At 63.2% G+C, this 55555-nt stretch carries 57 protein-coding genes and 1 pseudogene (2 of these 58 only partly in view); 27 read left to right on the top strand and 31 right to left on the bottom strand.

The features are described from left to right. A protein-coding gene (locus E2L06_RS04530; RefSeq protein ID WP_138779015.1) for a beta-ketoacyl-ACP reductase crosses the window boundary here: on the bottom strand, positions 1–497 show its 5' portion. It extends 286 nt beyond the left edge of the window; only the first 497 of its 783 coding nucleotides appear in the window; the start codon lies at positions 495–497; the stop codon falls past the left edge of the window. An 80-nt stretch (positions 498–577) separates the two neighbouring features. Then, positions 578–1888, bottom strand: a complete 1311-nt coding sequence (locus E2L06_RS04525) for a cobyrinic acid a,c-diamide synthase (protein WP_138779013.1) — start codon at positions 1886–1888, stop codon at positions 578–580. A 220-nt stretch (positions 1889–2108) separates the two neighbouring features. Between E2L06_RS04525 and E2L06_RS04520 the strand changes: the two genes are divergently transcribed. Together E2L06_RS04520 and E2L06_RS21725 are read left to right on the top strand one after the other, a co-directional pair. Further along, entirely contained in the window at positions 2109–2669 is a 561-nt protein-coding gene (locus E2L06_RS04520) for a DUF1802 family protein (protein ID WP_138779011.1), read from the top strand. Positions 2670–2728: 59 nt separating this feature from the next. After that, positions 2729–2896: a hypothetical protein gene (locus E2L06_RS21725; protein ID WP_171052309.1), complete on the top strand. Its 168-nt coding sequence runs from the start codon at positions 2729–2731 to the stop codon at positions 2894–2896. A 374-nt stretch (positions 2897–3270) separates the two neighbouring features. Here the strand turns inward: E2L06_RS21725 and queC are convergent, their stop codons facing one another. From queC to E2L06_RS04500, 4 genes and pseudogenes are all read right to left on the bottom strand, one after another. Further along, the gene (gene queC / locus E2L06_RS04515; RefSeq protein WP_138779009.1) at positions 3271–4002 is read right to left on the bottom strand and encodes a 7-cyano-7-deazaguanine synthase QueC; all 732 of its coding nucleotides are present in this window, start codon (positions 4000–4002) and stop codon (positions 3271–3273) included. Positions 4003–4027: 25 nt separating this feature from the next. Beyond that, on the bottom strand, positions 4028–4822 hold the full coding sequence (locus tag E2L06_RS04510) for a 7-carboxy-7-deazaguanine synthase QueE (RefSeq protein WP_138779007.1): 795 nt from the start codon (positions 4820–4822) through the stop codon (positions 4028–4030). Between the two features lies 1 nt (position 4823). Next, entirely contained in the window at positions 4824–5303 is a 480-nt protein-coding gene (locus E2L06_RS04505; protein ID WP_138779005.1) for a 6-pyruvoyl tetrahydropterin synthase family protein, read from the bottom strand. Between the two features lie 319 nt (positions 5304–5622). Next, a pseudogene (locus E2L06_RS04500) lies at positions 5623–5975 on the bottom strand (helix-turn-helix domain-containing protein). A 138-nt stretch (positions 5976–6113) separates the two neighbouring features. Between E2L06_RS04500 and E2L06_RS04495 the strand changes: the two are divergent. Then, complete coding sequence (locus E2L06_RS04495; RefSeq protein WP_138779003.1) at positions 6114–6797, top strand: molybdopterin-binding protein; 684 nt, start codon at positions 6114–6116, stop codon at positions 6795–6797. A 10-nt stretch (positions 6798–6807) separates the two neighbouring features. Here E2L06_RS04495 and E2L06_RS22725 read toward each other — a convergent pair whose 3' ends face one another. Further along, on the bottom strand, positions 6808–6936 hold the full coding sequence (locus tag E2L06_RS22725; RefSeq protein WP_283241346.1) for a hypothetical protein: 129 nt from the start codon (positions 6934–6936) through the stop codon (positions 6808–6810). 149 nt (positions 6937–7085) lie between these two features. Between E2L06_RS22725 and E2L06_RS04490 the strand changes: the two genes are divergently transcribed. From E2L06_RS04490 to E2L06_RS04470, 6 genes are all read left to right on the top strand, one after another. After that, the gene (locus E2L06_RS04490; RefSeq protein WP_138779001.1) at positions 7086–8306 is read left to right on the top strand and encodes an ATP-NAD kinase family protein; all 1221 of its coding nucleotides are present in this window, start codon (positions 7086–7088) and stop codon (positions 8304–8306) included. Between the two features lie 155 nt (positions 8307–8461). Beyond that, positions 8462–9493 carry a phosphate uptake regulator PhoU gene (locus E2L06_RS04485; protein WP_138778999.1) on the top strand — a complete coding sequence of 344 codons (1032 nt, stop codon included), beginning with the start codon at positions 8462–8464 and terminating at the stop codon, positions 9491–9493. 119 nt (positions 9494–9612) lie between these two features. Beyond that, complete coding sequence (locus tag E2L06_RS21720) at positions 9613–9789, top strand: hypothetical protein (RefSeq protein ID WP_171052308.1); 177 nt, start codon at positions 9613–9615, stop codon at positions 9787–9789. A gap of 213 nt (positions 9790–10002) precedes the next feature. After that, positions 10003–10227, top strand: coding sequence for a hypothetical protein (locus E2L06_RS04480; RefSeq protein WP_092928986.1), 225 nt, complete (start codon positions 10003–10005; stop codon positions 10225–10227). Between the two features lie 108 nt (positions 10228–10335). Continuing rightward, positions 10336–10770: an SRPBCC family protein gene (locus E2L06_RS04475; RefSeq protein ID WP_138778997.1), complete on the top strand. Its 435-nt coding sequence runs from the start codon at positions 10336–10338 to the stop codon at positions 10768–10770. Positions 10771–10797: 27 nt separating this feature from the next. Further along, positions 10798–11643: a carbon-nitrogen family hydrolase gene (locus E2L06_RS04470; protein WP_138778995.1), complete on the top strand. Its 846-nt coding sequence runs from the start codon at positions 10798–10800 to the stop codon at positions 11641–11643. 347 nt (positions 11644–11990) lie between these two features. On the opposite strand, the gene glmU is transcribed toward E2L06_RS04470, so the two are convergent. From glmU to E2L06_RS04450, 4 genes are all read right to left on the bottom strand, one after another. Beyond that, positions 11991–13181 (bottom strand): bifunctional sugar-1-phosphate nucleotidylyltransferase/acetyltransferase, encoded by a 1191-nt coding sequence (glmU, locus tag E2L06_RS04465; RefSeq protein WP_138778993.1) that lies wholly within the window; start codon positions 13179–13181, stop codon positions 11991–11993. 222 nt (positions 13182–13403) lie between these two features. Further along, positions 13404–14936, bottom strand: coding sequence for an aldehyde dehydrogenase family protein (locus E2L06_RS04460; protein WP_138778991.1), 1533 nt, complete (start codon positions 14934–14936; stop codon positions 13404–13406). A 74-nt stretch (positions 14937–15010) separates the two neighbouring features. Further along, positions 15011–15526, bottom strand: coding sequence for a hypothetical protein (locus tag E2L06_RS04455; protein WP_138778989.1), 516 nt, complete (start codon positions 15524–15526; stop codon positions 15011–15013). 105 nt (positions 15527–15631) lie between these two features. Then, positions 15632–16441, bottom strand: a complete 810-nt coding sequence (locus tag E2L06_RS04450; protein WP_138778987.1) for an RIO1 family regulatory kinase/ATPase — start codon at positions 16439–16441, stop codon at positions 15632–15634. A 193-nt stretch (positions 16442–16634) separates the two neighbouring features. Between E2L06_RS04450 and E2L06_RS04445 the strand changes: the two genes are divergently transcribed. Then, positions 16635–17780, top strand: a complete 1146-nt coding sequence (locus E2L06_RS04445; RefSeq protein ID WP_249361367.1) for a hypothetical protein — start codon at positions 16635–16637, stop codon at positions 17778–17780. 18 nt (positions 17781–17798) lie between these two features. On the opposite strand, the gene E2L06_RS04440 is transcribed toward E2L06_RS04445, so the two are convergent. Together E2L06_RS04440 and E2L06_RS04435 are read right to left on the bottom strand one after the other, a co-directional pair. Continuing rightward, positions 17799–18587, bottom strand: a complete 789-nt coding sequence (locus E2L06_RS04440; RefSeq protein WP_138778985.1) for a DUF6517 family protein — start codon at positions 18585–18587, stop codon at positions 17799–17801. A gap of 107 nt (positions 18588–18694) precedes the next feature. Beyond that, on the bottom strand, positions 18695–19951 hold the full coding sequence (locus tag E2L06_RS04435) for a Glu/Leu/Phe/Val dehydrogenase (RefSeq protein ID WP_138778983.1): 1257 nt from the start codon (positions 19949–19951) through the stop codon (positions 18695–18697). A gap of 1105 nt (positions 19952–21056) precedes the next feature. Between E2L06_RS04435 and E2L06_RS04430 the strand changes: the two genes are divergently transcribed. Continuing rightward, positions 21057–22343 carry a Cdc6/Cdc18 family protein gene (locus tag E2L06_RS04430; protein ID WP_138778981.1) on the top strand — a complete coding sequence of 429 codons (1287 nt, stop codon included), beginning with the start codon at positions 21057–21059 and terminating at the stop codon, positions 22341–22343. A gap of 338 nt (positions 22344–22681) precedes the next feature. On the opposite strand, the gene E2L06_RS04425 is transcribed toward E2L06_RS04430, so the two are convergent. Both E2L06_RS04425 and E2L06_RS04420 read right to left on the bottom strand, forming a co-directional pair. After that, positions 22682–22894, bottom strand: coding sequence for a hypothetical protein (locus E2L06_RS04425; protein ID WP_138778979.1), 213 nt, complete (start codon positions 22892–22894; stop codon positions 22682–22684). Between the two features lie 92 nt (positions 22895–22986). Next, positions 22987–23337, bottom strand: a complete 351-nt coding sequence (locus tag E2L06_RS04420; RefSeq protein WP_138778977.1) for a DUF5658 family protein — start codon at positions 23335–23337, stop codon at positions 22987–22989. A 279-nt stretch (positions 23338–23616) separates the two neighbouring features. Between E2L06_RS04420 and E2L06_RS04415 the strand changes: the two genes are divergently transcribed. Together E2L06_RS04415 and E2L06_RS04410 are read left to right on the top strand one after the other, a co-directional pair. Continuing rightward, complete coding sequence (locus E2L06_RS04415; protein ID WP_138778975.1) at positions 23617–24789, top strand: hypothetical protein; 1173 nt, start codon at positions 23617–23619, stop codon at positions 24787–24789. Positions 24790–24812: 23 nt separating this feature from the next. Beyond that, positions 24813–25049, top strand: a complete 237-nt coding sequence (locus E2L06_RS04410; RefSeq protein WP_138778973.1) for a hypothetical protein — start codon at positions 24813–24815, stop codon at positions 25047–25049. Between the two features lie 16 nt (positions 25050–25065). On the opposite strand, the gene E2L06_RS04405 is transcribed toward E2L06_RS04410, so the two are convergent. From E2L06_RS04405 to E2L06_RS04395, 3 genes are all read right to left on the bottom strand, one after another. After that, positions 25066–25935 (bottom strand): class 1 fructose-bisphosphatase, encoded by an 870-nt coding sequence (locus E2L06_RS04405; protein WP_138778971.1) that lies wholly within the window; start codon positions 25933–25935, stop codon positions 25066–25068. 2 nt (positions 25936–25937) lie between these two features. After that, positions 25938–26732, bottom strand: coding sequence for a class I fructose-bisphosphate aldolase (locus E2L06_RS04400; RefSeq protein WP_138778969.1), 795 nt, complete (start codon positions 26730–26732; stop codon positions 25938–25940). Positions 26733–26872: 140 nt separating this feature from the next. Next, positions 26873–27613 (bottom strand): helix-hairpin-helix domain-containing protein, encoded by a 741-nt coding sequence (locus E2L06_RS04395; protein ID WP_138778967.1) that lies wholly within the window; start codon positions 27611–27613, stop codon positions 26873–26875. 134 nt (positions 27614–27747) lie between these two features. Between E2L06_RS04395 and E2L06_RS04390 the strand changes: the two genes are divergently transcribed. Further along, positions 27748–29052: a hypothetical protein gene (locus E2L06_RS04390; protein WP_138778966.1), complete on the top strand. Its 1305-nt coding sequence runs from the start codon at positions 27748–27750 to the stop codon at positions 29050–29052. Positions 29053–29086: 34 nt separating this feature from the next. Here E2L06_RS04390 and E2L06_RS04385 read toward each other — a convergent pair whose 3' ends face one another. Then, entirely contained in the window at positions 29087–30133 is a 1047-nt protein-coding gene (locus E2L06_RS04385) for a phytoene/squalene synthase family protein (protein ID WP_138778964.1), read from the bottom strand. Positions 30134–30403: 270 nt separating this feature from the next. On the opposite strand from E2L06_RS04385, the gene E2L06_RS04380 reads away from it, so the two are divergent. Both E2L06_RS04380 and E2L06_RS04375 read left to right on the top strand, forming a co-directional pair. Continuing rightward, a complete protein-coding gene (locus tag E2L06_RS04380; RefSeq protein WP_138778962.1) occupies positions 30404–32056 on the top strand; it encodes a long-chain fatty acid--CoA ligase in 1653 nt (550 codons plus the stop codon). A gap of 146 nt (positions 32057–32202) precedes the next feature. Continuing rightward, positions 32203–33348, top strand: coding sequence for an acyl-CoA dehydrogenase (locus tag E2L06_RS04375; RefSeq protein ID WP_138778960.1), 1146 nt, complete (start codon positions 32203–32205; stop codon positions 33346–33348). A 34-nt stretch (positions 33349–33382) separates the two neighbouring features. Here E2L06_RS04375 and E2L06_RS04370 read toward each other — a convergent pair whose 3' ends face one another. Both E2L06_RS04370 and E2L06_RS04365 read right to left on the bottom strand, forming a co-directional pair. Next, positions 33383–33667, bottom strand: a complete 285-nt coding sequence (locus E2L06_RS04370; RefSeq protein WP_138778958.1) for a PadR family transcriptional regulator — start codon at positions 33665–33667, stop codon at positions 33383–33385. A gap of 43 nt (positions 33668–33710) precedes the next feature. Next, the gene (locus E2L06_RS04365; protein WP_138782498.1) at positions 33711–34616 is read right to left on the bottom strand and encodes a DUF3267 domain-containing protein; all 906 of its coding nucleotides are present in this window, start codon (positions 34614–34616) and stop codon (positions 33711–33713) included. A gap of 151 nt (positions 34617–34767) precedes the next feature. Here E2L06_RS04365 and E2L06_RS04360 point away from each other — a divergent pair, with 151 nt between their 5' ends. The 3 genes from E2L06_RS04360 to E2L06_RS04350 all read left to right on the top strand — a co-directional run bounded on the left by E2L06_RS04360 (position 34768) and on the right by E2L06_RS04350 (position 37580). Then, complete coding sequence (locus tag E2L06_RS04360) at positions 34768–35049, top strand: hypothetical protein (protein WP_138778956.1); 282 nt, start codon at positions 34768–34770, stop codon at positions 35047–35049. A gap of 155 nt (positions 35050–35204) precedes the next feature. Continuing rightward, positions 35205–36029, top strand: coding sequence for an IS5 family transposase (locus E2L06_RS04355; RefSeq protein ID WP_138778954.1), 825 nt, complete (start codon positions 35205–35207; stop codon positions 36027–36029). Between the two features lie 123 nt (positions 36030–36152). Continuing rightward, entirely contained in the window at positions 36153–37580 is a 1428-nt protein-coding gene (locus E2L06_RS04350; RefSeq protein WP_138778951.1) for a heme o synthase, read from the top strand. Between the two features lie 201 nt (positions 37581–37781). On the opposite strand, the gene E2L06_RS04345 is transcribed toward E2L06_RS04350, so the two are convergent. From E2L06_RS04345 to E2L06_RS04335, 3 genes are all read right to left on the bottom strand, one after another. Further along, positions 37782–38198, bottom strand: coding sequence for a cupredoxin domain-containing protein (locus E2L06_RS04345; protein WP_138778949.1), 417 nt, complete (start codon positions 38196–38198; stop codon positions 37782–37784). Between the two features lie 317 nt (positions 38199–38515). Then, on the bottom strand, positions 38516–40144 hold the full coding sequence (locus E2L06_RS04340; RefSeq protein ID WP_138778947.1) for an SLC13 family permease: 1629 nt from the start codon (positions 40142–40144) through the stop codon (positions 38516–38518). Positions 40145–40233: 89 nt separating this feature from the next. After that, complete coding sequence (locus E2L06_RS04335; RefSeq protein WP_138778945.1) at positions 40234–40479, bottom strand: hypothetical protein; 246 nt, start codon at positions 40477–40479, stop codon at positions 40234–40236. Between the two features lie 315 nt (positions 40480–40794). On the opposite strand from E2L06_RS04335, the gene E2L06_RS04330 reads away from it, so the two are divergent. Next, the gene (locus E2L06_RS04330; protein WP_138778943.1) at positions 40795–41250 is read left to right on the top strand and encodes an SPW repeat protein; all 456 of its coding nucleotides are present in this window, start codon (positions 40795–40797) and stop codon (positions 41248–41250) included. Positions 41251–41257: 7 nt separating this feature from the next. On the opposite strand, the gene E2L06_RS04325 is transcribed toward E2L06_RS04330, so the two are convergent. Continuing rightward, positions 41258–42235 (bottom strand): SDR family oxidoreductase, encoded by a 978-nt coding sequence (locus E2L06_RS04325; RefSeq protein WP_138778940.1) that lies wholly within the window; start codon positions 42233–42235, stop codon positions 41258–41260. 165 nt (positions 42236–42400) lie between these two features. Here E2L06_RS04325 and E2L06_RS04320 point away from each other — a divergent pair, with 165 nt between their 5' ends. The 6 genes from E2L06_RS04320 (at position 42401) to E2L06_RS04295 (ending at position 48772) form a co-directional block, all read left to right on the top strand. Further along, entirely contained in the window at positions 42401–43036 is a 636-nt protein-coding gene (locus tag E2L06_RS04320; RefSeq protein ID WP_138778939.1) for an IS6 family transposase, read from the top strand. 72 nt (positions 43037–43108) lie between these two features. Then, positions 43109–45775 carry a leucine--tRNA ligase gene (leuS, locus tag E2L06_RS04315; RefSeq protein WP_138778937.1) on the top strand — a complete coding sequence of 889 codons (2667 nt, stop codon included), beginning with the start codon at positions 43109–43111 and terminating at the stop codon, positions 45773–45775. 261 nt (positions 45776–46036) lie between these two features. Further along, complete coding sequence (locus E2L06_RS04310; RefSeq protein ID WP_138778935.1) at positions 46037–46330, top strand: HalOD1 output domain-containing protein; 294 nt, start codon at positions 46037–46039, stop codon at positions 46328–46330. A 176-nt stretch (positions 46331–46506) separates the two neighbouring features. Continuing rightward, complete coding sequence (locus E2L06_RS04305; RefSeq protein ID WP_138778933.1) at positions 46507–47109, top strand: DUF420 domain-containing protein; 603 nt, start codon at positions 46507–46509, stop codon at positions 47107–47109. A 70-nt stretch (positions 47110–47179) separates the two neighbouring features. Beyond that, entirely contained in the window at positions 47180–48079 is a 900-nt protein-coding gene (locus E2L06_RS04300; RefSeq protein ID WP_138778931.1) for a thiamine-phosphate synthase family protein, read from the top strand. A 9-nt stretch (positions 48080–48088) separates the two neighbouring features. Continuing rightward, positions 48089–48772 carry a class I SAM-dependent methyltransferase gene (locus E2L06_RS04295; RefSeq protein WP_138778929.1) on the top strand — a complete coding sequence of 228 codons (684 nt, stop codon included), beginning with the start codon at positions 48089–48091 and terminating at the stop codon, positions 48770–48772. Between the two features lie 5 nt (positions 48773–48777). On the opposite strand, the gene E2L06_RS04290 is transcribed toward E2L06_RS04295, so the two are convergent. The 4 genes from E2L06_RS04290 to E2L06_RS04275 form a co-directional block, all read right to left on the bottom strand. Further along, complete coding sequence (locus tag E2L06_RS04290; RefSeq protein ID WP_138778927.1) at positions 48778–49188, bottom strand: thioesterase family protein; 411 nt, start codon at positions 49186–49188, stop codon at positions 48778–48780. Positions 49189–49253: 65 nt separating this feature from the next. Next, positions 49254–50018, bottom strand: coding sequence for a DUF7001 family protein (locus E2L06_RS04285; RefSeq protein ID WP_138778925.1), 765 nt, complete (start codon positions 50016–50018; stop codon positions 49254–49256). An 18-nt stretch (positions 50019–50036) separates the two neighbouring features. Next, entirely contained in the window at positions 50037–50966 is a 930-nt protein-coding gene (locus tag E2L06_RS04280) for a sulfide-dependent adenosine diphosphate thiazole synthase (RefSeq protein WP_138778923.1), read from the bottom strand. A gap of 132 nt (positions 50967–51098) precedes the next feature. Further along, positions 51099–51365 (bottom strand): DUF2892 domain-containing protein, encoded by a 267-nt coding sequence (locus E2L06_RS04275; RefSeq protein WP_138778921.1) that lies wholly within the window; start codon positions 51363–51365, stop codon positions 51099–51101. Positions 51366–51667: 302 nt separating this feature from the next. On the opposite strand from E2L06_RS04275, the gene E2L06_RS04270 reads away from it, so the two are divergent. Then, positions 51668–54175, top strand: a complete 2508-nt coding sequence (locus E2L06_RS04270) for a DNA topoisomerase I (RefSeq protein WP_138778919.1) — start codon at positions 51668–51670, stop codon at positions 54173–54175. A 1-nt stretch (position 54176) separates the two neighbouring features. Here the strand turns inward: E2L06_RS04270 and E2L06_RS04265 are convergent, their stop codons facing one another. Both E2L06_RS04265 and E2L06_RS04260 read right to left on the bottom strand, forming a co-directional pair. Next, the gene (locus tag E2L06_RS04265) at positions 54177–55502 is read right to left on the bottom strand and encodes an APC family permease (protein ID WP_138778917.1); all 1326 of its coding nucleotides are present in this window, start codon (positions 55500–55502) and stop codon (positions 54177–54179) included. Beyond that, a protein-coding gene (locus tag E2L06_RS04260; protein WP_138778915.1) for an ABC transporter substrate-binding protein crosses the window boundary here: on the bottom strand, positions 55499–55555 show its final stretch. The gene runs 1545 nt beyond the window's last position; 57 of the gene's 1602 nt are visible here — the last part of the coding sequence; its start codon lies beyond the right edge, outside the window; it ends in the stop codon at positions 55499–55501. The genes E2L06_RS04265 and E2L06_RS04260 overlap by 4 nt, the downstream gene beginning before the upstream one ends.

Genomic DNA, 55555 nt, shown 5'->3' with positions numbered 1-55555 from the left:
GCCTGGCCGTAGTTGCCCTGCTGGCCGACGACGCTCGAGATGTTGATCAATCGTCCGTGATCGGACGTCTTGATGTCCTCGTAGAACGCCTTCGTGCAGTTGAACGTCCCATTGAGGTTGACGTCGATGACCGTCCGCCAGTCCTCGTAGGTCATGTTCTCGAACGTCCGATCGACGGTGATGCCCGCGTTGTTGACGAGGACGTCGATCTCGCCGAGTTCCTCGTGGACTTCGTCGGCCATCCGCTCGACCTGTTCGGGATCGGAAACGTCGGCCTGGACGGGGACCGCCGTCTCACCGTTTTCCTCGATCGCCTCGCTCACTTCTCGGGCAAGGTCATCCGAGGAGCGGTAGTTGACTGCCACGTCGGCACCACAGCGAGCGAGTTCGAACGCGATCTCGCGGCCGATCCCGCGCGAGGAGCCGGTGACGAGACAGGTGCGATCGGTCAGCGGCTTGCGCGCGAGGGGCTCGAGGCGCTGGACTGTTTCAGCCATGACATATGATATGCGCTCCCACGTGTTAACTATTCGACCTCGTTTCAAAATCCGTGAATGGTTGCGCGAGCGCTACGTCGTCATCGATCGACGCGCTCGAGGAACCGGTCGAACGCTCCGCTTTCGGGATGAACGTGGACGTACGTGCCGAGCGCGTCGTACTCGGTCAGGCCGTCGTGGTCGCCGTCGATGCCGTCGCCGCGAACCGTCTCGAACGCGAACCGCGCGTCGCTGTCGACGTCGGCACTCGAGTAGTGGAACTCGTGGCCCCGGATCGTCTCACCGGCGGCTGCCGTCAGCGTTCCCGCCGTGGCTTCGAGTTCGACGTGATCGAGGGCCTGATAGCGATCGCACATGGTCACGTCCGCGGGCAAGATACCGGCCATCGTGCTCGTCTCACCTTCGGCCGTCGTCAGCGATTGAGTCATGGCCATCAGGCCGCCGCACTCGCCGAGCACTGGCAGTCCCTCGGCGGCGCGGTCGCCCAGGTCAGCCAGCGTCCCGGCTGCCTCGAGGTCGGCAGCGTGCAGTTCGGGGTAGCCACCGGGCAGGTAGACCGCGTCGCAGTCGGGGACGCGGTCGCCTGCGACCGGCGAGAACGTGACCAGGTCGGCCCGCTCGCGGAACCGCTCGATCGTGGCCGGATACCGGAAACAGAAGGCCGCGTCGCTGGCGACGGCGATCGTGGCGTCGACCGGCGCTGCCGTCTCGGATTCCCCCGTCTCGGGCGCGGGTGGCTCGCTCGCGACGGCCGCCAGCCGGTCGGCTCGCAGCGATTCTGCGGCGTCAGCGAGTGCCTCACGTGGCAGCGCGGCCTCGTCGCCCATCTCGAGTCCGAGATGCCGGTCGGGAATCTCGAGGTCACTCGATGGGGGAATCCGACCGAAATACTCGAGGGAGTCGGGCAAGGCGTCGCGAATCCCCTGCTCGTGGCGGCCGCCGTGGGCGCGCTGGGCGACGACGCCGGCGACATCGATGTCACGGCCGATCGCGTCGGCGTACTCGCGGAAGCCGAGGGCGGTCGCCGCGACGCTTTCCATGCCCGCTTTGGCGTCGACGACGAGAACCACGGGGAGATCGAGGGCTTCGGCAACCATGGCGGTGCTCGAGCCGTCGCCATCGTACAGGCCCATGACGCCCTCGACGACGCAGATGTCGCCCTCGCCACGCTGATAATTTCGGCGGAGGCCGTCTGCCCCCTCGAGCCACAGATCGAGCGTCCGGGAGGGCCGTCCTGCAATCGCCTCGTGGTGGCTCGGATCGATGAAATCCGGGCCCGCTTTGGCCGGCTGGACCGCGTGGCCGGCGTTCTCGAGCGCCTGGATGATCGACAGCGTCGCGACCGTCTTCCCGACGCCGGAACTGACGCCGCCGAGGACGAACCCCTTCATCGGCTCCACACCGGGACGAGGGCGGCCGTCCCTGCAGTTGCAGCCTGTGTCCGCGCGAGTGCGGTAGTTCTCACTAGCATCATTGTACTTGCGTTAGTACAACTCGACTTGAATCCGTCGGTGCATCCAACGGTTCTCGAGAGAGGAGACGGGGCGGGCTCGTCGACAGTCAGTGCCAATCGGCAGGATACTTGTCCCTCGTTTGCATCGGCCAGAACGAATGAGTTCCATCGAATCCACGAGCGACTCGATGCCGGCGCTGAAAGAGCGCGCTGGCGTCGTCAACGCCATGATCGACGGCGCACAGACCGTCCTCGTGCGCCACCCGACGCTCGATCCCGGCGAGATCGACGAATCGTTCGCCCTCTATCCGGCCTACAGCCACCAGAATCCGGCCCGCTACCAGTCGGAGTTCGAGGGCTACTACCACCGGGCGAGCGCCAAACCAGACGCCGGCGTGCCGATCCGCGCGATCGCCGACGTCCGCGAGGAGTACACCGTCTCGAGCGACGAGCTCGCAGCGCTGGCTCGCCACTACGTCTACACGCCGGACGGTCTGCGCGACAAGTACGATCTGGACGATGAACTGCGGGTGCTGTTGCTCCGGGTATCAGAACTCGAGTCGCCCCAACTGATCGAGGAACGCAGTAGCTACCGGGGCTGTCGGGCCTGGATCGACTTAGCCAAGGACGTCGCGATCGACCGCGAGTCAGTCACGCCTGTGCTCGACGACGCGACGTTCGCCGAACGCAAGGCAGCGGTTCGAGACGCGCTCGAGTGACCACCACCACCGACGAGTTTAACCGCTCGAGTCGGTTACGACCGCTCCCTCGATACACCATGACCGACACGACCAATACCGAGACCGGCGAACACCTTCGTGCGGCGCTTCGCCACCTCGAGGCGGCCCGCCAGGAGGGAGAGCTCCGGAAGACGAACGCCGTCGCGCTCGAAAACGTGTCGAATACCGTGTCGACGGTGCTTCGGGAATACGAAGGCGACGGGTAAGCGGTCGGCCGGTTTGTATCGCCAGTCTAACGCGTGGCACCCTCGGGCCGAGATATTAATGCGTGACACTCACAAGCACGCTACTTATGATACCGCAACGCGGAGTCATCCCTGTCACTGGGCGATAGCAAGTCCGGTGATCGACAGGCTGTCTCGCGTGTCAAGCACCGATAATCGGGCCACGCGTCCTCGGGGAACAGAGAGAGAAAAGCACGAACGAGGATCTGAGCACCGTTTCGCGTGGCCATTTGGGGGCACTCGGTACCGGACGCGGTACCGATTTTCATACTGCCGGACAGAACGATGTGAAGCCGGCCGCAAATTCGCGACCGGCTTCGTATTGACTGCTGTCCAGTAGTATCACAACGCGATCGCTACTCGTCGACGTACGACGGTCGTTCGGCGTGCTCGATCGGGTCGCGAACGCCAATATTTTGGAACGCCTGGAGCCGGAACGCACAGGCGTCGCAGGTTCCACAGGCGGGTTCGTTCTCGCGATAGCAACTCCAGGTGTGTTCGTAGGGAACCTCGAGTTCGACGCCGCGTGCGGCGATGTCGGTCTTCGAGTGCTCGACGAACGGCACTTCGATCGCGATCTCGGTCTCGGGTTTCGTACCGACGTCGACCACCTGCTCGAAGGCCTCGAAGAACGCAGGTCGGCAGTCGGGGTACCCCGAAAAGTCCTCGCTGTGGGCACCCATGAACACCGCCTCACAGTCGTTGGCCTCCGCGTAGGAGACCGCCATCGCCAACAGGTTCGCGTTCCGGAAGGGGACGTACGACGAGGGGATCTCGTCGCTCTCCAAGTCGGCGTCCGCGACGGCCATCTCGTCGTCGGTCAGGCTCGAGGCGCCGATCGCCGCGAGGTGGCCGGTCTCGATTCGCAGGAAGTCGGCCGCATCGAGCTCGTCGGCGAGTCGACGGGCACACTCGAGTTCGCGATCCTCGGTGCGCTGGCCGTAGGACGTGTGCAACGCGTAAATCTCGTAGCCCCGTTCGCGAGCCTCGTAAGCGGCGGTGGCGCTGTCCATCCCGCCAGAGAGGAGGACGACGGCGCGGTCAGTGGTCGATTCGTCGGTCGTGGAGTCGCTGGGTGTCTCAGTCATCGTGGACTCGAGTCAGATATTGGAATTATGTTTCGGGCGCGTCGTTCCAGAGGTCGACGTGCAGCCGCGGCGTGTACCGGAAGCCGTACTCCATCGCCAGGTCGGCGACCCGGCTGCGCGTGTCGGCGAGTCGCTCGCGGGTTGCCCCTTCGGGCATCAGGAGCACGTCGTCGTCGCGGATCGGGACGTCGGCGGCCGCTCGCAGGTCCGCGAGCACCTCGAGAATCTCCGGCATGTCGTCGGCGTCGGTCACGACGAATTTGAGCTGAAAGTCGTAGTCAGCGACGAGCCGGGCGAGCGCGTCGAGGTCGATCCGATCGGCTTCGTGGCGCTCGGCCCACTCACCCTCCCCCGAAGGATCGCGCTCGGGCGTCGGCGTGCTGCTTGCGAGTTTTGGACTCACGGAGACGAGATCGATCGGCGCGTCCCGGTAGATCGTCCCGTTGGTCTCGACGGTAGTGTGATAGCCCCGGTCGTCAAGAGCCTCGAGCAAGGCGACGCTGTCCTCGTGGAGCAGTGGTTCGCCGCCGGTGAGGACGACGTGGTCGGCGTCGTAGGCCTCGATCTCGGCGACGATCTCCTCGAGCCCCATCCAGGCGTGAGTCGGCTCCCAGGAGGTGTGATAGGAATCGCAGAACCAACACCGCAGGTTACAGCCGCTCGTGCGGACGAACACCGACGGGACGCCAGCGAGGGTTCCCTCACCCTGCAGCGAGTAGAACAGTTCATTGATCGGCAAGCCGTCGGCTGACTCGTCGCCACTGGGTTCGGCGTCGGTCTCACGACCGGATTCACGGTCGACGGAATCGGAAACCGGCATCTCAGAGCGTGCTCCCCCCACAGAGTTCGTTCGTCTCGTTGACCTGTACCGCGACGTCAGTCACCGTCTCGGGTAAGGCTGCCGCGAGTTTCCGCTCGAGAACGACGCTCATCACCTCGGCCGTCGGTGGATGTTCGAGGACGACGACCGCGTCGTCGTCGCCAGCCGCTTCGAAGGCCTCGATAAGGGGATCGCCGGCCTCGAGCAGGAACATATGATCCCACTCGTCGATCACCTCGGTAATATCACCTTTGTCGGCGATCCACCCCTCTTCGGTTAAGTGTCCTGCGACGGTGACCGAGATTTCGTAGTTGTGGCCATGCGGCCGCGAACACTTGCCGTCGTGGTGTCGAATTCGGTGGCCAGTGCTGATTCTGATCGGCCGGTCACGGCCGACATGGAGGACGCGACGGTGTCCGACGACACTGTCATCCGTCGTTGTGGCCGGTCCGGAGTCGCGCGTCTTAGCGGGAGTGGTCATACTTCGGTATTCTTTCGAGAATACTTAAGGATGGTCGATCGAAGCCGATCCACTCCCGGGCGTGGCCGTCGTGTGCCGCCAGGAAACGACGTGGTCGGTCAGCGTCGACACTGACGGTGGACTACCGAAAATCCAGTTTCGCGCGGGCAGTCGTCGTCGGTGGTGACCCGGGAACGTGCTCGCGTGGTCGCTGATCGGCAGGTGACCGTCTCATACTGCCGGACAGAACGACGTGAAGCCGGTCGCATGTGTGCGGCCGTCACCTGTCGGACAGCCGTGAATTTGCGACCGGCATCGTATTGACTGCTACCCAGTAGTATCAGCTCTCGAGCTGGTCTTGAAGCCTGTTTTTTGCCTCTGTCCGTCGTTTCTGTGAAAATTCGGGTGTCTCGAGAAGTCGATCTCGATCTCGTCTAACGTTCGACGGTAGATGTTCGTTCGTCTTCCTTCGTCGGACAGTCGCCGCCCTTCACACGTCAATAATCCTGCATTGACAAGTTCTTCGATCCGACGATAGCAGGTCGCGATCGGAATTTCGATATCTTCGCTGAGGGCTTGTGCTGATTTCGGCGTGTCTGCTGCACAGAGTATCTCGACGCTGTATTTACTCCCCAGTGCGGAGAGCACTGTAGCCGAATCCCCCTCGGTTTGTTTTATCTGGCTCCGAGACATACTCCCTTCGTTACCAATTATCAAAATTGAATCTTGTGGTTACTACCATTTCATCGAAAGTCCTCACCAAACGATAGTACAGATGGTTTGATACATCGGGGCGAGACGCATTTGAACGACGGGTACAAACGCTCCGGTATGAACGTCGCGGTTGTGACGGTCGGAGACGAACTACTCGCTGGACGAACAACGGATACGAACGCCACGTGGCTCTGCGAGCAACTCGACGATCGCGGCGTCGATGTCGAGCGCGTCACGACGGTTCCGGATCGGGTCGGCGACATTGCTCGCGTCGTCAACGAGTACCGCGCCGAGTACGACGCCGTCATCGTCACGGGTGGGCTCGGGCCGACCCACGACGACCTCACGATGGAGAGCGTCGCGGCCGCGCTCGGGCGTGACCTCGAGGAACACGACGAGGCCCTCGCCTGGCTCGAGGCGGACGGCTACAGCCGTGACGACCTCGTGGCAGGGACGGCCACGTTGCCGGCCGGTGCGCGGGCGCTTCACAACGACGTGGGCGTCGCCCCTGGTGCTGCACTCGAGGATGTCTACGTGCTTCCCGGCGTCCCTGCCGAAATGAAGGCGATGTTCGAGACGATCGCCACGGAGTTTTCGGGGACGCCGACCTACCGCGAGGCGGTCGTCGCCGACGAACCCGAAAGCGCACTGCTCGATCGCATCGCCGAACTGCGGGACCGCTTTGACGTCGCCGTCGGGAGCTACCCGGGCGACTCGGTCCGGATCGAACTCAAAGGCACTGACGAAACGACCGTCGCTGACGCGGCCGCGTGGCTGCGCGAGCGGGTCGAATCACCGTAAGATGGTGCCGTCAGCGGTACAGATAGAGCGTCCAGACGACGACGACGAACAGGCCAAGCGCGAGTGCGCCCCAGCCAACCAGGTTCATCGGGAGCTCCGTTTCCGTCGCGAGAACAGCGGCGTCGGTCAGTGCGTTCATGATCGGCGATCGGTCCGCATCCCTCTTAATCCTTCAGAAATCGTGCGCGTCGCTCGGCCCGTCGCCGTCCGCGTGCTGGGCCGTGACGGCGACGATATCTTCGGTCGGCGACACGATATCGCTTTCCGGCTGGCGTGCGACGGTCGGGTATGGAGTCCATCGGCGTCGTCGTCAACCCGATCGCCGGGATGGGTGGTCGGGTCGGGCTGAAGGGGACCGACGGGAAACTCGAGGAGGCACGCCGTCGCGGTGCCGAGCCACGAGCGCCGGAGCGGGCGCGCGAAGCGTTACGGTCGCTGCACCGGCGTGCACCCGAGGTTACCGTCTACACCGCCGCCGGCGTGATGGGCGAACGGGCGGCCCGGGACGCTGGCTACGAGCCGACAGTCGTCTACGACCCGGCCACAGCCCGTGGGGACGACCCGGCCAGACCCGGCGATCCCGCAACCGCTGAGACGACGGCAACCGATACCCGCAGGGCAGTCCGCGCGTTGCTCGAGCACGATGTCGAGTTGATCCTGTTCGTCGGCGGTGACGGCACCGCAGTCGACGTCGCCACCGTGCTCGAGGACGCGGATGCCACCGAGGGAGTCTCGACCGGCTCCCGAGCGACGAACGGGTCTCGAGCCGCCGAGACGCCGATGCTCGGCGTCCCGGCCGGCGTCAAGGTTTACTCGTCGGTCTTCGGCGTGACGCCGGCCGATGCCGGTCGTATCGCCGCCGAGTTCGACCGCGTCGAGGCTCGCGAAGTCAACGACATCGACGAGGCCGCCTATCGCAAAGGAGAGGTCAGGACGGAACTGCAGGCGATCGTGCCAGTCCCCGTCGCGCCGGACCTACAATCGAGCAAGCAGGTCTCGAGCGGGAGCGTCGATTCGCTGGCAACGGGGTTCGCCCGCGAGGTCGAGCCCGGTCGGACCTACGTCTTCGGCCCCGGGAGCACCGTCGGTGCGATCGAGGCGGAACTCGGTATCGATCCCTCGCCGCTGGGTGTCGACGTCTGGCGGGCCACAGCCGATACCGAATCGGACGGAACTGCCTCCGAACGCGGCTCCGACGGGCGCGAGGGGACAGTACTCGCCCGCGACGCCGCAGAAACGGATATACTCGAGACTCTCAAAGATCCGGTGACGATCGTCGTCTCGCCGATCGGTGGACAGGGCTTTCTTTTCGGTCGCGGGAACCACCAGATCTCACCGCCGGTGATCCGTCAGGCAGACGAGATCGCCGTCGTCGCCTCGGACGAGAAACTCGACGGGATCGACTCGCTTCACGTCGACACCGACGACGAGGAACTCGACGACGACCTCCGGGGTTGGCAACAGGTGCGGACCGGGCGGTTCACCACGCGAATGCTGCCCGTATCCTGATGCATTGTGTTGCTCACTGGCTGTTGTGTAGGGTTACTGTGTGAATAATTTAAGGGGCGCTTCGTAACGGCCATCAGTCACAACGATATAACGATTGCACTCGAGATAATGACTATATAGTCAAGATTAAGGTCGTCTCAAGCCTACGACCTGGTATGGAAACGCGGAAAGTGCAACGACTCGGCCCGTCGACACTCGCAATGACCCTTCCCGCGGAGTGGGCGTCCGAACACGACGTCGAGAAGGGCGACGAGGTGTCGTTGCGGACCAGCGGCAAGGGCACCCTGACCGTGATGCCCGAGTCCGCGAGCACGGAGGAGACGGAAGCTATCATTCACACCGACGACTTAGACGCCGCCGCCGTCGAGCGTGCGATCGTCGCCCAGTACGTCCTCGGACGGCGTATCATACGGATCGAGCGCGAAGACGGCGCGCTCGAGTCGGATCACATCAACGCGGTCTATCAGGCCGAAACCCAGCTCATGGGACTCGGCGTCATCGAGGAGACCCCCGAAAGCATCTCGATCCGCTGTTCGGTCGACCCCGAAGACTTCACGCTCGACAACCTCTTGGAGCGCCTCGAGCGAACGGGCCAGACGATGCGCGGCGAGTCGATCAAGGCACTGGCTCACGGCAATCCCGATCTGGCCCAGCGCGCCCTGAACCGGGAGCGACAGGCGAACAAGATCTTCGTCCTCCTGTTGCGCCTGATCTTTACGGCCTACCAGAACCCCAACCTCGCGCGGGCGGTCGGCCTAAACAGTGGCTTCCCGCTGATCGGCTACCGCTCGATCGCGAAGAACCTCGAGTTGACCGCCGACAACGCCGAAGATATCGGCGATATCGTCATGGAGACCGAAGGCCACACGTTGAACGTCGATAGTTCGGTGATGCGTGAGATTCGCGAACTGAACGAGATGGTCGACGAGATCACGTCTCGAGCCGTCGAGGCGGCCGTCGAGCGCGATTACACCAAGTCCAACGAGGTCCGGGCGCTGTTCCACGAGATCTCCGACCGGGAACAGGAGATACTCACCGAACTGCCCGAGATGGAAAACAAAGATCTGCTTCGGGTCCGTGAAGTCCTCGTCAGTCTCCAGCAGACCGCCCAGTACGCGATGCGAAACGCCGAAATCGCAGCGAACCTCGCGCTCAACGAGGAGTCCGAACACACGACGATCAAGTGATCCGGTCGTCGGCCGATCGGCCGACGACCAGCAAAGCCGTTCGGCGTCGTCAGTGAAAGCGGCCCCGGAACCGCCCAGTAATGAGTGAAGTTAAGAGACCCCACACACAACGCCCGAGCATGGCTACGCAAACCGAGACGGACAAGGGTATCGGACTGGGGCTCGCACTGGGTGCACTCGCAGTGATCGGCGCACTGGTCATGCTCGTTGGTGCACCGGACGTGACCGCGGCGTGGGGCTTCGCAGGAGCCGTGATCTTTAGCTCGCTGGCAGTCGTCGGCATCCACCTCTCCTAATACTGCTGGACAGAACGATTTGAAGATCGATCGCTCGGACGCGGCCGTCGCCATCGGAGACGGCCGGTTTTCGCGATCGACATCGCACTGACTGCTGTCCGGCAGTATAAGCGATCGAGAGGTCGAGCGTGGGACCGAGCGTCGACCGACGGCACCTGCCCCTCCTGCCGTTAAGAGTTAAGACCGACGAACGCGTAATGTTGTGTACGGACGATGAACGACTACTCCGACGAAGAGCGGCGAATTATCTCGTACCTCCGCGAGAGCGCCGCCCGTGGCGAGCAATACTTCCGGGCCAAAAACATCGCGGACGCGATCGGACTCTCGTCGAAGCAAGTAGGCGCTCGGCTGCCACATCTCGCGGAGAAAACAGACGAAGTCGACATCGAGAAATGGGGCCGCGCCCGCTCGACGACCTGGCGAGTTACCATCAGCTGATCTCCTCGCCGCTGCTCGCGGACCGCCATCGATGTCGGCTGCCACCATCGGGAGGCCGGTCGCTCGCCGGTCCACGGATTTTTATCCGTCTACCCCACACGTACGGGCATGACTGTCCGTGTCGATCGGTCGTTCGACGTGGCGGCGTCGCCCGAACGCGTCTGGGAGTTCATCGCCGATCCGGCGAACCGAGCGCGATCTATCAGCGTCGTCGAGACGTACACGGTCGAGGATCGAGAGGGACGACGCGTCACCTGGCAGGTGTCCCTGCCAATTCCCCTCATTCGTAAAACTGTCAGGGTCGATACCGAAGACGTCACGCGACGACCGCCGGAGTACGTCAAATTCGTCGGCAAATCGAAAGTGATGCGCGTCACTGGCGAACACACGATCGTTGAAACCGACGCCGGGTCCCGGCTCGAGAATCACTTCGTCGTCGATGGCAAACTCCCGGGCGTCGAGAAGTTCTTCAAGCGCAACCTCGATTCGGAACTCGAGAACCTGCGGCGTGCACTCGAGCGAGATCTGCAGACGACACGGTAACGGTACGCGGAAACACAGAGAGTGACAATGATACCTCCCAACGCTGCCAGCGAGGAAGCCGACGACGCTCTCTCGATCGGGCTCGCACAGCTCGAGATCGAGGCCGGCCACGTCGAGGCGAACGTCGATCGTGCACTCGAGGCGGTCGAAGAGGCCGCTGCCCGCGGTGTGGATCTGGTCGCCCTGCCGGAACTGTTCAACGTGGGCTACTTCGCATTTGACCTCTATACGCGCCACGCCGAACCGATCGCCGGCGAGACGTTTTCCCGGCTGCAGAACGCGGCAGCCGACCACGGGATCGCCGTCCTCGCGGGGACCATCGTCGAAGACCTGGCGGCAACCGATGCCGTCGAGACGCCAGCCGACGAGGGACTGGCGAACACCGCGGTGCTGTTCGACGCCGATGGCACTCGCCAACTCGTCTACCGGAAACACCACCTCTTCGGCTACGAGTCCGCGGAATCCGAACTGCTCGTCCCCGGCGAGCGACTCGAGACGGCGACGATCGGCAGCGTGACCGTCGGCGTGACGACCTGTTACGACCTCCGATTCCCGGAACTCTACCGGCAATTAGTCGACGACGGCGTCGAGCTCGTTCTCGTTCCGAGTGCGTGGCCCTACCCCCGCATTGAACACTGGCAGACGCTCTCGCGAGCGCGCGCGATCGAAAACCAGTGTTACGTCGCGACCATCAACGGGTCCGGCGCGTTCGAGGATGCCACGTTGCTGGGTCGTTCGACCGTCTACGACCCGTGGGGCGTCACGCTGGCCTCGAGCGGCGACGGGCCAACGCTGGTGACGGCCACCGTCGAGCCGGATACGGTCGCAGACGTCCGTGCGGAGTTCCCAGCGCTCCGAGACCGCCGGCTGTAGGCCGGCAGCAACGTCGAGTACGGCCGGCAGCGAGTGACGGCTCGACCGCTGACTTTTTGATGAGGCACGCCTTCGGTACGGACGCCGGGACAGACGCTTTTCACGTCGAAACCGGCATGCGCGTCGCTCCGGCCCGTCGCATGCGCTCGGTTCCCGGGACCGAGCGCACACCCGTCTCCTCGTCTTCCGCGTCCCACCTTTCGCCCCCACATCCCACCTTCCGCCGCTTCGTCCGCTCACGAAGCGCAACGAGAACGTGTTCATCTAAAACGGAAAGTCGCCGTAGCGGAGATCGACTCCACCGAGAGTCGAATTCAGCGGACAGACTCGATCTCGAGTGGCTGTGGTTATCGGTCCCGTTCGACGGTTTCGCCGGGCATGGTCGTCGCGCCGCTCGTGAGCTTCAGGCCAGGCGTGAGACTCGTGTTGATCCCGGTTTTGGCTCCGTCGCCGGCGACGACGCCGAACTTCCGCCGGTCGGTCGAGACGCGCTCGTCCTTGACCGTAAACCGGATGTCACCGTCGTCGTGGCGCAGGTTCGCGACGTTCGTCCCTGCGCCGAAGTTGACGTTCCGACCGAGGACGCTGTCACCGACGTACGAGAGGTGACTAACCGACGTTCCCTGTGAGATGACGCTGTTTTTGACCTCGACGGCGTGGCCGACTTCGGCGTCGGCTTCGATGAGCGTCGCGCCACGGACGTAGGCGTTCGGTCCGACCTCCGCTCCCTCGCGGATCAGCGCCGGGCCCTCGATCACGACGCCGGGCTCGACCGTCGCACCCTCCTCGACGACGACTGCCCCCTCGAGCGTGGCATCCTCGCTGACGTCGCCATCGACGCGCCGCTCGAGGTCGGCCAGTTTCCATTCGTTTGCCTCGAGCAGTTCCCAGGGGCGGCCGACGTCGAGCCACCGCTCGAGCGTGACGGGCGTGACGTCGTACTCGTCGATTACCTGCGCGACGACGTCGGTGATCTCGCGTTCGCCACGTTCGCTTTCGGGCACCTCGAGCCACTCGCGGGCTTCAGCAGGGAATGCGTAGGCCCCCGCGTTGGCGAGGTTCGTCGGCGGATCGGCGGGTTTCTCGACGATCCCCGTCACGGAGCCGTCCCGTCCGGGTTCGGTGCTGAGAACGCCGTAGTTGCTCGGGTCGGCGACCTCGATCGCACAGACGGCCGGACAGGCGTCGAACAGCCGGTCGATCGCGGCCGGATCGTAGAGGTTGTCGCCGTTGAGGACGGCGAACGGACCCTCGAGGTTGTCGCGGGCGGCATTGACGGCGTCGGCGGTCCCGGCCTGCTCTTCCTGGATCGCATACGAGATCGGCACGCCACGGTATTCGGGACCGAAGTACTCCCGGACCGTCTCAGCCTCGTAGCCGATCACCAGCACGACTTCGGTTGCGCCAGCGTCGATCGCCGCGTCGACGGTGTGGGCCGCAAGCGGCCGGTCTGCGACCGGCAGCATCGGCTTCGGAATCGATTCGGAGAGCGGTCGCATGCGCGTACCCTGGCCTGCAGCGAGAACGACTGCCTTCATGTACTGGCCCCTTCCATGAATCGTCGGATAAGCGGTTCGTTTGCCGGTGGGAACTGAGAGGGGACCGATCCGTTGATAGGACGGGGGCTGCTATCGTGGCGCTAACAGGGAGGACGACGCGACATACTCCTCTGTCCACTTGCTACTGCACAGCAAACCGGCGACAGATAGATTCCGGCGGCGTGAGGCCGGCGGTCTCGCCTCGAGTGTTACTTGCCGTCGTCAGTCTTCGGAGGTCTCGATATCGGCCGACAGCCCCTGTGCCATTTCGATCTCCTCGGCGTTGTTCATCGTCCACGCGGTGCGCTCGGTGACGGCTTCGATGGCCTCGCGCGCGCTCGGATACCCGTTCCCGGACTTCTTGACGCCGCCGAAGGGCAGTTGGACCTCCGCGCCGATACACGGCAAGTTCGCGTAGGCGAGTCCGACCTCGGCGTGATCTCGGAAGTAGTTGAGCTGGCGGTAGTCCTCCGAGATTATCGCGCCCGCCAGTCCGTAGGGGGTGGCGTTGTGCATCTCGACCGCGCGTTCGATGTCGCCCGAGTACTCGAGGATGGCGACGTGGGGGCCGAAACACTCCTCGTTCAGACAGCGCAGATCGGGCTCGTAGTCGATCTCGTAGACGAACGGGCCGACCCAGTGGCCGCCCTCGTGACCGTCGGGGATCTCGCTGTCCGCGAGTTCGAACCGGTCGACGAGAACGTTTGCACCCTCCTCGCGTGCGAGGTCGTTATAGCTCCGGATCTTCTCGACGTGATCGGCCTCGATCGCCGGTCCCATGAAGGTATCCTCCGCGAGCGGATCGCCGACCGCGATGTTCTCGGCGACGTCGACAAACCGGGCTTTGAACTCGTCGTAGACGTCTTCGTGGACGATCAGGCGCTCGCTCGAGACACAGCGCTGGCCGGTCGTCTTGAACGAGGACATGATCGCCGCGTGGACTGCGGTATCCATGTCGGCCTCCGCTGTAATCACGATCCCGTTCTTGCCACCCATCTCACAGGCCGCGAGCTTCCCGGGTTCGCCGCCGACTTTATCGGCGATTTCGTGGCCGACCTCGGCCGACCCGGTAAAGAGGACGGTGTCGACGCGCTCGTCGTCGGTGATGGCTGCGCCGGCGTCGCCGAATCCTTGGACCATGTTGAACACGCCGTCCGGGATACCGGCGTCTTCGAACATCTCGGCGATAATCTGGCCACACCACGGCGTCTGTTCGGCGGGTTTCCAGACGACCGTGTTCCCTTCGACCAAGGCGATAGCCATATGCCAGAAGGGGATCGCGACCGGGAAGTTCCACGGCGTGATACAGCCGACGACGCCACGCGGTTTGCGCCGCATGTAGGAGTCTTTGCCCGCGACCTCCGACGGAACGACGTCGCCGTGGGGGTGGCGTGCGTTGCCGGCTGCCCACTCGACCATGTGCCAGGCCTCGGTTACGTCGGCTTTCCCCTCCGAGATCTCCTTGCCACACTCCTTCGAGACGATCTCCCCGAGTTCCTCGTGGCGATCGCGCAACTCGTGGTAGATGTCCCAGAGGTGCTCCGCGCGGTCGATATACGACTTGTCACGCCACGCCGGGAAGGCTGATTCGGCGGCCTCAAGCGCCGCGTCGACGTCGGCCTCGGTCCCGCGCCGGAACGTCGCCAGCGTCTCACCGGTGGCGGGATTCTCGCTCTCGAAGGTGACGCCATCGCCATCGGCCCATTCACCGCCGATGTAGTGGCCGTGTACCTGTTCGGTGGCTTGCTGGCTCATACGAGAGGTAAGGGCGGGCGCGCTGAAAATCTTGATGGTAGTTCACATATATCGAGGGTGGCGCGAAATGCTCACTATCGATCCTCTTTCTCCCCGCGTTCCGTCGTCACGGTTCGATCTCCCTCCGGCGGTGCGTCCTCCATATCCGGATGTCGTTCCTCACCTGCCTCCGTCATCTCCTCCGTCGATGGCTCGAGGCCCTGTCCCGTCCGCCCCTCCTCGCTCTCGGCCGGCTCGCCGGGCGCGCCCGGCTGTGGCCCCAGCGTCCGCTGTTCGTCGCTATCGTCTCGCCGTTCGGTGCCCTCGTCGCGCTCGATGACAGGGTCCGTTTTAGACGCGTCCAGCGACGAGCGATCGACCTCGAGCCGGATCACATCGGCGGTGACCTCGCTTACGGCGGCTTCGTCCAGCGGGACGACGTCAGTGTCGTCTGATTCCGACTCGAGGATTGCCTGGATGGCACTCGTCGCCCCGTCGGTCGCGCCCACGTAGGCCGTCTCCGGTTCCGTCATCCGGACGGTACCCAGCGGCTCGCCATCCGCGGTTTCGACCCGCTTGCCGACGTCGTCATCGGTGAACGGTGCACACATACGCTGCGGTAGTGTCACGCGGCGAAAACCCGTGGTGCCTGCAGTGGCGTGTAGCAAGCAATTAGTGCTGTCCGGACCCGACGCTGGCAGCCGACCGACGGTCGCTCACCCCCTGCCGAGATCAGCCACCTTCTCGAGTTCGCTCCGCAGCGTCGTCGAGTCGAACTCGTGGTCGGGGCGCAATCGGACGAAATCGATAAACTCCCGGGCCGAGAGTAGCGTCGACGGATCGTAAGCCGTCGCCGCGGCGTTGACGGCCTCGCGCGGTCCGATCCGCGGCTCGAGGACCGCCAGCGCACAGGCCAGATCGTAGGCCGTCGTCTCCTCGACGCGGTCCTCGTGGACGCTCGTCGCGTCGATAAAGTAGAACTCGTCGTCACAGAGCAGGATGTTTTCCGCGCGCAGGTCGCCGTGAGCGAGTCCGTGGTCGTGAACGGTCGCGAGCATCGCGAATAGTTCCGGGGCTCGCCGAGCGACCACGGCGTCGGAGACGTCATCGAGCGACTCGAAGTCGGGGAGGTACTCGAGGACGAGCACGCCGAGTCCGTTGACCTCGAAGGCGTCGATCGGCCGTGGCGCGTTGACACCGATCTCGCGCATCCGCTGGGTCGCCTCGTACTCGTGTTCGACCATCTCACGGGGCGTGTCGAACCGGTCGAAAAACCCCTCGGTGCCCGAGGAGAACGCGCCGACGTTCCGGCCGGTCGTCAACACCGCATGGACCAGCGCGTTCTGTCGGGAGACGATCTTGACGAACCACTCGTCGTCGATCACGCACGGCGTCGAGAGCCAGTTGTCGGCCTCGAGGAACTCCACGCGGACCGTCTCGCGGTCGTAGCGGTCCGCCAGCGTCCGGGCGACGCGTTCGATGCGGCTCCACTCGACGGTTCCTCGCGCGAGCCGGCGGATATCCATACCACCCACTCAGGGCCGTGGGCGTTAAATGCGTCTCGACCTGTTACCGTCGGAACGTGTCTGCCGTCTTGTAGTCACACGCCATCGATACTCGTGGTTCGTGACGGGTCCCGCTCGAGATAACGCGGATCGAGCCGACGACTGTAGTGCTAGTAACAGAACAACAATATTATCACTCGAGAAACGATAATCGATGACTATGTTCGCGATCGACGACCTGAGTGATGCGATCGACGTGACCCGCGAGTTCCTGACGCCGGTCCGTCCCTGGATGTGGCTCAAACTGGCACTCGTCGTCTTCTTCGTCGGCGGTGCCGGCGTCAGCTCGCCGATGTCGTTCGGCGGCGGTGGTGGCTTCGGCGGCGAGCCGACACCGGGGCCAGGGCCTGACCCTGGGGCAAGCGTCGACGTTGGAGAGGTGTTACCGGTGGTGATCGCAGTCGTATTGGTCATCCTCGTCATCGGCCTCGCCTTTCTCTTCGTGGGCTCGCTGTTCGAGTTTACCCTCCTCGAGTCGCTACGCTCGGGTGAAGTCCACATCCGTCGCTACACGAAACGCAACGTCGGCCACGGGGCCCGACTCTTCGGGTTTCGTGTCGCACTCGGGTTGATCGGCCTCGTCCTCTTGGGCCTTCCCGTCCTCGCGATCGTCTTCTCGACGCCGGGGGCCATCTCGCTGGGGTTGATCGGTGCACTGGTTCTGCTTGCGATTCCGGTCGGAATCGCCTTCGCCGTCATCGATCGGCTCACCACCGTCTTCGTCGCGCCGACGATGCTCGAGCACGATCTCGGCGTCGTCGCCGCCTGGAAGCGGTTCTGGCCGACGCTGCGAGGACACTGGACCGAATACGCCGTCTATCTCCTGCTCGTCTGGGTGTTGCAGCTGGTGCTTACCTTCGTCACCGGCATCCTCTTTGTCATTCTACTGATCCCGTTTCTGATCCTTCTGATCATCCCAGTTCTCGGTATCGTCGTACTCCTGCTCGGCCTCCCGGTGATCCTCCTTGGTGTCCTGCTGATTCAAGTCCCGATCGTCACCTACCTCCGCGACTACGCGCTGTTGGTGCTTGGTGACACGGACGCGGACCTCGATCTGATCCCCGACCAGCGAGCGGCAGTTCGAGACGGCGGGCCCGACCGAGATGGGCCCGGCAGTGGCTGGGACACGGACAGCGATGGCCCTGGCGGAGACGGTCGCGGACAGAACGACACCGCCGATCCGTGGGAACGCGACGAGTCCCGAGACGACACCGACTCGAGTGACCCGGCCGATGACACCGGCTGGGGTGACTCGAACGGCTGGGACGATGGAAACGAGGACGACGACGGCTGGCGATAGGAGAGGAGAACGGCGGGATTAGCCGAGGAGGTCGTTGCTTTTGTTTTCGAGACTCTCGTTGTCGATTCCGTCGATGCTTGTCTCGTTATCGATTCCGTCGATGCTCGTGGAATCGGCGGTGCTCTCGTTGTTGCTAGTGCTGGAATCGGAGCCGGCGCTCGAGGCGTCCTCGTCGACATCGGTCGTCACTGCCTCCGTGAGGGACCTAACGTTCGATTCCTCGAGTCGCTGTACGTACTCGGGGTAGACGCCGATGGTCACGAGCAGGTCCGTGTCGGCCTCGACGGCTTCGGTGATGTGGACGTTTACAGGGAGGTCGCGCCCGTCGAACTCCGCATCAGCGGTAAACCGTGACTGAGTCGTCGACTGGCCGAGGACCGTGACGTCGGTGTCGTCCGTGTGCTTGATGTTCGCGATCCCGTCGTAATTCTGTCTGACGAGGTCGACGAGTTCCTGTGTCGACATCTCCTCGATGGGATTGAGTTCACGACCGAGAATCGAGACCTGCGGAGTCGTCAGAACGTTGAAGACGGCACCACGTTGCCTACCTAGCTGTCTCATGTCCACTGCCTTCTCGTGGGAGGTCATGTAGTTGGTGACGGTGACGGTCTCGTTCGTCGGTCCGACCTCTCGCTCGACCGAGAGCGGTTCGATACCGGTCTGTTCGTAGCCCGTCTCCTCGCGAGCAGCGGCCTCGACGCCCGCGGGTGACGACTCGTGTTCGGCCAGCCCGACCAATCCCAGACAGCCAGACAGCCCCGCGAGGCCGGTCGCACCCAAGCCTGCGAGAACGGTTCGTCGGTTCATCTTGTGTTACCTTCCATAGCAGCTGCTAAGTGTTTATTGGAACGGAGACAGTCAGTCACGCCGAAAAAAGAACGTCAGTCGAACCTGCAGCGAATCGGTTCCCGAATTCAGGGCCAGCTGCCGGCTTCTTCGAAGGCGTCGGCGACGCGCTGGATCGCGACGACGTACGTGGCGGTCCGTGGGTTGTCGAGGTCGTGTTCCTCGTAGGTCTCGACCAGTGCGTCGAAGGCATCGACGATGACCTCCTCGAGTTCCTCGTTGACGCGCTCTTCGGACCAGGCGAAGCGCTGGCGGTTCTGGACCCACTCGAAGTACGAGACGGTGACACCGCCCGCGTTCGCGAGAATGTCCGGGATGACGAAGACGTCCTTGTCCTCGAGCACTTCGTCAGCAGCGGGCGTGAGCGGCCCGTTTGCGGCCTCCGAGATGACGTCTGCTTTGACCTCTTCGGCGAGGTCGGCGTCGACTGCGTTCTCGAGTGCGGCGGGAATCAGCAGGTCGACGTCGAGCGTGAGCACGTCCTCGTTGGTGATCTCCTCTTCGCTTCCCGCGAAGCCGACGACGCTGCCGGTCTCGTTTTTGTGGTCTTTCGCCGCGACGGGGTCGAAGCCGTCGGGGTTGTAGATGCCACCGCTCGAGTCGCTGGCGGCAACGACGGTTGCGCCCATCTCGTCGATCAGCTTGGCCGCGATCCAGCCTGCGTTCCCGTAGCCCTGCACGGCCACGGTCGCGCCCTCGAGGTCCTTGTCGAGGTAGTCGAAGGCTTCGCGTGCGGCGATGACCGTCGAGCGACCGGTTGCTTCGACGCGACCCTCGCTGCCGCCCGAGTCGAGCGCCTTCCCCGTGATGACGCCGGGCTCGGTCGTGTTCTCGATAGTCTCGTAGGTGTCTTTGATCCAGTTCATCTCCCGCTGGCCCGTGTTCACGTCAGGCGCGGGGACGTCGCGGTCCTCGCCGATCATCGGCGTCAGTTCCTTCGCGAACGCACGGGTGAGTCGCTCGAGTTCCGCTTCGGAGTACTCGTCGGGGTCGATGATGATGCCACCTTTGCCGCCGCCGAGCGGGATGTCGACGATCGACGTCTTGTAGGTCATCCAGCCGGACAGCGCTTTGACCTCGTCGCGGGAGACGCCCGGGTGATAGCGGATACCGCCCTTGTACGGGCCACGGTCGCCGTTGAACTGCGAACGGAACGCCTTGAAGCGCTCGAGTTCGCCGTCGTCACGCTCGATCGTCAGGTTCGTCTCGAGAACGCGCTCGGGGTGTTTGAGTCGCTCGATCACGTCGTCGCCGATGTCGAGGTACTGTGCAGCCTCGTCGATCTGCGCTTGCAGACTTTCGAACGGGTTGGCTTCGTCTGACATTGCCAGTAGGTTCCGAGGTAATCAAAATAAACGTGACGAATGCACCTCATAGTGCATAAAAGACAATATAAGGAATTGAAAGAGAATTAAATATTAGAAGAACGACACCGCCGACACGTGCGGTCGACCACTTCAGTTATCTAACTATTTGGGCCGACTAAGTCGGCTTTTAGCGGCTATTCGGATAGCTACTGCTGTGAGAGTGATTCGGTTAGCAGACAACGAGGACGAGTGTGCTCGGTGACGGACCCCCCTCTCTCAGAGTGAAAGGCGAATCGAGCCGGTGATAGCGGTCGAGTTCGGCATGTATCACGCCAACTCCGGCATGTCGGTTGTTCACACCCCCGTTCAGAGTGAACTACAATTCCTGTTGTGACAGTCGACGGTCACGCTGAGTTAGGCGTCAATTCGATCGATGCTGGATCGGTCGGACACGGAAGCTGAGAGGACCCCCACCCCCTGTTCAGAGTGAAAACGGTATCGAATGCGGATTGGCACTGTAATCAGCTCGGCTGTATTCGGGCGAATTACCCTCTTTATCGGAGATATTTCTCTCGCTTCGAGATCCGCCATGGACTGTCCAATTATTGCCTATAACATAACATTCAATACTAGTATATAGATAGTAGTATACTCGAAACTATAGCTATGGGAATTTAACACATTGTATTGTGGCCTCTTCTCGTGAGACTGGAGCCAATCGCGGCACAGGGGTCGACCTCAACGCACAGTTACTGCCCCCGTTCGGCAGTTAGCGACCGTATTCGTCGGCACTCGGCCTCGAGTTCCGGTCGGCAGACCCATCGCGAGTTCTGATCGTCGAGGCGAACTCACTACGGATACATCAGTTTCAGTCTGAACGAGGGGTGGGTGGGTTGGAACGAGACGACCTGTAGTGACGTCTCCAGCGGGATGGTCGATCGAGAGTTGCCGCGGGAACGTACGTGAGTGCCGTGTCGGGGAGCGTCAGTGTTCAGTCTGCATTCGGTCGACGAGTTGCTCGCTCTGGAAATCGATAAACGCCGGCTTCAGAAACGCTACCTTGCGTTTATCAGTCTGAACTACCTTCCATAGATTTATACATACCGTCTTCCAGAACGAAACTATGGCTGAGCAGACCAGTGGGGACCCACTTTTCCGATCTCACGATCCTATCTTTAATCGGAAGGAACTCCTCCACGTCGGTCACGTCCCGGACGAAGATCGCATCGTCGGACGTGACGACGAGATCCAATCCGTCGCGGCTGAGGTCGGCGCGATCACGCGCGGTGATCCACCGAACAACGTGATGATCTACGGAAAGACCGGGACCGGTAAGAGTCTCATCTCACGACACGTCGCGACTCGCGCCAAGGATGCCGCTCGAGGCAACGAAATCGACTGTGCCGTTCTCTACGTCGACTGTTCGGAAGCGAACACCGAAACCCGCGCCACGCGCCAGTTGGCGCTCAGTTTGAAAGAGCAGACCGGCTATCAACAGAATATCCCGCTTCGAGGCGTCGGGACGATGGAGTACTACCAGCACATCTGGGGGATTCTCGAGGACTGTTTCGACGCGGTCATCGTTATTTTAGACGAGATCGACAAACTCGACAACAGCAATATCTTGATGCAACTCTCTCGTGCTCGAGAGGCACAGAAGACCGACACCTACATCGGTGTCATCGGGATCAGTAACAAAGTCCAGTACCGGGAAACGCTCGACGAACGGATCGACAGTAGCTTCGGCCACCGCGAACTGTTCTTCCATCCCTATGACGCCTCGCAACTCCGCGAGATCATGCGCAACCGCGAGGACGCGTTCCAGCCCGATGTCTTGGAAGCGGGGACAATCGAACTCTGTGCGGCGCTTGCAGCCAAGAAACACGGCGACGCCCGAAAGGCGATCGAGATCCTCAAGGAGGCCGGCGAACTCGCACGGCGGACCGGCAGCGAGACCGTCTCGGAGGCTCACATCCAGCAAGCACAGGAGGTCGCCGAGATCAACCGGATCGAGGAGCTTACCAGCGGGGCGACCGTCCACGCGAAACTCGCCCTCTACGCGCTCGCGAGCCGCATCATTACGGGCGGGCGAGAGACGTACAAGACACGGGAGATCTACGAGCGCTACGTCGGGATCTGTGACCTGGTTGCCAACGATCCGATCACCGAAAACGGGCTCTATCGCCAACTGAAAGAACAGGCGTTTCTGGGCGTCATCGAGTCCGAAAAGACCGGTGGCGGTCGGTCACAGGGGAGTTATCTCCTCCATCGGCTCGTCACCGATCCGAAACACATCGTCAAGGCCGTTCGCCGCGATTCGTCGCTCGAGCAACTCCCGACGTACGACCAGCTTCACGAAACCGGCCCGTCGGCGACGAACCGGGATCTCGACCTCGATTCTTTTGCGTGAGCTGTCGCGACTGATACGGTCTGCTACCACGGCATATCGGCCACCCACGACTCGTCATGCGAATGCACCGGCACTGACTGGGAGGAGTCCGTATGAATCGCCGACGGAAACAGCGACCCCCAGTTGCTCGAGGCGGTTTCACTCTGAACGAGGGGTGTGGGTGACCGAGAGATCGGTCGGTCGACAGGCACGAACACTGTAAGGGTTAGTGGTTCGTCAAGCCTGACTTTGCGGGTCGAACCGATCACGGTTATCTGGTTCGACTCGCACGTCGACGCGTGACGGAGTACTAGTAGCGGCCAAACGCGACTGACTCGGTGTGAATGCGTCGGTGCTCTCTACGTCGCCCCCAGCGGGTCAGACCAGCGACGTGATCGCCGGTCGACGACAGTCCCACAACCAGCACAGACCAGCAATCGCTCCTCGCTGGTCGTCGTAACATCCCAGTCACCGGTGATCGGGCTCCGGTGATCACAGTTGGGACAGAAGAGGACTCTCTTTTGTTCCTCGGGCGGCGGCTGCGAGTCGTCGTGTGTCGATGACGTTGGCATTGGCATCGCTAGCGACTCGAGCGAAATAGGGATTGTGCGAAACGATCGATCGTGAGGGATCGAGCACGCTTATACTAACAACTGATACGGTCTTACACCATGGCCGAAATCATATAGGTGTTCAGGGCCGCAGCTACCAGCCACGGTCCCGCGAGTCCGGCCGGGACGATCGGACGATACGCTTGCTCGAGAAGCGGCCGACAGACGAGGCCGACGCTGATCGCAAACGCCTTCAGAGCAAGCATACCAGCCAGTCCATGGTCCTCGATCGCACCACGTGCGGCCGGATTCGACTCGGACAGCCCCAGATTGAGGCCGACGAACGTCGTCACGACGTCCGCGATCAGGGCAAGCGCGACGACCACCCAGAGCAAGCGCTCGAGATCGCCGGGCGTGACGTCTCCCGGCAGATGGCGGCACAGTGACGCGCGCTCGGAACTCATAGCCTCCCCGCCGGAATCGAACCGGAGTCGTCCCACTGGGAGCAGGCACCGATTCAAGCACGCGGGGTATTGTTATGACAGGCGTAGCGCGCGGGCGGCTGTCAGTAATCACGGCTAACAGTTCGAAACGGGGTGCTACCGACCGGCGCTGCCGCGCAGCGGCACCTGCAGGCAGAACCCCTTTTGTCGATTTCGACGTTCCTTTCGACGGTTACCGACGCCGTTTCGCGGCGGGAGACAGTGGCGAAACGGGGGCCATAGCAACGGCAGGAGTTCGACATGCCGGAGACAGAGACCGAACAATCAGTCCACCGACTCGCGTCGCTTCGAGGACGGCTCGAGCAGGGCATGGATCGCCGCGCGTTCCTTCGAACGCTCGCCAGCGGTGGCTACGCCGTCGGGATGGCCACTTGGCTCGGCGTCGACGATTTCCTCGCGGCTGACGACGGCGAGGTGCCGATCGTCACCGCCCTCGTCAGGGACGACCCTGCCGATCCATGGTCTATCCAGGAACGAACGCGAGCGGTCCCTGCCGAGTGGTACGCCGCTGTCCGGGAAGCCGTCGAAGTAAACGAGCGGCTGGCCCGACTCGGCTTTACGGGCTACCTCGGTAGCGCAGTCGTCCCCGGTTCCCTCGAAAGTGGAACTGCTACCGTCTCCGTTGGTCTCTCGAGCGACGGTCACTCGATCCCTGAAATCGTCGAAGAAGTCACAGGGAGTATCGACCTCAATTCGGAGACGATCGTCGATGTCGACGAGATTCAGAACGGCCCGGAACACCGTGACCCTCACCTCGCCGACGCGCTCGCGAACGAACGGATCGCCAGCGGTGTCGCCTGCGAAACCCCCTCGAGTATGGCGACGCTCGGTCCGGCGCTGTATCACCCCGATGGGGAGCGACGCTTCTTCGTGACGGCCGAACACGCGTTCCTCGACGATCACAAGGCAACCGACGGAACCCTCCTGCTGCCACGCGAGGACAGTGACACGATCGAAGTGGGGACCGTCGCCCACTACCACCCCGTCGAAGACATCGCGGCGATCGAACCCACCGGCGACCTCGAGCCCGCGAGCCGCATCGATGAACCGTCACGACCTCGCGTTCGCGGCCAGTTCACCAGGTTCGGGCTCGCTACGCTCGTCGCCCAGGGCGCAGAACTCGAGAAAGTCGGTGCATTGACCGGACACACGACCGGCAAAATCCAGGGTATCGACGCGGTGACCTGCTTTACCGACGAGTTCTGTCGCCGCGGACAGATTCGTTGGGGCGGCGAGATGGACCTCACGGACGGCGACAGCGGCTCCGTGAGCTATCATCGCGACCCCGAGAGCGATGACGACGACGTGCTCATCGCGGGCTTTAACAACGCCCGGACGTGGTGGCCCGGCCAGAGCTACGTCTGGGGCGTCGGAGCCTATCGACTGACTGAACAACATGGCTACCACTTCTGATCACTGGCCGCCCTCGCACCCACATGAGTGACGAACCCTCCCGCAGTTCACGACGCAACCGTACTCGACACACGTTCAGCGCCGTCGCGAGCGCCACTCTTCGACTGCTCGGTGACGTCCTCGTCATTTCGTTGTGGGTCCTGGTGCTGACGCTGGTGTTCCTCGAGACCGGCTGGCCACGCTGGACGTTTTATGGACTCCTGCTGGTCGGCATCGGCCTCTACGTTTCTGTTACCCCACGCTGGACCGGAAAACGGTGAAAAACGACGTCGTGGCCTACGCGAGTGCGTCCTCGAGCCGGTCGATCAGCTCGGTATTGCCGACGTGGACCGGCGTCCGATCGTGGAGGCCGTCGGGGTCGATCGACAGCAGCGACTGCGTGCCGTTCGAGGAGCGCCCGCCGGCTTGCTCGACGACGTAGCCGATCGGGTTCCCCTCGAACTGGAGCCGCAGTTTGCCCTCGGGCCGGGATTCGAGGGCGGGGTAGCCGAAGGTGCCCCCGTACGTGAGCACCTGGTTGACGTCGCCGATGAGCGCACCGCCATACCGGAGTTTGAGTTCGGATTCGATCTCGCGGGCGTACGCGCGGAAGTCGTCTGGCCAGTCGGGGACGCGGCCGCCGAAACCGTAGACGACCGGTTCGTCGGGCAGCGTGAGATCGCGGTCGACGAGCGTGCGCTCGCCGCCGGACAGTTCGTACTCGGCGACGGTCTCGTCGGTTGCGATCACCATCGTCGTGATCGGCCCATAGAGGACGAAGCCGGCGGCCACGAGCGTGTCACCGCGAGCCGGCACCGCAGCGTCGTAGACGCCGAAGATCGTCCCCATCGTGTTGTTCGACTTGAGGTTCGAGGAGCCATCAAGCGGATCGACTGCGACGGCGTACGCGCCAGACTCGTCTGGATCGCCGCCACAGTCGACGACATCGGCCCGTTCCTCGCTGGCGTACTGGCCGACACCCTCGAGTTCGGCCAGCCGATCGCCGAGCAACTCGTCGGCCCAGATGTCAGCTTCGGCCTGGGCTTCGCCGCTTGGGTTTTCTTCGTCGACCGTGCCACGCCGGCCGATCAATCCCTGCCGGATCTCGGTCGCCGAGCGACCGATCGTCGAGACGATCTGCTCGACGACTGGGTCCGAAACCGTCATTCCTATTCGGTCGCCTCGAGTGCGGCATCGGCGGTTTTCTCCTCGTAGATGACCTGCTCGAGCGCATCGAGCAGCCGGGTGGGGTCCTCACGCTGCCAGACGTTGCGGCCGACGGCAAGGCCTTTCGCACCGGCGTCGATGACGGCCTCGACAGTCGAGAGGAACTCGTAGTCCGACGTTTTGGAGCCGCCGGACATGACGACTTTCATGTCGCCGGCACACTGGACGGCGTGGGCCATCGCGTCCTTGCTACCTGGGTATTTGACCTTCGCGATGTCGGCACCCAGCTCGAGCGCCAGCCGGGTCGCGTAGGAGATCGTCGAGGGCTTGGTGTCGTTTTTCAGGCCCTGTCCGCGCGGGTACGACCACATGACCATCGGGAGGTCGTACTCGCGACCCTTCTCCTGAGCGTCGCGGAACTCCTCGACCATCTCGATCTCGTGGTTCGAGCCGCCGTAGACGGTAAAGCCGAGCGCGTCGGCACCCAGCTCAGCGGCGTAGTCGACCGAGCAGTTGACCGCCGAGTCGGGCTCGCCCATCCAGAGGTTCGACGTGCCGTTGAGCTTCAGCAGGAGGTTGACGTCGTCCTCGTAGCTTGGGTAGTAGCCCTCCGCGATCCCCTTCTGGACCGCCATCGCGGTGACGGCATCGTGGGTCGCCGTTTCGAAGACCGTCGACGGATCGAGTTTCTCCGGAACATCCTCGAAGTCGACTGGACCGTGCTCGAGTCCGTGGTCCATCGCCAGAATCAGTGACTTGCCGTCGCGAACGATCGGAGAGTCGTCGATCGGAATCATCTGTTAGACGGTCCAACAGGCCGCTATAAATCTCTGATGATCCGCCCCATCGAGTATTGAGTACGAGCGTAGTTAAGAACTGCAGCGGAGATAGTCGGTAGCCAGTTTGGGCTCGGCGTAAACACCGTGCACCCGCATGATCAGTTGAGGAGTTCTCGGGCGTTGTATCGCCACATCCGGACGTGCAACACGTTGAGTTCCAAGAGATCGGCGACGGTCATCGCGTCGATCGTTGCCAGCCGCTCTGCCGACCGGATACCGGCCTCGGCCAGCGTATCGGCGTCGGCAGGACCGACACCCGTGACCGCCGTTACCGGCGTTGGCTTCGGGTACGGTCGCTCCGTGGGTTGCTCCCGACCGACCGAAACCGGCTCCGTATGGTCGTAGTCGAACGATTGCCAGTTCTCGTCCCCGCTGACTTCGATCCACTCGCGTTCGGCCTCGCCGAGTCCGCGAACCGCCGTCGAGCGCCGATCGAGGTCGCCGTCGGTCTCGAACGACCACGGCAGCGACAACCGTCTCCGGAGGGCGTCCGCGATCGGTTCAGGGACGCCGTCGTCACGCAGTCGACGGTACGAACACTCCCGCTCGAAGACTACATTGGGATCGATCCCGGCGTCTACAAGCGCCTCGCGTTCCGCGGGCTCGAATCCGGCTTCAGGCTCCGACGCAGGTCCAGGTCCGGTGGTGGTTTCTGTTCCGGACTCGGCTGCGTCACGGAGTTCGTCTTCGTCGAATCCGAGTTCGACAGCAGTCGCGTCCTCATCCTCGTTGGCAGCCCCGACAGCAACGGTGATTCCGCTATCGACGACACGGGGTCCGCCGGCCTCATTCTCGGTTCCCCCCTCACTCGAGTCAGAGACGACATCGTTCTTGCTCACGCGGTTCACCAGTCATCCATAGCTCACACTGTCTCGTCTTGAAACTTGTCCTCGGCTGTCGAACGGCTAATCGCGGGACGAAAACAGCTTCGCACGGAAACGTTATTTGTGATTGATGTGAACAATTCGAGATAATGCGAACCGCCCATCTCGTCCTCGCCCTCTGTTGTGTCGGCGTTGGCTTGGCCGGCGTTCCCGCCGTCGCCGGCGCGCCCCCACCATCGCAGCTCTGTGGGGTCTGTGGCCCCGGTGTCGCAAACACTGCTCAGATCGACGGTGCGACTGGCCACGGAACGCTCGACGTATATGTCGACGAGACCGGCGATTCGCGGTGGCACGCCCGCGTTCCCGTCACCGCCTCGGCCGCCGACCGATATCGGACCAACGCGACCACGCTCGAGGCTGCAGTCGACGACGCCTGGGCGCGATACCACGTCGCCGACGGCGATGTCAAGGCCGTCGAGGCGACGCTCGAGGGCGACACCGTGGTCGTGAACTACACGGTCGACGATGTCGCTAGACGCGGCGTTGGCGACACATGGATCATCGAGTACTTCGCGACGGGAACGTCGCCCACACGCTACCAGCTCGTGGCCGATCGGTTGACGATACACACACCCGAGGGGACCGCAATCACGAACACCGTTCCTGCTGCCACGGTCGATGGCGATGCGGCGACGTGGACGAACGAGAACGGGGACGAATGGGACCGCGACTTCGACGACCAGACGTACGTTACGTACGGCAGCGGCGGCGTCTTCGATACCGCGCGGGGCTACGCCACGATCGGGCTCGAGATCGGTCCGACAGCGCTCGAACACGGGGTCCGCGGCGGGCTCGTCCCTGCAGTGTCGATCGCGCTCGTCGGAGTCGCGATCGGGCGTACCGAACGGGGCTTCGCTCGCTTCGACGCCGCGACGCTCGAGCGGTTGATCGCAGCCGTGGGAAGCATCGGTGCCGGCGGCTTCCTCGTCGGCGGCGCAGTTTCGGCCGGCGCTGGCCTCGCGCCAAATGCCGTCGCGCTGGCCTCACTCGGCGTCGGGTACGCGCTGCTGGGAATCGCGGCGCGTCGGCTCGGCGACCGAGTTGGAACCTGCGGGCTGGCCGGACTGTCGGTACTCGCAGCGATCACCACCGCAGGCCTCACTCTACTGCTCGTCGGACCACCCGTGTACGCGTCTCCGTTCTTCCTCGGGCTGGCGACCGCGCTCTGTCTCCCGATCGGTCACGCGTTCGCCCGTGGGCGGACGCCGATCGTGCTCGTCGCGGTCGCTGCGCTCACGCCCATCGCTGCGATCGCAGCCACGTCTCCGCATCCGGTGTCCGGGTATGAGGTCGCTCTGTTCGGGCTGCTGTTCTTGCAGTGGGTTGCCAGCGTCGCCGCATTCGGCTATCCGCTGGCATTACTGGGACGACAGCTCGCGCTCGACGGTCAGTAGGGAGTCCGTCGGCCCTCGAGAACGCACGTACCGATTACTGGTGGAGCGGCTGTTCGGACATCTCCGCGCGAAGCTCGTCGAGCCGCGAGCGGGAGACGCCGTCCTCGAACTGCTGAAGCAGTTCGTACACCTCGGCGCGAGAGACCTTGACGTCACCCTCGCGGACGACATCCTCGGGACGTTCGCGCAGTTCCCGGAGCGTGCCGACCGCCAACAGATAGGGGATCGCCCACGCCGAGAGCCGGTTGCCGTGGTGCTCGGGAACGATCTCGAGATAGCGCTGGGCGTCGTCGAGGTAGCGTTCGGCGCGGCCTGTCACGCGCTTGATGACGTTCGTGACGCCACCCTGGTGGGCTTCGTCGGTGACGGCCTCGACGTCGACGTCCTCCGCCGCGAGCCATTCGGCGGGGAGATACACGTTGTTCTCCTCGTGATAGTCATCGTCGACGTCTTTCGCGATGTTGACCAGCTGTAAGAGCAGCGCAAACGAGCGGGCGTTTTCCCGCATCTCCTCGGCGCGATCCTGTGAGGTGCCGCGGGCGACCAGGCCAGTGATCAGGGTGCCGACGGTGCCGGCGGCGTACCAGCAGTACTCCTCGAGTTCTTCGATCGTCTGGAGTCGCAGGCCGCCCTCGTTCGCATAGCGGCTGGTGAACATCGCCATCCCGTCGACGAGTTCCCGAACCGGCTCGCGCATGATCTCGCGAGGATTCTCGTCGAGCGACTCGAACGTCCGCAGCACCCGCGGCGTCTCGGCGACGACCTCCCAGTCGTCGGTTCGTTCCTCGGGGACCCAGGGCTCGACGTCGTCCATGAACGATGCGACCGACTGCTCGGCGTCCGGATCGAGCAACTCGTCGTACGTCGAGAGCAGGTCCGTCTGTGTCTCCGGCGGGATGTGTCCTGCGTCCTCGATCGTATCCGCAATTCTGCATAAGAGATATCCGAGACAGATATGTCTCGCCATCGGCTCCTCGAGCCGATCGATCGTGATCGAAAAGGTTCGCGAAACGCCATGAACCGCATCGTAACACCACTCGAGGTCGGCATCGGTGGGTGGTTCGGGCTGGCCCGTGGTCATCTACTCAAGTTAGTTTGGTGACCATCCGGGAAAAACACCGCGGTCGCGGCGTGATCTTCCGATCGAACGTTGCCAGGGACGAATCCGGGGTGTTAGCCCGCCTCTCGCCGGCTGTGTTGGATCACTGCCGTCTCGCCACCTGATTACCGCCGACGACCGCGATTAGAGCGCCGTTCGTGACCGACGCCACGATGACTGGGCTGCAGACAGACATGAAATATATGCTATAAAAAGAGTAATGCGGTATATGAACATATGGCACAGACACCGATGCCAGGGGGAACAAGCCAAACACTGCGACCGTTTTTGTGGCGTGCAACCAACCTGTATCCCGACACGGAGATCGTTTCCCGCAACCACGACGGGCTGCAGCGATACACCTACAGCGAGTACGACGATCGAACGTGCCAACTCGCGAACGCACTCGAGGCGTCCGGCATCGAGACCGGCGACCGGGTCGGCACGTTCTGCTGGAACCACTCACGACACTTCGAGACGTACTTCGCCGTCCCGTCGATGGGGGCCCAGCTCCACACGATCAACCCGTTGCTCCCCGACGCGCACATCCAGTACATCGTCGACAACGCCGACGATCAGCTCATTTTCGTCGACCCTTCGCTCGCCCCCAAACTCGCGGGCGCGGTCGCCGACGCCGACGACGAGTTCGACGGCGTCGACTTCGTCGTCATGGGCAGTCAGGAAGTAGATGATCTCGAGGCGACGCCCTACGAGTCGTTCATCGGAGACCACGAGTCCGACTACGACTGGCCCGACGTCGACGAAGATCAGCCTGCAGGGATGTGTTACACGTCGGGGACGACCGGCAACCCGAAAGGCGTCGAATACACTCAGCAGATGCTCTGGAGCCACACGATGGCCTCCCAGACCCCACAGGGGATTCCGATGGCCGACGACGACGTCGTCATGCCCGTCGTCCCGATGTTCCACGTCAACGCCTGGGGAATGCCGTTTACCGCAACCGCAGGCGGTGCCAAACAGGTCTTTCCTGGCCCCTCACCGGAACCCGAAGACCTCGCGGCCCTCATCGAAGACGAGGGGGTAACGATCAGCGCCGGCGTCCCAACCGTCTGGCTCGGCCTGATGGACTATTGTTCGGAAACCGAGGTCGACCTCTCGAGTCTCGAGACCGTCATCGTCGGCGGCTCAGCGGCACCGAAATCGATGATCGAGTGGTTCGACGACCGGGATGTCGAAGTACTCCACGCCTGGGGAATGACCGAAACGGCCCCGATCGGGTCGGTCTCGCACCTCAAAGCGGACCTGCAAGACGCAGCATACGATACCAAGGTCGACAAGCGCAGCAAACAGGGGCTGGTTGTTCCCGGCCTCGAGTTCACAGTAGTCGGCGACGACGGCGAGGAGGTCGCCTGGAACGGCGAGGAGTTCGGCGAACTGTGGATTCGCGGACCGTGGGTGACGACGGAGTATTTCAAACGTCCCGAAGCCAACGAGACGGAGTTCGAGGACGGCTGGCTCAAGACCGGTGATGTCGTTACCGTCGACGAGGACGGCTACATGGAACTCGTCGACCGCGAGAAAGACGTGATCAAATCCGGCGGTGAATGGATCTCGTCGGTCGAACTCGAGAACGCGATCATGGCCCACGACGACGTCTCCGAGGCGGCGGTCGTCGGCGTCCCCCACGAGCGCTGGCAGGAGCGACCGGTCGCGTTCGTCGTCCCCGGCGAGGATGCCGACCGCGAGTCGCTGCCCGACGAAATCGACGATATGCTCGCCGACGAATACCCCAAGTGGTGGCTGCCCGACGAGATCGAATTTATCAAACAAGTACCGAAGACGGCGACGGGAAAGTTCTCCAAGAAAGACATCCGCGAGGAGTACGCCGACCAGTCCCTCGTCGACGGGAAGGTCCCTGATGCGGCCGCGCCCGACCGCGACTGAGCTATCGCGTCACCTGTCCGCTGGCCTGGAAACCGTTGTTGAGCCATTTCGCGCTCGAGGCTAACACTATTAACCAGAGTACAGTCTGGACGATACGATAGACGAAATAGCGAACAATAAAGGGCCGAGAACACGAACCGCCATGCATGGACTTTACACTCTCTCCCGAACAGCAGCAGATTCGGGATATGGTATCGGAGTTCGTTGACCAAGAAATCGTCCCCGTCGCCGACGAGATCGACCACGACGACGAGTTCCCGTCCGACCTCATCGACGAGATGGCCAAGTTGGGGCTGATGGGGATGCCCTTCCCCGAGGAGTACGGCGGTGCCGGCCTCGACTACCACTCCTATGCGATCGGCCTCGAGGAGATCTCGCGTGGCTCGGGTGGACTCGGGACGATCGTCGCCGCTCACACCTCGCTGGCGGGGAACATGCTCTACGAGTTCGGCGACGAGTCCCAGAAAGAGGAGTACCTGACGCCGCTTGCAGCCGGCGACGACATCGGTGCGTTCGCGCTCTCGGAAGCGGGTGCGGGCAGCGACGTCCCCGCCATGGACACGACCGCCGAGAAAGACGGCGACGAGTACGTGATCAACGGCGGCAAGCTCTGGATCTCGAACGGTTCGGTGGCCGACACGGTCACCGTGTTCGCGAAGACCGATCCCGACGCGGGCAACAAAGGTATTTCGTCCTTTATCGTTCGGCCCGAAGAGGACGACGGCTTCATCGTCGAAGGCACCGAGGAGAAACTCGGCGACAAGGGCTGTCCGACCGCCGAACTCCGGTTCGACGATCTCCGCATTCCCGCAGACCGACGGCTCGGCGACGAGGGCGAGGGCTTCGTCCACGCGCTGAAGACCTTGAACGGCGGCCGGATCACGATCGCCGCTCGCGGCGTCGGCATCGCCCGCGCGGCCTTCGAGGAAGCACGGGACTACGCCACCGAGCGCGAGCAGTTCGGCCAGCCGATCGGCGAGTTCCAGTCGATCAAACACAAGCTCGCGGACATGGACACGAAGATCCAGGCCGCGAAGCTGCTCATGCACAAGGCCGCCGACAAGAAGATCCGCGGCGAGAACTACATCAAGGACGCCTCGCAGGCCAAACTCTACGCCTCCGAAGTGAGCCGCGAAGTCGCAAACGAGGGCATCCAGATCCACGGCGGCTACGGCTACACCAAGGACTTCGCCGCCCAGCGGTTCTACCGCGACGCCAAACTCAACGAGATCTACGAGGGCACCAGCGAAGTGCTCCGGAACACGATCGGCGACCAGCTGCTCGAGCAGTAGCGACTGAGTATCGCTCGCAAGCCAGACTCGACCGTTAGTCTTCGAAACACGCCCGAACCCACTCGGCGTGCTCTTGTGTCCGTCGTTCTCCAGCGTCAGTCAGCGCATAGACATCGTGAAGTCCCTCCGTTCGCTTCTCGACGAACCCCGCATCGACCAGTGCCGACAGCGAGCCGTAGAACGATTTGGGCTCGAGCCGATCGTCGTAATGCGACTCGAGGCGCGATTTCAGTTGCTGACCGCGCAGTTCGCCGTCGTCGGCCGCGGCGAGCAGAAAACAGATGTCTCGGCGGCGACCGCTTCGAAGCCACTTGCTCATTGGGTGGCAGTCGGTATGGGACGCGCTCGAGCGTTACGGTTTCTTACTCCGCCGTGAGCTGGCAGTGGACAGTCGCGATGATCGTCCACGCGAACCCGCCGAGGATGGCGACGCCGAGCAGAGCACGGTCGCCGACCTCGAGGAGTGCGGTGCCGTCTGGCAGCCGATAGTGGCGAAACAACAGCCAACCCGACTCTGGATCACCGAGGACGACATCACCGGTGCCGATGGCGAGCGAGAACAGCACGGCACCCAAGGCGTAGAGTCCGAACATGGCGAGGGTACCGACGCCGCCGCTTAGAAACCGGGCGAGCAGTGGCATGCCAGGCCGTCGGCTGAGCGATCGGCCGTGCACACCGTAGATACCGAAGCCGCGAACGTCACCGGGTGGATCGCCCACGCGAACGTCGGCAGGATACTGATAGAGAACGGCGGCCATCCAGAGATCGCCGATCGAGCCAGCCGCGTTCGCCGCCAGCGGCACGATCACCAGCGGCGTGGGGACGACGACCATTACGGCGACGCCGGCAGTCGTCAGCACCACGAACGGGGCGAGCAGGGCGACGAGCAACTGATTGCGGGTGTAGCGCGCGCCGCTGGTCCCGGCGTACGCATAGGGGAGCACGAAATGGGAGACGCCGATCCCGTAGTCGGGGCGCTGGCCGTAGCGCGTGAGGAACACGCCGTGGAGCAGTTCGTGAGGAACGACCACACAGACGAGCAGACCGATGGAGATGGCCAGCCAGCCGAGCACTGTCGGCGGTGAGGATGGCGCGATCACGATCGGCTCGAGCGAGGTGCCGCGAATCCAGGCGAGCACGTGCCCGAACCCGTACGCGAAGCCGAAAAACCCGACCGCAGAGACGGCGAGCCACTGCAACGTGACCGCTCGTGTGAGTTGAAACGCCGCGAGCGGACGGGGAGGCGTGGTGGATTCAGAACGGCTCACGAGGCGAGCCTCGAAGGCGACCGAAAAATCGGTGTCGATGTGCGCCCGCCGCGGCCGTGTGAAGCAGACGCTGAGGATGCTGTGTGGTCCCGGTGTGTAATGGAACACTGGAACCGACAGATTCCCGGTGGTTGCCTCGCGAGTATCAGTCATGACTGACGACCGGACGGCCGACGCGAACGGCATCACGGCCACTTACGAGGAAACCGAGACCGAACGACTGCTGACGTTCGAGCACGAAACGGGCACCACAGCAGCGGTCGCACAGAACCGCGAGGGGTACGCGATGTTGAAAGTGCGGCCAGCCGCCGATGGCGACGAACTCGAGCGCTACTACGGATTCGATATGGCACTCGACCACGTCGGCGAACTGCTGGGCGTCTCGCCGCACGACCTCCCGATCCCGGACGCGGCCGCGGACATGGGAATGTAGTTGTAGCGGTCGGACGGCGGCTATGGCGGTCGTATCGCGGGTTGGAACACGAGGTGGTCAATTGAAGGCGGAAAAAACTGCTCTGTTGAACAGCGATCTAATCAGCCGATATCACTGGCTTAGAAGGATGAAGCCGAGGAATTCGATTCTGTCCTATGGAAATCGATCTCCTCGACTTCATTGAGCAGTGTCGTGACCTAGCCAAACAAGCGTTGGGGAAGCACGCGGGCGAGCCCGCCAGCGGCGGGTTCGCCCGCTGGGTCCATGTCGTCCTACACTGTTTTCGGCTCGAAGAAGGCCACAGCTACCGTGAAACGCCGAATCGGTTGAAGTACATGACCGAGGTTCGTGACGTACTCGGTCTCGATCGAGAGGACCTCCCCGACTACAGCACGATCTATAAGTCGTTTGACCGGCTGAAAATGTGGGTGTGGCGGGCGTTGCTGCGCGTTTCAGCGCAGCAACACCCGCAGTCTGGCCACGCTGCTCTCGACAGCACGTTCTTTGACCGCCGCCGTTCTTCATCGTACTTCCGCCAGCGGTCAGGAAATACCGTGCAGACGCTGAAAGTGACGACATTAACTGATATAGAGTCGCTCGCTGTTCTCGATGTCCATATCACAGCACGGTGGAAGCACGATACGAAGACCGGACCGCAGGTCGTCCGCCGAAACGCGGACGACCTGCAGTCCGTGGTTGCCGACAACGCGTTCCAAGACTGGCACACTGAGTACGAAATCTCCGCACTTGACGTTGAGTACCTTGTTCACTACCGCGGCTCATCACCGAATGCAGTCATGAACAACGCGCTCATTCGGGCAAAAGGATACTCTCAGCGCTGGATGGCCGAAACCTCGTACTCAACAACGAAGCGCTCGCTCGGCGACGCCGTGCGAGCGCTGGGCTGGTATCGCCAGTTCCGTGAAATTGTCCTGATGTTCGCCCTCATCAATATAGAACCGCTGTGTGAGCCGCTGTAACCGTGACTCAGCATCTATTCAACAGAGCAGAAAAAACTAGGTCGGATACGAGGCGATCGGATGAAAGCGGCAAAAGCGGGAGCCATAAATATACGGAGTCAAAGGGTGTAGACGAGAATAGCCGTGGCAACAGAGTCGTTCCCCCGTCCGATCAGTACGCGGCGACGCTTTTCAGCACTGCTCTCAGTGACCGCTCTGGGCGTGTACTTGTTATTGATCGTCGGCGCGACGACCTCGCTGACGAACGCGACCGCGTCGTGTTCGACGTGGCCGACCTGTCACGCGCCGGTCGACCCGCTGAGCCAGACCGAACTCGCGATCGCCTGGGCCCACCGGCTGACGGCCGCCGTGGTCGGCCTGCTCGTCGGTGCGACGGCGATCGCTGCGGTCCTCGGGGACGTCTCGAGCCGTGTCCGATCGATACTCGTGGTCGGTGGCCTCCTCTACGCCGTCCAAGTCGGCGTCGGTGCCCTCACCGCGACGGTCGGTCCCGCGGCGATCGTTCCCGGGCTCCACCTCGCACTCGGACTCGTGATCTTCTCGGCGGTCGTCCTCGCGCTCGCCTGGGATTTAGAGCTCGCGACCGGCAGCGACGACGACGCGATCGACTCGCCGACGCCGCTCGAGGAACTCGAGGAGGATGTCCCGACTGCAACCGAACGCACACTCCCCTCGAGCCGGTTGGCCCGCGCCCGGCTCACTGCGATCGCGTACTTCCGCATGACGAAACCGCGACTGATGTGGCTGCTCTGTCTGGTCGCCGCCGCCGGCATGGCGCTAGCTGCTGGCCCCGACCTTGAACTGCCGACCGTCCTCGCGACGCTCGGTGGCGGCGTCTTGGCGATCGGCGCGAGTGGCACCTTCAACCACGTCCTCGAGCGCGACGTCGACCAGCAGATGTCGCGGACGGCAGAACGGCCGCTCGCGGTCGATCTGATCCCGGTCTGGAAGGCACTCGTGTTCGGCTTTGCGCTGACAGCCGCGTCGCTGGCCGCGTTCCTGACGATCAACCGGCTGGCCGCGGCGCTTGGACTCGCCGCGATCCTGTTTTACAGCGTCGTCTACACGCTCATGCTCAAGCCGAACACGGTCCAGAACACGGTTATCGGCGGTGCTGCAGGAGCGCTGCCCGCGCTCATCGGCTGGGCTGCGGTCACCAACGAGATCGGCATGCCGGGACTCGCACTCGCGGGACTGATCTTCCTCTGGACGCCGGCACACTTCTATAATCTCGCGCTGGCTTACAAGGACGACTACGCCCGCGGTGGCTTCCCGATGATGCCGGTCGTCCGCGGCGAGACCGTCACCAGAAAGCACATCCTCTACTACATCGCCGCAACGCTCGCGAGCGCGATCGCGCTGACCTGGATCACCAACCTCGGCATGCTGTACGCCGGGACCGTCGTCCTCTTTGGGGGCGTTTTCCTCTGGGCCGCCGTTCGCCTGCACTTCGAACAGACCGAGGCCGCGGCGTTTCGCTCGTTCCACGCCTCGAACGCGTTCCTCGGGGCTGTCTTGGTTGCGGTCCTCGTGGACGCACTCGCGTTCTAAGCGGTCGGGCACCGACACTCCTGCGGTGCATTTCAGACAGATTCGCTCGCCTGTACGCTCTCGAGTCACTACCGTCGTCACTCGGCACGTGAATGAAGCGCAGGGCAAAAGCGATGACTGCGTCACGGAGCCACTCGAGACAGGCGGGACCCGCTCTCATACTACTGGACAGCAGTCAATACGTCGTTCTGTCCGGCAGTATCAGTAGTAGCCACCCCCATCAGCGTCGCTGCCATCGCCGAGTGGATTCTCGATGGTGGCGTCACCGATGCTCACCTTCATACTCATCCCCGAAAGCTCGGCGTCGCCGTGGATGCTGCAATACACGTCGTACACCCCACTTTCTCCAAACGTGTGGGTCGTCTCTGCGCCGTCGGGGACCTCGCTGTCTTTCTCCCAGTTGTCCGAGGCTGCCGTGACCGTATGGCGCGTCTCGCCCTCGTTGGTCCACGTGATCGTCGCATCCGTGTCAGCGTGGACGTTCCGTGGATCGAACTGCTCATCCTCCATCGACACGTCGGTGGTCTCTTCGCCAACCGGACCGCTCCCACCCAGACAGCCCGTTACGAACAACGTCGACATCCCTCCTGTCGCTGTGAGGATTGTTCGACGGTTCATACATGTTACCGTACGTATTTCGATATAATAGCTGTTCGGAGCGATCGCTTTGGCCGACTGTTCCGATCCGCTGTCGCTATCCCTGACAGGTGTCGAGCGTCCGCTAGTCCGGTCGAACTCTCGTGGTCCGGACGAGCGCGCTGTTGTCCCTCGAGGCGATCGACTGGCATACTGCCCGCTGGGTTTCCACAACGACAACCGAAGTGAGCGCCGACCGAGGCCGACAGGTGTCCGTCGAGGAGACACCGAAACGACGGTAGCGGCTCGAAACCACCACGAGTCAGCAGAAACGACTGTGTACGAAGCTCAGTCGTCGTTTACCACAGCAGGCGTGGCCAGACGAAGGTGAACAGCAGCCAGATGAGCCCCGTCAGGATGACGGTCATGATCGCGTTCAGGATGAGTCCTGTCCGGAGCATGTGACGCTGTTTGATGTAACCGCTGCCGAACACGATGGCGTTCGGCGGTGTCGCAACCGGGAGCGCGAACGCGAAGCTTGCGGCGATCGCACCGGAGACCGACAGGAAGAGTGCAGTCGAGAAGTCGGTCAGCCCGAGCGTGGCCGAGAAGACGCTGCCCAGACTGATCAGGATGGGAACGATGATGCTGGTCGTCGCGGAGTTCGACGTCATTTCAGTCAGGAAGATAACCAGCAGGACGACCGCACCGATGACGAGGACGATCGGTGCACCGACGAGTCCGCCGAACACCGTCTCGGCGATCCACTCCGTCGCGCCCGTGTCCGCCAGCGCGTTCGCAAGCGAGATCCCGCCGCCGAACAGCAACAGCGTTCCCCAGTCGATGTCGACCAGTTCGTCCCACTCCATCGTGTCGGCCAGGACGAGCGCCGGCACCGCGGCGACGCCGACCATCACGTAGTAGAGCAGGCCCTGATGTCCTTCGGTACCGAAGACCGTCATGCCCTCCTCGCCGCCGAACAGGGTCGTCATCCAGGTATCCGAGAGGAACGGCTCGAAGAGATTGCCGAGCCCGCCGAGCATCCAGAGACCCGCCGTCGCCGCGAAGATCATCGCCACGCGCTTGCCACGCGGGTCGAGTTCGCCTTCGGCCTCGAGCTGTTCCCGGGCGATCGAGCGCGCCTGATCGACCTGCGGGATCTCCGGTGGATAGAGCACGTACGTCAGGAGGAACCAGATCAGCGGGAGTGTCACGACGACGACCGGGAAGCCGACGAGGAACCACTCGGCGAACCCGATCTCGTAGTCCAGAATAGCGTTGAGCTGACCGACGAGGATCGCGTTCGGCGGCGTGCCGATGATCGTTCCGACACCACCGACGCTCGCGGCGTAGGCGGTCCCCAGCAGCATCGAGATCTGGATGTTCGTGAAGTCAGCCGTCGAGCCGACGGCGCCGCCGTCGGGGACTGCGTCGGCGTCGGCCACGTCGGCATCGGCCGCCGACTCCTGTGACGACGCGAGGTCGTCCCGGTCGAGCACCTGAGTAAGAATCCCGACCGCGATCGGCGTCATCATCGCGGCCGTTGCCGTGTTCGAGACCCACATCGACAGGACGGCAGTCACGATCATGATCGCGAGGACCAGCCGTCGCGGCGAACTGCCCATCTTGGCGATGGTATATAGCGCGATCCGTCGATCGATATCGTACTTTTGAATTCCGTTCGCGAGCATAAAGCCAGCGAGGAACAGGAAGACGATGTGGTCCGCGAACCCCGCGAGTGCGGCGTCCATGGAGGTGTAGATGCCGGTGCCAGTCAGTAAAACTGGAATCGTCAGTGCGGTGACCGCAAGTGGAAGCGTCCCGGTCACCCAGAGGAAGCCGGCGAAGAACATCGTCGCGATCGCGTACTGGCCCGCGACCGAGAGCCCCGTCGGAGTGGGTGCGGCTGCGATCGCCGCCATCCCGATCCCTGCAAGGAGAAATTGTACTATTCGCCTGTGTGAACCACCCAACAGTCCGTGTATCATTGATACAGACGGCGATTATCATTATCGTTATTAAGGCTTACTCTTCGTGAATGTATCACTATAGGTGATTCCCGTTGTGAACGTCTCACTTAGAAGTGATCGGCGATCGCCTGTACCTGCTCGTCAGTGAGCTCGGCGCTGTAGAGTTCCAGCAGCGTCGTTCGCCGTGCGTGTGACAACGACCGGTTCCCACTCTCGAGCATCGAGATATGTGCCTGCATGAGTTCGTCCACCTCCCGTTCGACTGCTCGTTGGTCGTATCCGGCTGCAACTCTGAGCAGTCGCCATGCGAGCGGAGAGATTCGGTCCGGATCATACAGGTCCGAAGCACCCATGCATAATGGGACAGAGAAGCAGTAGAAGTGTCTATTGGAATCCACGTCTCGAGGGCCGTTTACACCGCGGTCCAGCCGTCTCTGGGTTCCGAGTGGGCCGTATTTGATTTCGCGATCGAGCCAGCCCGAGGTAAAACCTGCTTATCCGATCATCCTGATCGCCACCAGCCACTGATTGACGAGTTATAACACCTGTTTGGAAGGCCCTCATCACTCATTGAGCGGGCACGGATGACACGGTTACCGAACCGGAGTCTCACGGCCTGACTAGAACGGTCGACACGTTTTTTCCGCACGCTTGCGGTAGCGCCGACTATGAGCGAGTCCACGACCAACGACCCGACGACCGGTGAATCGACTGCCCGGCAGCGTGGCTCGGACGGTGAGAAATGGCTGAGCGGATTCGTCTCTCTGATCGGGCTGTGGATCGCCGTCTCGCCGTTCGTCTACGGACCGGCGGCGTCCATGCTGTGGAACAACCTGCTGGTCGGCGGCGGGATCTTCCTGCTGGCCGGCTACAACTACTACCGGCTCGCTAACGGCTACGCCACCAGTACTGGCGTGATGTCGCTCGTCGCCCTGCTGGCGCTGTGGATCTTCGTCTCCCAGTGGGCCCTCGGCGGCGAGTTCGCCATGAGCGGCCTCGAGGCCGCGTCCACCGCGCTGATCTGGAGTAACGTCCTCTCGGGCCTGGTCGCCGCAGGGCTGTCGGCGTACATCGCCTACACCGGCGGCCGCGAGGTCCCCAGCGGAACGGCCGCACAAACGTGAGTCACCGTCACCGCCGTGGATACGGCTCCGCCCCCGTCTCGGGGGTCCGTCGCTCGAGTACGTCTAAGACTGGTTCGCTCGCAGCTAGTCGAATGCCGAGTTTTGTGAGCTGGTCTCGAAGTGTCGCCGGCACAAGCGTACCGTACAGCGAGCCGAGCAGGGGAAGTGGACCGACGCGGTAGTGGGTATCGGGATCGGGCACCGTCGCGGCCGTTAGAATCGTCTCGGCGACGTCGTCGGGGTCGTTGATGAGACGACCGCCGCCCTCGACGGCGCGAACCTGCTGGAGGACGCGATAGAGGTCGGTGTACTGCGTCGGTCTGACGACGGTCACGTCGTCGTCTGCGACTGCAGCCGTCGCGTCACCGTCGACCTGGGCCGGCGATCGTGCGGCCGCGGCCGCCGCATCGAGTTCACTCAGGGCGCGATCGTAAAACGGCGTCGCGACGAGTCCGGGCTGGACGACCACGACCTCGACGTCCGAGCCGACCAGTTCCTGGCGGAGCGCGTCGCTCAGACTCGCGAGCGCCCACTTCGAGGCGGTGTAGCCGCCGATCCCGGCCAGCGCGAGCCGATCCGCAGCGCTGGTGACGTTGACGATCCGGCCACGACCACGTTCGCGCATGTCCGGCAACACTGCCCGTATTAACCGATGCGGGCCGAAGCAGTGGACGGCGAACTGGCGCTCGAGTCGGTCCGTCGATACGTCTTCGACCGGCCCGAACTGGCCATAGCCCGCGTTGTTGATCAGGCAGTCGACGCCGCCGGCTTCGTCGCGGACGCGAGCGACGACACGCTCGATGTCCGCGGGTTCGGTCAGGTCAAGTGCCGCGAGTTCGGCACCGCGATCGGCCAGATTCTCGAGGCCGTCCCGGTCGCGGTCGCGCGCGGTTGCGTAGACGTGCCAGCCGTCGGCCAGCAGCGCGTGGGCCGTTTCGTAGCCGATACCGGACGAGCAGCCGGTGACGAGTGCAGTCGAGGCCATGTCATGCCCTATGATACCATCGGTGAAAGACGTCCGGCCGGATTCGGCCGACGCGTAGCACGGGACCGGCGCCGCCCGTGACGCCCGTGACGCTCGAGGCGACCGTCACATGGGCGGTGTTCAGATAAGGATGAAGGATGAGGCGGTTCGTTTTCTGAGTGATCTATGCCCGAAAACGACCGCCTCAATGGTTGTTTAGACGAGATCAACTTAGAGTTTGTTGAACGAGAAGCGACACCGCGATTGCTGATGAAGCTCAGTATTCAGCTGCATCTCGCGGGACTCTCGCTTTCGAATACTGTCTCTATTCTTGAGATATTCGGTGTCGAACGCGCTCGGTCCACCGTTCACAATTGGGTTCACAAGGCCGATCTACAGCCCGAATCTGATCGGTGTCCGGATCACGTTGCGGTTGACGAGACTGTGATCCAACTGAATAATGAGCAGTATTGGCTGTACGCCGCAGTCGATCCCAAGACAAGCGAATTGCTCCATACAAAGCTTGAGCCGACAACAACGAAGGTTCTTGCTCATTCGTTTCTTACGGAACTCTCCGAGAAACACGACGTCTCCGACGCCGTGTTTCTCGTTGATGGATCGCATTCGTTACAAGATGCATGTCAGCGTCACGGCTTCGATTTCAGATACGAGAAACATGGGAATCGGAATGCTGTTGAACGTGTCTTTCGAGAGATAAAACGACGAACCTTCTGTTTCTCAAACTGCTTTAGCAATGCCGAAGCAGAAACTGCCGACGACTGGCTCAGATCGTTCAGCTTCGCATGGAATCAGCTTATCTGAACACTACCGTCACATGTGGCCGAACAATGATATAGCCGGCCCACCGAGTGGAAGTCAACGGATCTCCCGATAATGACGAGTCATTACGATCACGCGCAGGTACAGGAGTTTTGGCAGTACGTCTGGGAGCGCGACGACGTCTACGCGCTCGACGATGACGCCGAGGATCCGACCTACGTCCTCGGGATGTTTCCCTACACGTCGGGGACGCTCCACATGGGGCACGTCCGCAATTACGCGATCACGGACGCCTACGCGCGCTACCGGCGGATGCAGGGCGACGATGTCCTCCACCCGATGGGATGGGACGCATTCGGCCTTCCCGCCGAGAACGCTGCGTTCGAGCGCAAGACAGACCCCGAGTCCTGGACCCAGGCCTGTATCCGACGCATGCGCGAGGAACTCGAGACGATGGGCTTTGGCTACGACTGGTCCCGGGAGATCACCACCTGTGAGCCCGACTACTACCGGTGGAACCAGTGGCTGTTCGAGCAGTTCTACGAAGACGGGCTCGTCGATTACGAGGCCGCGACGGTCAACTGGTGTCCCGACTGTGAGACGGTACTCGCCGACGCACAGGTCGAAGAGCGCGACGGCACTCGCGTCTGCTGGCGCTGTGAGACCCCCGTCGGCCGCCGGGAACTCGATCAGTGGTTTTTCTCGATCACCGACTACGCCGAAGAACTGTACGAGGGCCTCGACGACCTCGAGGGCTGGCCCGACGGCGTCCGCGAGATCCAGCGCAACTGGATCGGCCGCCAGGAGGGGACACGGATCACGTTCGATGTGTCCCACGATGCCGACGGTAGCGACACCGAGCCCGTCGATGTCTTCAGCACCCGCCCGGAGACGATCTACGGTGCGACCTCCCTCGCGGTCTCGCCGGGCCACGATCTAGCGCGGACGCTGGCCGAGGCGGACGACGACGTAGCCGACTACGTCGAGACCGTCCGCGAGCAGGCTCCCGACGAAGTCGGCTTTTCGGGCATCGAAACCGACGCGACCGCGACCCATCCGCTGACCGGCGACGACCTCCCCGTCTACGTCGCTGGCTACGTGTTAGAGGACGTCGGCACCGGGGCCGTGATGGGCGTCCCCGGCCACAACGAGCGCGACCACGCGTTCGCGCTCGAGCACGACCTGCCGATCGAGCGCGTGGTCGTCCCCGAGGGCGACGGTAGCGACGGCGACGAACCGGGTCCCTACACCGGTGAGGGCACCCTCGAGAACAGCGGCGAGTACGACGGCCTCAACAGCGAGGAGGCCCGCGAGCGACTCGTCGAAGACCACGACGCGCTCGCCGAGGACGTCACCTACCGGCTGCGCGACTGGCTGATCTCCCGCCAGCGCTACTGGGGGACGCCGATCCCGGTCGTCCACTGCGACGACTGTGGGCCGGTCCTCGTGCCCGAAGAAGAGTTGCCGGTCGAACTCCCCGAGTTCGTCCGGACCACGGGGAACCCACTGGACGCCGCCGAGGAGTGGAAAGAGACGACGTGTCCCGACTGCGGCGGCCCGGCCGAGCATGAGACGGACACGATGGACACTTTCGTCGACTCCTCGTGGTACTTCCTGCGATTCCTCTCGCCCGAGCTGGCGGATGCACCGTTCGACGCCGACATCGCAAACGAGTGGCTCCCCGTCGACGTCTACGTCGGCGGCGAGGAACACGCCATCCTCCATCTGCTCTATACGCGCTTTTTCACTAAGGCGCTGGCCGATCTGGGCTTGCTCGAGCACCGCGAGCCGATCGAGGAACTCCGAAGTCAGGGGACGGTGCTGTACGACGGCGAGAAGATGTCCAGTTCGAAGGGCAACGTCGTCGCGCCCGAGGAGTACGGCGCGGAGACGACGCGGCTGTTCGTCCTCTCGGCGGCCCACCCCGAACAGGACTTCGAGTGGACCGCCAACAACGTCCGCGGGGCCTACGACCTCCAGCAGACGCTCTACGGGATGGCGACCGACTTCGTCGAGGAGGGCGACACCCGCGTCGAACGTCGCGACCACGACGAGTACGTCGACCGGGAGATCGACCGGACGATCGCCGCCGTGACCGAGGAGTACGAGCGGTTCCGGTTCCACCGCGCCGCCACCGAGATCCAGGAACTCGCACGCCTGCTTCGGCGCTACCGCGCGTACGACCAGCCACACGACGAGGTCTACCGACGCGGCCTGTTGACGCTGGCCGCGCTGATCGCCCCGATGGCCCCCCACCTTGGAGAAGAACTCTGGAACAAACTCCGGGGTGACGGGCTAGTCGTCGAAGCCGACTGGCCCGAGCCCGCGGGCGATCGATCGGCCTACCAGCTCGAGCGACAACTCGTCGAACGCACCCTCGAGGACGTCCGGGACATCGTCGACGTCGCCGCGATCGACGAGCCCGAGCGCATCGAACTGGTCTGCGCTCGCGAGTGGAAATACCGGGCCGCCGAACTGGTCGACGAGGCGGCTGCCGACACCGGCGATACTGACGCCATCATCGAGCAGGTGCTTGCGGCCGACGACGTTACCGCCGACCGCGAGACCGTCGGTGCGTTCGTCGGGCAACTGGTCGGCCGCGAGGACGGCGCGGAGTCCGGCCAGTTGCTCGGACCTGCCCGCGAACTCGAGGTCCTCGAACAGGCGACCTGGCTCGTCACCGACGAGTTCGGAGCGACCGCCACCGTCCGTCGGGCGGCCGAAGACGACGAGCTGGCAGCGAAAGCGCGGCCGGGCAAACCGGCGATCAATATCGAATAATCACACTGCAGGACAGAACGACGTGACGCCGGTCGCATGTATGCGGCCTCACCTGCGGGGACGGCCGCAAATTCGCGACCAGCGTCGTACTGACTGCTGTCCAGTAGTATCAGCCGCCGGCTCTCGTGGCCATTCCCCTATAGTCGGATCGCCACGAAGACGACGGCCATGTGACTCTGCTCCTCGATTCTGAGCCGAGTGACGCGATCGAAATCGCAAATGACAGTTTTTATTCAACCGGGTTTGAAAGGGCCAAATACCATGGTGGAGGGTGGCGATAGCAGTAACGAACAGCCAGCGAAGTCGCCGAGTCGGGCAGTGATCGAGACGGTCGCCGACGCGGAAGGGATAGCGTCAGTCGAACTCACACCGCCGCGGTACGAATCGCTTCATGCAGTCGTCGATCCGGAAGCGCTCGACGCGCTCTTTGCCGAGCGGGCGAGCGGCGCAACCAGACCGGCCGGAACGGTCTCGTTTCCGTTCTGTGGCTACCACGTCACTGTCGGCCACGATGGAACGGTGGCGCTCGATGAATCGACCGAACCCGCAGATTGACCCGACGATACTGTCGATTACTGACGTTCTGGGGTGGTGACTCCGAAAACGTGATTCGTCGGTGACGACGGCGTCCGCGGCGGCGACTCGAGACTCGAGAGCCACAGCACCGTCGATCCAGGCTGGGCTCGCAGCGAACAGCAAGCATGATACGGCGGTGCTCCCAACGTCCGATAATGGCAACCGCTGATGCGAGACGACGCCTCCGGGAGCAGCCGATGGGCGTCACGATCCTCCTGACGATCGTCGGCTACACGCTGGTGCTCGGAACGTTCCTACTCGACGTGCCGATCTATCCCGACCTGACGAACGCGCAGGTGAATCTGCTCTCCCATATCATCGCGGGAATCAACACGACCGCGACGGTAGTGCTGACGCTGGGTTGGTACTGGATCCGCGCCGGCGAGGTCGAGAAACATCGCTTGGCGATGGTCACTGGCTTCGTGTTGATCCTCGGGTTCCTGGTCGTCTATCTGCTCAAGGTCGGCGGCGGCGGCACGAAGGAGTTCGTCGGCCCCCAGAACGTCTACTACGCCTACCTCGTCATGCTGGCGATCCACATCATCCTCTCGATCGTCTCGGTGCCGGTCGTCCTCTACGCGCTGGTCCTCGGGCTGAGCCATACGCCAGCCGAGCTCAGACAGACGTCCCACGCCAGAATCGGCCGGATCGCCGCCGGCGCATGGATCCTGAGTCTCGTTCTCGGCGTCGTTACCTACGCAATGCTCAATCACGTCTTCGACTACGAGTTCGCGGCGATACTCGTGCCACCTGTCTGAGCCCAGTCGGACTCGCGCCCTAGCGGACCAACAACTTCTCACGTCAGCCGCCCGTACTCTCGAGCAACGAATGCAATTCGTCGAAGAAATCGTCGTGGACGAGTTTCTCCCGACCGTCCGGTCGCTGCTGGCCGGCGACCTGCGTGATCGGGGCTTCACCCAGAGCGAGGTCGCCGACGTCCTCGGGATCAGCCAGAGCGCCGTCTCGAAGTACGCCCACGGCGACGTGACCGTCAACGATCGCATCGCCACCGACGACCGCGTCCAAAACCTCGTCGAACAACTCGGAACGGGGCTGGCCGCCGAAGAGATCTCCCCAGTCCAGGCCCTGATCGAGCTCGAGGTGTTGATCCGCGACCTCGAGGCTGGCGGCGACCTCCTTGCCCAACTTCACGAGGAGGCCGTTCCGGAACTGGCCGACCACGGCGCGAGCTTCCGCGTCCACGATCCCGAAAGCGACCTGCGAACCAGCGAGCGAGTGCTCTCGTCGCTCCGGCGCGGGCTGCGCATCCTCGAGACGGCGAGTGGCTTTACCGCGCTCATCCCCGCAGTCGGCGCAAACCTCGTCGCCTGTACGCCCGACGCCGACGACGTCGACGACGTCGCGGGCGTGCCGGGTCGGATCTTCGACGTGAAAGGGCGGGCGACCGTCCCCGCAGATCCCGAATTCGGCGTCTCAGAACACGTCGCGAACGTGTTGCTGGCCGCACGTCGCCACGGCGCGGACGTGTCGGCGGGCATCAACATCACCTACGATCCGGAACTGATCGACGAACTGGCCGCACAGGGCCACGTCGCAGCCGAGTTCGACGAATCCGACGACATCGCCTCGAGCGTGGGCGCGGCGATCGAAGACGAGCCAGCGGCGACGGTGCTCTACCAGACCGGCGGGATGGGAATCGAGCCGCTGATCTACGTCCTCGGCACCGACGCGGAGTCGGTCGCGGACGCGATTCGATCGCTGGTCTGACGCTCCACGATGGCGACGGAATCACAGGCGTTCTACGGCCGCTGGGCACGACTCTACGATCTGATCGCGCGGCGAACGCCCGGAATTGCACAGCTCCGCCGACGAGCAGCCGCCGCCTGTCAGCTCGAGCCCGGCGATACCGTCGTCGAAATGGGCTGTGGCACGGGAGCCAACCTCCCCGATCTCCGCGAACGGGTCGGCTCCGAGGGGACCGTGATCGGGATCGATTTCACCCGACCCGTCCTCGAGCGGGCACAAGCAGCGACTGCGGACTATGACAACGTCCACGTCTTACAGGGCGACGCGACGCAACCACCGCTCGCGGCAGACGCACCGGACGAGATCGACGCCGTGCTCGCGACGTTCGTCGTGGGGATGCTCGCGGAGCCAGCCAGTGCGGTCGACGACTGGTGTTACCTGGTCGGTCCCGATGGGACCGTCGTGCTCGCCAACGCTGCACCGAGCAGCGAGTGGTATGCCCCGCCGGTCAACGCCGTCTTTCGGGCGATCGTCGTCCTTTCGACACCCCCAACGACACAGCTTCGCTACGAGGACGAGCCACACCGACGGCTCGAGCAAAAGATCGACGCCGCACATACCCGACTCCGCGAGCGGGCGGCCGCCGTCGCAGACGAAACGCACGTCTTCGGCGTCGTTCGACTGACTGGTGGCCGGCTCGGGCGACCGGCCTGAGAGCGTTACGCCGATGGATCGACGTTTTCGAACGGCTCCATTCGCGCTCGAACCTCGTCAGGGAGTGGCGACGGCCGTCCCGTGTTGGGATCGATGTGGACCATCGTCGTGTCGGCGGTCGCGGCGACCGTCCCATCGACGCGGATCTCGTATTCCATAGTGCAACTGGACTCGCCGAGCTGGGATATCCAGAGCGCGACTGTGGGATCGTCACCCTTCGTGATCGGGCGCTTGTATTCGATCTCGAGGGTTGCGACGACGAACGAGATGTCTTCCGCTGCAACCTCGAGCACCTCCTCCAGATAGTCGACACGGGCGGTCTCGAGGTAGCTCGCGTAGACGGCGTTGTTGACGTGTCCTTGCGGGTCGAGATCGCGATACTGGACCGGAATCTCGACGGTGAATTTCTCGCTCATTATACAGGTTCGAACGCGGCTGCGACGAAAATACGCACCGGTCCCGGAACCGTCCTCGAGACTGCTCAGTCCGCGTACAGTCGCGCGTGCTCGCTACAGAAGGCGGGCTCGCGCAACTGGGCGTCGATCAGGTCCTCGTGGTAGTGGGCGTCGAACAGGCGACAGCCCTCCCGGTCGCAAAACGCCTCGCCGGTCTCGAGGTAGTGGTACGCCGCCAGAACGTACCCACACAGTGCGTCGGTCGTCCGCGGGTCGTCCTCAACCAGGAAGTCGCCCTCGACTTGATTCTCGAGAACTTCCCGCGGTGGCGTATCACCCGACAGCAGGGCGTGGCGCTGCTTTTCCTTGTAATATTCCTCGGGCTTTGCGGGGGCCTCGTAGAGCCCGGGCACCGACACCAGCGCCGGCTGGCCGAGGACGGTCACGCGCTTGTGCCAGCGGCCGTCGTGGTCGCCCCACGTCCCGATGGCCCGATCGAGGAGCGGGACGTGTAGCGTCTCGAGGCCCCGTTCTGCGGCGGGGAGCGTGGCGTTGAGCGCCCGCTGGATCTGGACCCCGTCGTAGAGGACCCCGCCTTCCCGTTCGGGATGCTCGAGGGCGCGTTCCTCGTAGCGGATCGTCCCGAGCATCGTGTTGCCCGTCTCGCGGTCGTAGGGTGAGGGGACCCGCGCCTCGGCGAAGCGCTCGGCGAGGTCCTCGGTGCGGTGGACATCGAGGAAGCGATCGCGCACGCTCACGTCGGCGTCGATCCGCGTGTCCAGCCAGTCGGCGATTGCATCGACAGTGGCGACGGTTGTCGGGGCGCGATAGCAGATGATTTGTTCGACCATCGGATGGGGAAAGCGTGGTTAGTCGTCGGCCGGTGCGGCTCGCGAGGTCAGTTCGACGGGGTCGGCGTCGACCTCGAGTTCGTCTAAGGCGACCTGGGCGGCACGCTTGCCCGAGACGAGCATGGCACCGAAGGTCGGCCCCATCCGCGGGAGGCCGTAGGTCGTTGCGGTTGCCATCCCGGTCGCGATGAGGCCTTCGTGGACGAGGCCGGTGTGTTCGACGACGGCGTCCTCGCTTTTGCCGACCCACATCGAGTCGTGGCCGGGCGAGTCGTGGCCGGGTGCGCCGTAGGTGTCGTCTTCGGTCTGATCCATGACCTGACCGCGGTCGCGGGCGTCCTGAATACCGGGTGCATCGAGGACGCCGCGCTCGTCGAGCTTCGTGACCGCCATCGCGTCGTGGCCGGTCGCGTCGATGACCAAGTCGGCCTCGACGGCGATCGGATCGACGCAGGTGATCTCGCGGGGCAGGGCGTGGACCGGCGTCCAGTTCATGACGATCCCCGAGACCTTGTGGTCCTCGCGGATGACGATGTCCGTGAACTCGGTCATGTTCTGCATCTTCGCGCCCGCGTCGCAGGCAGCCTTGATCAGGCCCGAACAGGCCTCGGGTCCGTTCGCGACGTACAGCCCTTCGCTGTCCTGTGCCTGCTTGTAATCCACCTCGAGGTCCTCGAGGATCTGTTGGGCGGGATCGCGGACCGTCACCTTGTTCATCAGGAAGCCACCGAGCCAGAAGCCGCCGCCGAGGTAGTTGTTCTTCTCGACGACCATCGTCTGGACACCGCGCTCGGAGAGTTCTTTCGCCGCGGTCAGCCCCGAGGGGCCGCCGCCGACGATGATAACGTCCGAGTCCGAGAAGTCCATGAACTCCTCGGTCCACTCCTGTCCGATCGCACGCGTGACGTCCGCTTCACCAACTTGACTGAACTGCTCGAATTTGCCCATACAACTAGGTGGTATGATCTAGTGGTAATAAAACTGTCGTAGCTATTGCTTGAAAGACGAATTAGTGTGAGAACCACACACAAAAGAATTGTTGTCGATCGATTTCGACCGATCGACCCTCGAGCCGGCCGGTTAGCTCGGCCGGTCCGCGGACACCTCGTCCATCCGGTCGGTCTCCGCCTCCTCACCGCGGTAGGTGTCGAGTCCAACCAGCCGATTGAGGACGCATTTCTGAAGGACGCCGGTAGCGAAAAACACGACGCCGAGGACGACCAGCAGGGCCGGCACGATGGTGCCGATCGAAACGACACCAACCAGCGCAGCCACACCGATAATCGCCAGGAGTGCGCCGCCGACGAGCCGCCAGGTACGATCGAATCCGCCTACGTTTTTCTCCATGATATATTTCTCCGCGTTTACACGCAGGAGAGCGTACGCTCTGAGCGGAAATAAGATGGTCGGTACCATACAACAAGCAGGCGCTGTCGGGACGAGCTACTGCTGTCGAGGGGCCCTCGGCAGCGCACCCATTCGTGATCGTCGACGCACGCGCTCGCGCGACGCGTAGCGCACGCACACCCGCGCTGTCGCCCGGTTTTGGCGAAAGCGTTATCAAACGCTCAATCGTACCGAGCGACGATGACCGATACTCGTCCGCGACGACGGCGGCCGGGCGCTCGAGGACCCGGAGGTGATCCGCGGTGGAACTGATAATCACCGAGAAGGACAACGCAGCCCGCCGGATCGCCGACATCCTGAGTGGGGGCACCTACGACTCGAGTCGCGAGAACGGGGTCAACGTCTACGAGTGGGGCGGCAAGCGCTGCGTGGGGCTGTCGGGCCACGTCGTCGGCGTGGACTTCCCGCCGGAGTACTCCGACTGGCGCGACGTCGAGCCCGTCGAGTTGATCGACGCGAGCGTCGAGAAGACACCGACGAAAGAGAACATCGTGGCGACGCTACGGCTGTTGGCCCGTCGCGCTGAACGCGTGACGATCGCGACGGACTACGACCGCGAAGGGGAGCTGATTGGCAAGGAAGCCTACGACATCGTCCGAAACGTCGACGAGGACGTCCCCATTCGCCGAGTTCGGTTCTCCTCGATCACGGAAAACGAGGTCCAGGGGGCGTTCGACGAACCCGACGACCTCGACTTCGATCTGGCGGCTGCCGGCGAGGCCCGTCAGATCATCGACCTGATCTGGGGGGCCGCACTCACGCGGTTTCTCTCCCTGTCGGCAGGCCAACTCGGCGAGGACTTCATCTCGGTCGGCCGGGTGCAGTCGCCGACGCTCAAGCTGATCGTCGACCGCGAGCGCGAGATCGAGGCCTTCGATCCGGAGGACTACTGGGAGCTCTTCGCTGACCTCCAAAAAGACGAGACGAGCTTCGAAGCCCAGTACTTCTACCGCGACGAGGACGACAACGAGGCCGAACGCGTCTGGGAGGAAGCCGTCGCCGACGAGGTCTACGAAACGCTCGCCGAGCGCGACGCCGCGACGGTGGTCGACGTCAACCGGCGAACGCGGACCGACACGCCGCCGACACCGTTCAACACGACCCAGTTCATCCGCGCGGCCAGTTCGCTCGGCTACTCGGCCAAACGGGCGATGTCGATCGCCGAGGACCTCTACACTGCCGGCTACATCACCTATCCGCGGACCGACAACACCGTTTACCCCGACGATCTCGATCCCGAGGAACTGCTCGACGACTTCGTCGGCCACAACACGTTAGGCGAGTCGGCCGAATCGCTGCTCGAGGCCGACGAAATCACCCCGACAGAGGGTGACGAGGAGACGACCGACCACCCGCCGATCCATCCGACCGGCGAGATTCCATCCCGTGGCGACATCTCCGACGACGAGTGGGAGATCTTCGAACTCGTCGTCCGCCGGTTCTTTGCGACCGTTGCCGAGGCCGCGGTCTGGGAACACCTCAAGGTCGTCGCCGAGGTCGACAACTACCGGCTCAAAGCAAACGGCAAGCACCTCGTCGAGCCCGGCTACCACGACGTCTACCCCTACTTCAGCACGAGCGAGAACTACGTCCCCGACGTCGACGAGGGCGAGGAACTGTCGCTTTCGGACGTCGAACTCGAGGCTAAGGAGACCCAGCCGCCGCGTCGATACGGCCAGTCGCGGCTCATCGAGACCATGGAGGACCTGGGGATCGGGACGAAATCGACCCGTCACGACATCTTAGAGAAACTGTACGACCGTGGCTACGTCGAGAGCGATCCACCGCGCCCAACGCGGCTCGCGATGGCCGTCGTCGAGGCTGCCGAGGACTACGCCGACCGCGTCGTCAGTGAGGAGATGACCGCCCAACTCGAGGCAGACATGGACGCCATCGCGAGCGGCGAGGCGACCCTCGATGACGTCACCGACGAATCGCGGGAGATGCTCGAGGAAATCTTCGCCAATCTCGCGGAGTCACGCGACGAGATCGGCGACCAGCTTCGCAAGTCTCTGAAAGACGACAAGCGACTGGGACCGTGTCCCGAGTGTGGCGAGGACCTGCTCGTGCGCCGGAGCCGCCACGGCTCGTATTTCGTCGGTTGTGACGGCTATCCCGACTGTGAGTTTACGCTGCCGCTGCCCTCGACGGGCAAGCCGCTGATCATGGAGGAGACCTGTGACGAACACGAACTTCACCACGTCAAGATGCTCGCGGGACGACAGACGTTCGTCCACGGCTGTCCGCTCTGTAAGGCCGAAGACGCCGGTGAAGGCCCGATTATCGGCGATTGTCCGGAATGCGGTGAGGACAGCGCGACGACGGAGTCGTCGCGAGACGAAGGCGGCGAACTGGCGATCAAAACGCTCCAGAGCGGCTCCCGGCTCGTCGGCTGTACGCGCTATCCCGACTGTGAGTACTCGCTGCCGCTGCCTCGGCGTGGCGATATCGAAGTCACCGACGAGTACTGCGACGAACACGACCTGCCCGAGCTCGTCGTTCACAGCGGCGACGAGCCCTGGGAACTCGGCTGTCCGATCTGTAACTACCAGGAGTTCCAGGCCCGCGAGAGCGAGTCGGGCTCGGATCTCGAGGCGATCGAGGGAATCGGTGCTAAAACCGTCGAGAAACTCGCCGACGCAGGGATCGAAGATCTCGATGATCTGACCGCGGCAGACCCCGACGCGGTCGCCGAGGACGTCGACGGCGTCAGCGCCGATCGCGTCCGGACCTGGCAGGCAAAGGCGTAGGTCAGACTCGTTTTTCCACCTGTCGAACGCCTTCGGAGAGTTGCTGGCGTTTGAAATACAGTGCTTCGACCGTGAAGACCACCGCCGCGATGACGACGACCAGCCAGAAGACGGCAGGGAGCTGTGAGTAGAGATACCACGTCAGCATGACGAAGAACGCGGCCGAGCCGACGACCCCGACCAGCGGCGGGACGGGATTGACGTCGACCTCATCCGCGTCGCGAACCGTCAGCGCGAGCGCGCACATCGTGCCGAAGACGACGATGAACGCCAGCGAGGCGAACTCCACGACGGCCTCGAGGCTCCCGAAGGCGGTGAACGCGGCTGTCAGGGTACCGATGACGATCACGGTCCGTGCCGGAGCGGCGTCGACGTCCGTGTCGCCCATCTCATCGGGGAGGATGTCGTCGCTGATCAGGTTCTTCGCGAACAGCGCCTCGCTGAACATCGTCGAGTTGATGGCGCTCGCCGTCGAGACGAGGCCGGCGACCCCGATCGCGAGCGCGGCCCATTTCGAGATCGCGAGCGCGCCGTAGAGCAGCGCTGGCTCGGGCTGGGCGGCGATCACTTCCTCGGGCAACAGCGTCGTGATCACGAACCCGACGAGGATGTAGATGGCCGCCGCGATCGGGATCGAGATGAACACGCCCTTCGCGAGCGTCTCGTCCGGATCGTCGAACTGTTCTTGATCGTAGAACAGCAGCTGCCAGCCCTCGAACGAGACGAAGCCGACCGAGGCGGCGATGATCGGATTGAACCCGAGTTCCGTGAAGCCAGGCCGTAGTTGATAGTTCGCCGCGCCGAACCACAGGCCGATCAGGCCGAAGGCAGCGATGATTCCGGCCTGAACGAAGACGAGGTAGCGTTCGACTGCCACGGACGAGCCTGCCCCAAGCAGGTTCAGTCCGATGAAGACGGCGACGATACCGACCGAGATGAACTGGCGGATCGGCAACCCCCAGACGTATTCGTAGCCAATGAGCATCTGGCCATACATCCCGAACGCGTAGGCGTACATTGCCATCGTCCCAACGTATCCGACAACGAGCGTCCAGCCGACCACGCCGGCGATCGTCGATCGGCCAGTCAGGCTCTCGATGTACGACACCGATCCACCGTTGATATCCGTCGCCTTGTTCAACTTGATATACGAATACGCACAGCAGAGGACGACGACCGTCGCGAGACTGTAGGCGAACCACGTCAAGATCCCCGCGGCGGCGATGACGATGCCGATCGCCGCGTAGATGCCCCCGCCGACGATGCCGCCGACGCCCAGCGCGATGGCCGTTGGGACACCGAAGCCGCCGCCATCGTTCTCGCTCATGCGTCACCTCCCATCGTCACGACGGTCTCTCCCGCCGCGAGTCTCGGATTAAC

This window comes from Haloterrigena sp. H1 (genome assembly GCF_005938085.1).
GTDB lineage: Archaea > Halobacteriota > Halobacteria > Halobacteriales > Natrialbaceae > Natrinema.
Note: the sequence above shows the minus strand (reverse complement) of the source record. Positions and strands in the feature narration are given on the sequence as shown.

Excerpts from the sequence above, each read along its gene's own strand:
- E2L06_RS04525 (WP_138779013.1), bottom strand. The coding sequence starts at position 1,888 with ATGAAGGGGTTCGTCCTCGGCGGCGTCAGTTCCGGCGTCGGGAAGACG.
- E2L06_RS04520 (WP_138779011.1), top strand. The coding sequence starts at position 2,109 with ATGAGTTCCATCGAATCCACGAGCGACTCGATGCCGGCGCTGAAAGAG.
- E2L06_RS21725 (WP_171052309.1), top strand. The coding sequence starts at position 2,729 with ATGACCGACACGACCAATACCGAGACCGGCGAACACCTTCGTGCGGCG.
- queC (WP_138779009.1), bottom strand. The coding sequence starts at position 4,002 with ATGACTGAGACACCCAGCGACTCCACGACCGACGAATCGACCACTGAC.
- E2L06_RS04510 (WP_138779007.1), bottom strand. The coding sequence starts at position 4,822 with ATGCCGGTTTCCGATTCCGTCGACCGTGAATCCGGTCGTGAGACCGAC.
- E2L06_RS04505 (WP_138779005.1), bottom strand. The coding sequence starts at position 5,303 with ATGACCACTCCCGCTAAGACGCGCGACTCCGGACCGGCCACAACGACG.
- E2L06_RS04495 (WP_138779003.1), top strand. The coding sequence starts at position 6,114 with ATGAACGTCGCGGTTGTGACGGTCGGAGACGAACTACTCGCTGGACGA.
- E2L06_RS22725 (WP_283241346.1), bottom strand. The coding sequence starts at position 6,936 with ATGAACGCACTGACCGACGCCGCTGTTCTCGCGACGGAAACGGAGCTC.
- E2L06_RS04490 (WP_138779001.1), top strand. The coding sequence starts at position 7,086 with ATGGAGTCCATCGGCGTCGTCGTCAACCCGATCGCCGGGATGGGTGGT.
- E2L06_RS04485 (WP_138778999.1), top strand. The coding sequence starts at position 8,462 with ATGGAAACGCGGAAAGTGCAACGACTCGGCCCGTCGACACTCGCAATG.
- E2L06_RS21720 (WP_171052308.1), top strand. The coding sequence starts at position 9,613 with ATGGCTACGCAAACCGAGACGGACAAGGGTATCGGACTGGGGCTCGCA.
- E2L06_RS04480 (WP_092928986.1), top strand. The coding sequence starts at position 10,003 with ATGAACGACTACTCCGACGAAGAGCGGCGAATTATCTCGTACCTCCGC.
- E2L06_RS04475 (WP_138778997.1), top strand. The coding sequence starts at position 10,336 with ATGACTGTCCGTGTCGATCGGTCGTTCGACGTGGCGGCGTCGCCCGAA.
- E2L06_RS04470 (WP_138778995.1), top strand. The coding sequence starts at position 10,798 with ATGATACCTCCCAACGCTGCCAGCGAGGAAGCCGACGACGCTCTCTCG.
- glmU (WP_138778993.1), bottom strand. The coding sequence starts at position 13,181 with ATGAAGGCAGTCGTTCTCGCTGCAGGCCAGGGTACGCGCATGCGACCG.
- E2L06_RS04460 (WP_138778991.1), bottom strand. The coding sequence starts at position 14,936 with ATGAGCCAGCAAGCCACCGAACAGGTACACGGCCACTACATCGGCGGT.
- E2L06_RS04455 (WP_138778989.1), bottom strand. The coding sequence starts at position 15,526 with ATGTGTGCACCGTTCACCGATGACGACGTCGGCAAGCGGGTCGAAACC.
- E2L06_RS04450 (WP_138778987.1), bottom strand. The coding sequence starts at position 16,441 with ATGGATATCCGCCGGCTCGCGCGAGGAACCGTCGAGTGGAGCCGCATC.
- E2L06_RS04445 (WP_249361367.1), top strand. The coding sequence starts at position 16,635 with ATGACTATGTTCGCGATCGACGACCTGAGTGATGCGATCGACGTGACC.
- E2L06_RS04440 (WP_138778985.1), bottom strand. The coding sequence starts at position 18,587 with ATGAACCGACGAACCGTTCTCGCAGGCTTGGGTGCGACCGGCCTCGCG.
- E2L06_RS04435 (WP_138778983.1), bottom strand. The coding sequence starts at position 19,951 with ATGTCAGACGAAGCCAACCCGTTCGAAAGTCTGCAAGCGCAGATCGAC.
- E2L06_RS04430 (WP_138778981.1), top strand. The coding sequence starts at position 21,057 with ATGGCTGAGCAGACCAGTGGGGACCCACTTTTCCGATCTCACGATCCT.
- E2L06_RS04425 (WP_138778979.1), bottom strand. The coding sequence starts at position 22,894 with ATGCCAACGTCATCGACACACGACGACTCGCAGCCGCCGCCCGAGGAA.
- E2L06_RS04420 (WP_138778977.1), bottom strand. The coding sequence starts at position 23,337 with ATGAGTTCCGAGCGCGCGTCACTGTGCCGCCATCTGCCGGGAGACGTC.
- E2L06_RS04415 (WP_138778975.1), top strand. The coding sequence starts at position 23,617 with ATGCCGGAGACAGAGACCGAACAATCAGTCCACCGACTCGCGTCGCTT.
- E2L06_RS04410 (WP_138778973.1), top strand. The coding sequence starts at position 24,813 with ATGAGTGACGAACCCTCCCGCAGTTCACGACGCAACCGTACTCGACAC.
- E2L06_RS04405 (WP_138778971.1), bottom strand. The coding sequence starts at position 25,935 with ATGACGGTTTCGGACCCAGTCGTCGAGCAGATCGTCTCGACGATCGGT.
- E2L06_RS04400 (WP_138778969.1), bottom strand. The coding sequence starts at position 26,732 with ATGATTCCGATCGACGACTCTCCGATCGTTCGCGACGGCAAGTCACTG.
- E2L06_RS04390 (WP_138778966.1), top strand. The coding sequence starts at position 27,748 with ATGCGAACCGCCCATCTCGTCCTCGCCCTCTGTTGTGTCGGCGTTGGC.
- E2L06_RS04385 (WP_138778964.1), bottom strand. The coding sequence starts at position 30,133 with ATGACCACGGGCCAGCCCGAACCACCCACCGATGCCGACCTCGAGTGG.
- E2L06_RS04380 (WP_138778962.1), top strand. The coding sequence starts at position 30,404 with ATGCCAGGGGGAACAAGCCAAACACTGCGACCGTTTTTGTGGCGTGCA.
- E2L06_RS04375 (WP_138778960.1), top strand. The coding sequence starts at position 32,203 with ATGGACTTTACACTCTCTCCCGAACAGCAGCAGATTCGGGATATGGTA.
- E2L06_RS04370 (WP_138778958.1), bottom strand. The coding sequence starts at position 33,667 with ATGAGCAAGTGGCTTCGAAGCGGTCGCCGCCGAGACATCTGTTTTCTG.
- E2L06_RS04360 (WP_138778956.1), top strand. The coding sequence starts at position 34,768 with ATGACTGACGACCGGACGGCCGACGCGAACGGCATCACGGCCACTTAC.
- E2L06_RS04355 (WP_138778954.1), top strand. The coding sequence starts at position 35,205 with ATGGAAATCGATCTCCTCGACTTCATTGAGCAGTGTCGTGACCTAGCC.
- E2L06_RS04345 (WP_138778949.1), bottom strand. The coding sequence starts at position 38,198 with ATGAACCGTCGAACAATCCTCACAGCGACAGGAGGGATGTCGACGTTG.
- E2L06_RS04340 (WP_138778947.1), bottom strand. The coding sequence starts at position 40,144 with ATGATACACGGACTGTTGGGTGGTTCACACAGGCGAATAGTACAATTT.
- E2L06_RS04335 (WP_138778945.1), bottom strand. The coding sequence starts at position 40,479 with ATGGGTGCTTCGGACCTGTATGATCCGGACCGAATCTCTCCGCTCGCA.
- E2L06_RS04330 (WP_138778943.1), top strand. The coding sequence starts at position 40,795 with ATGAGCGAGTCCACGACCAACGACCCGACGACCGGTGAATCGACTGCC.
- E2L06_RS04325 (WP_138778940.1), bottom strand. The coding sequence starts at position 42,235 with ATGGCCTCGACTGCACTCGTCACCGGCTGCTCGTCCGGTATCGGCTAC.
- E2L06_RS04320 (WP_138778939.1), top strand. The coding sequence starts at position 42,401 with ATGCCCGAAAACGACCGCCTCAATGGTTGTTTAGACGAGATCAACTTA.
- leuS (WP_138778937.1), top strand. The coding sequence starts at position 43,109 with ATGACGAGTCATTACGATCACGCGCAGGTACAGGAGTTTTGGCAGTAC.
- E2L06_RS04310 (WP_138778935.1), top strand. The coding sequence starts at position 46,037 with ATGGTGGAGGGTGGCGATAGCAGTAACGAACAGCCAGCGAAGTCGCCG.
- E2L06_RS04305 (WP_138778933.1), top strand. The coding sequence starts at position 46,507 with ATGGCAACCGCTGATGCGAGACGACGCCTCCGGGAGCAGCCGATGGGC.
- E2L06_RS04300 (WP_138778931.1), top strand. The coding sequence starts at position 47,180 with ATGCAATTCGTCGAAGAAATCGTCGTGGACGAGTTTCTCCCGACCGTC.
- E2L06_RS04295 (WP_138778929.1), top strand. The coding sequence starts at position 48,089 with ATGGCGACGGAATCACAGGCGTTCTACGGCCGCTGGGCACGACTCTAC.
- E2L06_RS04290 (WP_138778927.1), bottom strand. The coding sequence starts at position 49,188 with ATGAGCGAGAAATTCACCGTCGAGATTCCGGTCCAGTATCGCGATCTC.
- E2L06_RS04285 (WP_138778925.1), bottom strand. The coding sequence starts at position 50,018 with ATGGTCGAACAAATCATCTGCTATCGCGCCCCGACAACCGTCGCCACT.
- E2L06_RS04280 (WP_138778923.1), bottom strand. The coding sequence starts at position 50,966 with ATGGGCAAATTCGAGCAGTTCAGTCAAGTTGGTGAAGCGGACGTCACG.
- E2L06_RS04275 (WP_138778921.1), bottom strand. The coding sequence starts at position 51,365 with ATGGAGAAAAACGTAGGCGGATTCGATCGTACCTGGCGGCTCGTCGGC.
- E2L06_RS04265 (WP_138778917.1), bottom strand. The coding sequence starts at position 55,502 with ATGAGCGAGAACGATGGCGGCGGCTTCGGTGTCCCAACGGCCATCGCG.